48 protein-coding genes and 1 riboswitch (1 of these 49 only partly in view) are annotated in these 57,671 nt (G+C 32.5%); of the genes, 36 read left to right on the forward strand and 12 right to left on the reverse strand.

Features of this window, described 5'->3' with window-relative positions:
* Nucleotides 1-90 precede the first annotated feature (90 nt).
* Nucleotides 91-2,256 (reverse strand): DNA mismatch repair protein MutS, encoded by a 2,166-nt coding sequence (locus tag RCH19_RS04510; protein WP_343022219.1) that lies wholly within the window; start codon nucleotides 2,254-2,256, stop codon nucleotides 91-93.
* A gap of 167 nt (nucleotides 2,257-2,423) precedes the next feature.
* Between RCH19_RS04510 and ung the strand changes: the two genes are divergently transcribed.
* On the forward strand, nucleotides 2,424-3,104 hold the full coding sequence (gene ung, locus RCH19_RS04515) for a uracil-DNA glycosylase (RefSeq protein WP_343022220.1): 681 nt from the start codon (nucleotides 2,424-2,426) through the stop codon (nucleotides 3,102-3,104).
* Nucleotides 3,105-3,281: 177 nt separating this feature from the next.
* Here ung and RCH19_RS04520 read toward each other — a convergent pair whose 3' ends face one another.
* From RCH19_RS04520 to RCH19_RS04560, 9 genes are all read right to left on the reverse strand, one after another.
* Nucleotides 3,282-3,665 carry a DUF4258 domain-containing protein gene (locus RCH19_RS04520; protein WP_343022221.1) on the reverse strand — a complete coding sequence of 128 codons (384 nt, stop codon included), beginning with the start codon at nucleotides 3,663-3,665 and terminating at the stop codon, nucleotides 3,282-3,284.
* A 35-nt stretch (nucleotides 3,666-3,700) separates the two neighbouring features.
* Complete coding sequence (locus tag RCH19_RS04525) at nucleotides 3,701-4,900, reverse strand: alanine dehydrogenase (RefSeq protein WP_343022222.1); 1,200 nt, start codon at nucleotides 4,898-4,900, stop codon at nucleotides 3,701-3,703.
* Nucleotides 4,901-4,993: 93 nt separating this feature from the next.
* On the reverse strand, nucleotides 4,994-5,467 hold the full coding sequence (locus tag RCH19_RS04530; protein WP_343022223.1) for a GNAT family N-acetyltransferase: 474 nt from the start codon (nucleotides 5,465-5,467) through the stop codon (nucleotides 4,994-4,996).
* A gap of 8 nt (nucleotides 5,468-5,475) precedes the next feature.
* Entirely contained in the window at nucleotides 5,476-5,883 is a 408-nt protein-coding gene (tsaE, locus tag RCH19_RS04535) for a tRNA (adenosine(37)-N6)-threonylcarbamoyltransferase complex ATPase subunit type 1 TsaE (RefSeq protein ID WP_343022224.1), read from the reverse strand.
* Nucleotides 5,884-5,986: 103 nt separating this feature from the next.
* Complete coding sequence (locus tag RCH19_RS04540) at nucleotides 5,987-7,540, reverse strand: bifunctional response regulator/alkaline phosphatase family protein (RefSeq protein WP_343022225.1); 1,554 nt, start codon at nucleotides 7,538-7,540, stop codon at nucleotides 5,987-5,989.
* 289 nt (nucleotides 7,541-7,829) lie between these two features.
* Nucleotides 7,830-9,230 (reverse strand): efflux transporter outer membrane subunit, encoded by a 1,401-nt coding sequence (locus tag RCH19_RS04545; protein ID WP_343022226.1) that lies wholly within the window; start codon nucleotides 9,228-9,230, stop codon nucleotides 7,830-7,832.
* Nucleotides 9,220-12,390, reverse strand: coding sequence for an efflux RND transporter permease subunit (locus RCH19_RS04550; RefSeq protein ID WP_343022227.1), 3,171 nt, complete (start codon nucleotides 12,388-12,390; stop codon nucleotides 9,220-9,222). Before RCH19_RS04550 ends, RCH19_RS04545 begins: the two co-directional genes overlap by 11 nt.
* 8 nt (nucleotides 12,391-12,398) lie before the next feature.
* Complete coding sequence (locus tag RCH19_RS04555) at nucleotides 12,399-13,550, reverse strand: efflux RND transporter periplasmic adaptor subunit (RefSeq protein WP_343022228.1); 1,152 nt, start codon at nucleotides 13,548-13,550, stop codon at nucleotides 12,399-12,401.
* Between the two features lie 27 nt (nucleotides 13,551-13,577).
* Entirely contained in the window at nucleotides 13,578-14,066 is a 489-nt protein-coding gene (locus RCH19_RS04560; protein WP_343022229.1) for a hypothetical protein, read from the reverse strand.
* Nucleotides 14,067-14,384: 318 nt separating this feature from the next.
* Here RCH19_RS04560 and RCH19_RS04565 point away from each other — a divergent pair, with 318 nt between their 5' ends.
* From RCH19_RS04565 to RCH19_RS04630, 14 genes are all read left to right on the forward strand, one after another.
* The gene (locus tag RCH19_RS04565; RefSeq protein WP_121925174.1) at nucleotides 14,385-15,614 is read left to right on the forward strand and encodes an HD domain-containing protein; all 1,230 of its coding nucleotides are present in this window, start codon (nucleotides 14,385-14,387) and stop codon (nucleotides 15,612-15,614) included.
* 40 nt (nucleotides 15,615-15,654) lie between these two features.
* Entirely contained in the window at nucleotides 15,655-16,698 is a 1,044-nt protein-coding gene (gene lpxD / locus RCH19_RS04570) for a UDP-3-O-(3-hydroxymyristoyl)glucosamine N-acyltransferase (RefSeq protein WP_343022230.1), read from the forward strand.
* On the forward strand, nucleotides 16,691-18,079 hold the full coding sequence (locus RCH19_RS04575) for a bifunctional UDP-3-O-[3-hydroxymyristoyl] N-acetylglucosamine deacetylase/3-hydroxyacyl-ACP dehydratase (RefSeq protein ID WP_343022231.1): 1,389 nt from the start codon (nucleotides 16,691-16,693) through the stop codon (nucleotides 18,077-18,079). Before lpxD ends, RCH19_RS04575 begins: the two co-directional genes overlap by 8 nt.
* Nucleotides 18,080-18,163: 84 nt before the next feature.
* Nucleotides 18,164-18,949 (forward strand): acyl-ACP--UDP-N-acetylglucosamine O-acyltransferase, encoded by a 786-nt coding sequence (gene lpxA, locus RCH19_RS04580; RefSeq protein ID WP_121925176.1) that lies wholly within the window; start codon nucleotides 18,164-18,166, stop codon nucleotides 18,947-18,949.
* A gap of 139 nt (nucleotides 18,950-19,088) precedes the next feature.
* A complete protein-coding gene (gene efp / locus RCH19_RS04585) occupies nucleotides 19,089-19,655 on the forward strand; it encodes an elongation factor P (RefSeq protein WP_343022232.1) in 567 nt (188 codons plus the stop codon).
* Between the two features lie 91 nt (nucleotides 19,656-19,746).
* Nucleotides 19,747-20,676 carry a UDP-3-O-(3-hydroxymyristoyl)glucosamine N-acyltransferase gene (locus RCH19_RS04590; protein WP_343022233.1) on the forward strand — a complete coding sequence of 310 codons (930 nt, stop codon included), beginning with the start codon at nucleotides 19,747-19,749 and terminating at the stop codon, nucleotides 20,674-20,676.
* A gap of 1 nt (nucleotide 20,677) precedes the next feature.
* Nucleotides 20,678-21,040, forward strand: coding sequence for a nuclear transport factor 2 family protein (locus RCH19_RS04595; RefSeq protein ID WP_121925179.1), 363 nt, complete (start codon nucleotides 20,678-20,680; stop codon nucleotides 21,038-21,040).
* Nucleotides 21,041-21,136: 96 nt separating this feature from the next.
* Complete coding sequence (gene sucD, locus RCH19_RS04600; protein ID WP_121925180.1) at nucleotides 21,137-22,009, forward strand: succinate--CoA ligase subunit alpha; 873 nt, start codon at nucleotides 21,137-21,139, stop codon at nucleotides 22,007-22,009.
* Between the two features lie 210 nt (nucleotides 22,010-22,219).
* Nucleotides 22,220-22,642: a hypothetical protein gene (locus RCH19_RS04605; RefSeq protein WP_343022234.1), complete on the forward strand. Its 423-nt coding sequence runs from the start codon at nucleotides 22,220-22,222 to the stop codon at nucleotides 22,640-22,642.
* Nucleotides 22,643-22,776: 134 nt separating this feature from the next.
* Nucleotides 22,777-22,874: riboswitch (SAM-I-IV-variant riboswitch) on the forward strand.
* Nucleotides 22,875-22,930: 56 nt separating this feature from the next.
* The gene (locus RCH19_RS04610) at nucleotides 22,931-24,247 is read left to right on the forward strand and encodes a Na+/H+ antiporter NhaC family protein (RefSeq protein ID WP_343022235.1); all 1,317 of its coding nucleotides are present in this window, start codon (nucleotides 22,931-22,933) and stop codon (nucleotides 24,245-24,247) included.
* A gap of 212 nt (nucleotides 24,248-24,459) precedes the next feature.
* Nucleotides 24,460-25,206, forward strand: a complete 747-nt coding sequence (gene fabG, locus RCH19_RS04615) for a 3-oxoacyl-[acyl-carrier-protein] reductase (RefSeq protein ID WP_121925183.1) — start codon at nucleotides 24,460-24,462, stop codon at nucleotides 25,204-25,206.
* 61 nt (nucleotides 25,207-25,267) lie between these two features.
* A complete protein-coding gene (locus tag RCH19_RS04620) occupies nucleotides 25,268-27,295 on the forward strand; it encodes a hypothetical protein (protein ID WP_343022236.1) in 2,028 nt (675 codons plus the stop codon).
* Nucleotides 27,296-27,316: 21 nt separating this feature from the next.
* Nucleotides 27,317-28,216 carry a LysR family transcriptional regulator gene (locus RCH19_RS04625; protein WP_343022237.1) on the forward strand — a complete coding sequence of 300 codons (900 nt, stop codon included), beginning with the start codon at nucleotides 27,317-27,319 and terminating at the stop codon, nucleotides 28,214-28,216.
* An 87-nt stretch (nucleotides 28,217-28,303) separates the two neighbouring features.
* A complete protein-coding gene (locus tag RCH19_RS04630; protein ID WP_343022271.1) occupies nucleotides 28,304-29,266 on the forward strand; it encodes a putative sulfate exporter family transporter in 963 nt (320 codons plus the stop codon).
* Here RCH19_RS04630 and RCH19_RS04635 read toward each other — a convergent pair.
* Nucleotides 29,259-29,999 (reverse strand): YoaK family protein, encoded by a 741-nt coding sequence (locus RCH19_RS04635; protein WP_343022238.1) that lies wholly within the window; start codon nucleotides 29,997-29,999, stop codon nucleotides 29,259-29,261. The genes RCH19_RS04630 and RCH19_RS04635 overlap by 8 nt on opposite strands.
* A gap of 97 nt (nucleotides 30,000-30,096) precedes the next feature.
* Here RCH19_RS04635 and RCH19_RS04640 point away from each other — a divergent pair, with 97 nt between their 5' ends.
* On the forward strand, nucleotides 30,097-31,095 hold the full coding sequence (locus RCH19_RS04640) for a zinc dependent phospholipase C family protein (RefSeq protein WP_343022239.1): 999 nt from the start codon (nucleotides 30,097-30,099) through the stop codon (nucleotides 31,093-31,095).
* 277 nt (nucleotides 31,096-31,372) lie between these two features.
* Here RCH19_RS04640 and RCH19_RS04645 read toward each other — a convergent pair whose 3' ends face one another.
* Entirely contained in the window at nucleotides 31,373-33,478 is a 2,106-nt protein-coding gene (locus RCH19_RS04645; protein ID WP_343022240.1) for a sulfatase-like hydrolase/transferase, read from the reverse strand.
* Nucleotides 33,479-33,674: 196 nt separating this feature from the next.
* Here RCH19_RS04645 and RCH19_RS04650 point away from each other — a divergent pair, with 196 nt between their 5' ends.
* The 20 genes from RCH19_RS04650 to RCH19_RS04745 form a co-directional block, all read left to right on the forward strand.
* A complete protein-coding gene (locus RCH19_RS04650) occupies nucleotides 33,675-34,337 on the forward strand; it encodes a response regulator transcription factor (RefSeq protein ID WP_343022241.1) in 663 nt (220 codons plus the stop codon).
* A 4-nt stretch (nucleotides 34,338-34,341) separates the two neighbouring features.
* Nucleotides 34,342-35,736 (forward strand): HAMP domain-containing sensor histidine kinase, encoded by a 1,395-nt coding sequence (locus tag RCH19_RS04655; RefSeq protein ID WP_343022242.1) that lies wholly within the window; start codon nucleotides 34,342-34,344, stop codon nucleotides 35,734-35,736.
* Between the two features lie 56 nt (nucleotides 35,737-35,792).
* Entirely contained in the window at nucleotides 35,793-40,127 is a 4,335-nt protein-coding gene (locus RCH19_RS04660; RefSeq protein WP_343022243.1) for a CusA/CzcA family heavy metal efflux RND transporter, read from the forward strand.
* Nucleotides 40,128-40,137: 10 nt separating this feature from the next.
* A complete protein-coding gene (locus RCH19_RS04665; RefSeq protein ID WP_343022244.1) occupies nucleotides 40,138-41,253 on the forward strand; it encodes an efflux RND transporter periplasmic adaptor subunit in 1,116 nt (371 codons plus the stop codon).
* Between the two features lie 14 nt (nucleotides 41,254-41,267).
* Nucleotides 41,268-42,386: a VIT1/CCC1 transporter family protein gene (locus RCH19_RS04670; protein WP_343022245.1), complete on the forward strand. Its 1,119-nt coding sequence runs from the start codon at nucleotides 41,268-41,270 to the stop codon at nucleotides 42,384-42,386.
* Nucleotides 42,387-42,428: 42 nt separating this feature from the next.
* Complete coding sequence (locus RCH19_RS04675; RefSeq protein WP_343022246.1) at nucleotides 42,429-42,941, forward strand: hypothetical protein; 513 nt, start codon at nucleotides 42,429-42,431, stop codon at nucleotides 42,939-42,941.
* 270 nt (nucleotides 42,942-43,211) lie between these two features.
* Nucleotides 43,212-44,069, forward strand: a complete 858-nt coding sequence (gene hisG / locus RCH19_RS04680; protein ID WP_121925193.1) for an ATP phosphoribosyltransferase — start codon at nucleotides 43,212-43,214, stop codon at nucleotides 44,067-44,069.
* Between the two features lie 114 nt (nucleotides 44,070-44,183).
* Entirely contained in the window at nucleotides 44,184-45,476 is a 1,293-nt protein-coding gene (gene hisD / locus RCH19_RS04685; RefSeq protein ID WP_343022247.1) for a histidinol dehydrogenase, read from the forward strand.
* Entirely contained in the window at nucleotides 45,466-46,515 is a 1,050-nt protein-coding gene (gene hisC, locus RCH19_RS04690) for a histidinol-phosphate transaminase (protein ID WP_343022248.1), read from the forward strand. Before hisD ends, hisC begins: the two co-directional genes overlap by 11 nt.
* Before the next feature lie 58 nt (nucleotides 46,516-46,573).
* A complete protein-coding gene (gene hisB / locus RCH19_RS04695; protein ID WP_343022249.1) occupies nucleotides 46,574-47,710 on the forward strand; it encodes a bifunctional histidinol-phosphatase/imidazoleglycerol-phosphate dehydratase HisB in 1,137 nt (378 codons plus the stop codon).
* A gap of 92 nt (nucleotides 47,711-47,802) precedes the next feature.
* On the forward strand, nucleotides 47,803-48,384 hold the full coding sequence (gene hisH, locus RCH19_RS04700) for an imidazole glycerol phosphate synthase subunit HisH (RefSeq protein ID WP_343022250.1): 582 nt from the start codon (nucleotides 47,803-47,805) through the stop codon (nucleotides 48,382-48,384).
* 41 nt (nucleotides 48,385-48,425) lie between these two features.
* Entirely contained in the window at nucleotides 48,426-49,157 is a 732-nt protein-coding gene (gene hisA, locus RCH19_RS04705) for a 1-(5-phosphoribosyl)-5-[(5-phosphoribosylamino)methylideneamino]imidazole-4-carboxamide isomerase (protein ID WP_343022251.1), read from the forward strand.
* A 57-nt stretch (nucleotides 49,158-49,214) separates the two neighbouring features.
* Nucleotides 49,215-49,574: a four helix bundle protein gene (locus RCH19_RS04710; protein WP_343022252.1), complete on the forward strand. Its 360-nt coding sequence runs from the start codon at nucleotides 49,215-49,217 to the stop codon at nucleotides 49,572-49,574.
* A 33-nt stretch (nucleotides 49,575-49,607) separates the two neighbouring features.
* Nucleotides 49,608-50,363, forward strand: a complete 756-nt coding sequence (hisF, locus tag RCH19_RS04715; protein ID WP_343022253.1) for an imidazole glycerol phosphate synthase subunit HisF — start codon at nucleotides 49,608-49,610, stop codon at nucleotides 50,361-50,363.
* Nucleotides 50,364-50,408: 45 nt separating this feature from the next.
* Nucleotides 50,409-51,008 (forward strand): bifunctional phosphoribosyl-AMP cyclohydrolase/phosphoribosyl-ATP diphosphatase HisIE, encoded by a 600-nt coding sequence (hisIE, locus tag RCH19_RS04720; RefSeq protein ID WP_343022254.1) that lies wholly within the window; start codon nucleotides 50,409-50,411, stop codon nucleotides 51,006-51,008.
* Nucleotides 51,009-51,143: 135 nt separating this feature from the next.
* Nucleotides 51,144-52,274: an alpha/beta hydrolase-fold protein gene (locus RCH19_RS04725; RefSeq protein WP_343022255.1), complete on the forward strand. Its 1,131-nt coding sequence runs from the start codon at nucleotides 51,144-51,146 to the stop codon at nucleotides 52,272-52,274.
* A gap of 53 nt (nucleotides 52,275-52,327) precedes the next feature.
* Nucleotides 52,328-53,761: a leucyl aminopeptidase family protein gene (locus RCH19_RS04730; protein ID WP_343022256.1), complete on the forward strand. Its 1,434-nt coding sequence runs from the start codon at nucleotides 52,328-52,330 to the stop codon at nucleotides 53,759-53,761.
* Between the two features lie 3 nt (nucleotides 53,762-53,764).
* Nucleotides 53,765-54,979 (forward strand): ATP-grasp domain-containing protein, encoded by a 1,215-nt coding sequence (locus tag RCH19_RS04735; RefSeq protein WP_343022257.1) that lies wholly within the window; start codon nucleotides 53,765-53,767, stop codon nucleotides 54,977-54,979.
* 138 nt (nucleotides 54,980-55,117) lie between these two features.
* Nucleotides 55,118-56,158 (forward strand): alkaline phosphatase D family protein, encoded by a 1,041-nt coding sequence (locus tag RCH19_RS04740; RefSeq protein WP_343022258.1) that lies wholly within the window; start codon nucleotides 55,118-55,120, stop codon nucleotides 56,156-56,158.
* A 58-nt stretch (nucleotides 56,159-56,216) separates the two neighbouring features.
* Nucleotides 56,217-57,671 carry the 5' portion of a M1 family metallopeptidase gene (locus tag RCH19_RS04745; protein WP_343022259.1) on the forward strand. It continues 201 nt past the right edge of the window, so only the first 1,455 of its 1,656 coding nucleotides appear in the window; its start codon is at nucleotides 56,217-56,219; the stop codon falls past the right edge of the window.

Raw genomic sequence — 57,671 nt, forward strand, 5'->3', positions numbered from 1 at the left:
TATTATTAAAAGTTTATTTAATTGTGATTGCGAAGTTTATCGTAATGACTGAATAAAAAGTAAAAAAGCCAATTCTGTCAAGAGCTTATATTACTTCTTCACAGCTTCAACTAATTCTAAGTCTTCTAAACTTACTTTAGACATAAAAACACCATAATTCACATTAGCTTTGTTTTTTTCAATGTTTTCTATAGTTCCTACAGCTTTTCCGTCAAGCATGCGAACTCTATCACCAACTTTCAAAATATGTTTAATTTTTTCAATTACAGGTTTTAGTTTCTTTTCTTTCTTCTCTTTTCTGATCTCTTCGACATGAACTGTTACTTCCTCAATAATTTCTTTTTTCTTAGCGACAATTGCTTTCGCTTCTTTAGGAGTTGCTTTTATACGCTTAGAATTTTCTATTTCGATAATTTTCAAAAATTCAGCTATTAGATCTTTTTTATTTTTATTGTTGAAATACTTCTGTGAAATATCTTCAATTTTTTGTCCAATATAAATTGTCTTCTGATTACTATCATATAGTTCTTGATAGCTTTCTAATTTCTGCTTTATCTTGACATTTATATTTTCCATTTTGCGTCCTTCTTCACGCGCTTTCGTTTCTTCTTCTTTTAGCGTTTGTGAAGTTTTTTCCATCTTCGAGCGCTCTTTTTGAAGCGTAGCGATAGTCTTATCAAACCGTACTTTTCCAACTTCAATCTTCTTTTTAGCTCTATTGATTAGTCCGTACGGTATTCCATTTTTGAGTGCTACTTCAAAAGTAAAGGAACTTCCTGCTTGTCCCAAAGCTAGTTTATACATTGGTTCTAATGATTTCTCATCAAAAAGCATATTGGCATTCGTCGCAAAAGGCAATTCATTTGCAAGAATCTTCAAGTTGGAATAATGTGTTGTGATAATTCCGAAAGCTTCTCTATGATAAAATTCTTCTAAGAAAATCTCCGCTAATGCCCCTCCTAATTCAGGATCTGATCCTGTACCGAATTCATCAATCAAAAACATAGTTTTTCTATTACATTTCTTGAGAAAGTAATTCATGTTTTTTAATCGGTAACTATAAGTACTCAAATGATTTTCAATAGATTGATTGTCTCCAATATCCGTTAGTATACGATCAAATAAGAACGTTTCACTTCTTTCGTGAACTGGAATTAGCATTCCAGATTGCAACATCAATTGAAGTAAACCAACAGTTTTTAGTGAAATTGTTTTTCCACCAGCGTTAGGTCCAGAAATAACTATTATTCTATTTTCTTGCGCTAACTCAATAGTTTGAGGATGCGTAATTTCATTTTTTTGCTTGTTATTCAAATACAAAATAGGATGGAAGGCATCTCTAAAATATAGCCTTCTATTTTCAGTAATGGCAGGCATGATACCGTTAATTCGATTAGCATACTTGGCCTTAGCAGAAATGAGATCAATGTCACTTAAGAAATCTTGATATTGAATTAATAAAGGTAAAAAAGGTCTAATTTGATTGGTAAGCTGTTTTAAAATTCTATTAATTTCTTCCTTTTCTTCGTATTCTAAGTTGCTAAGTTCTCTCGAATAATTTAAAGTTGCTTCGGGCTCGATGTAGGCTATACTTCCTGTTTTCGAACTTCCTAATATTGATCCCTTTACTTTACGACGATACATTGACAATACCGCTAAAACTCTACGATTTTGCACAAAACTTTCTTTAATATCATCTAAATAACCTAAAGCATTATATTGTGTTAAAGCAGTTCCAAAACTTTGATTCACTTTTCCTCTTACTGTATTCATATTTCTACGAGTATTCAATAAATCTGGAGAAGCATTATCTTTAATTTCTCCGTATTTATCTACAATTTCGTCTACCATTGCGATAATATCCTTTGTAAATTCGACCGATAATGCTCTCGAATTCAAATTAGGATAATAGTCATCAAACTTTTTAAAATAGGTAAGCAAAAAATTTACAGAGGAGGATATAGTAGCAATTTTGCGAAAACTTCCAACCTCAAGTAAGCTATCTTCTATTGCAAGAAATCTAATTTCGTGCGTGATGGCGTCAAAACCATGATTTGGAATTGCATTATTATTTTGGAAAGACGAGACGTACTCTGATGTTTGCATTAATGCTTTCATCAACGTTTCCTTATCTTTAAAAGGAGTTATTTCTAATGCTTTTTGTTTTCCTATATCAGTATTACAAATTTCCGAAATCGTCTCTAAAACGGTTGGAAATTGTAAATCTTGTAATGTTTTTTCGGTGATGGATATCATTTATGGCTTTGGTTCTTTTCAGTACAAAAATAGTTAATAGTTAAGACTATTTAACAGTCATTCACAAAGAATTAAAGATTGTTTACTTTCGCTTTTATTAAGTTTTAAACGAAGAATTTTATGTCACTACAATTACACTATGTATCTTTGAAAATTAAATATTAGATATGAAAATTAATCTTAATGCGGATTGGAAAAATATTTTATCAGAGGAAATCCAAAAGCCCTATTTTGAAGATTTATTAGAAATAGTTGATCAAGAATATAATGAGCAAATTTGTTATCCTCCGAAAGATCTAATTTTTTCAGCTTTTAATTATTGCAGTATCAACGATTTAAAAGTAGTAATAATTGGCCAAGATCCATATCATGGTCGTGGAGAAGCCAACGGTTTATCATTTTCAGTTAATGATGGCGTGAGAATTCCTCCTTCGCTGCGAAATATTTATCGGGAATTAAATGATGATTTACAAACTATTTTTTTACCAACTTCTGGAAATCTAGAAAAATGGGCTAAACAAGGAGTTTTACTTTTGAACGCTTCATTAACAGTAAGAGAAGATACTCCAAATAGTCACAAACATTTAAAATGGAATCTTTTTACGGATACTATAATTCAAAAGATTTCAAATGATAGAGAGAATATTGTCTTTTTACTTTGGGGCGCTTTTGCGCATAAAAAAGGTCTCAAAATTGATCGTAGAAAACATTTAGTTTTAGAATCCGGACATCCTTCGCCAATGAGTGCTAATCAAGGAAAATGGTTTGGAAATAAACATTTCACTAAAACGAATGATTACTTAAAAAGTAATGGTATTGCACCTATAGAATGGATTGCTGGAGAATGAATTTAATTTTAAAATCCAAGAATGTATCTCATTGTAGTTCGCGTGAGGGATTGCAGCTGGCTACCGAAGTAGCGCGAAAAGCCCGACAGCATAAAATAAGAAGGGCTCATCACAGTAATGTAATGAGCCCTTCTTGTTTTATGGTGGCATGCCCAAATCAATAAACAAACCTATATTTTACTCTTTTTTTACTTTTATTATATCGTCTAAAACCGCTCTATTTTCGTAGTTAATTACTTGTAAAATGATTTCTTGATTTTTTAAAGTTTTACCTTCAATTACGTAAAGCTTTCCTTTTTTAACAACAACATTACTTTTATCAAAAACTACGTCTCCAAATTCTAAAGTGTTTTTAACATCTGATGTATCAATCCATGATTCAGCTAAAATTTGAGAAGCTTTTTCAGAATAATGAAAAGGTTTGTTTCTTAAATCATTTAAAACTCTAGCATTAGGAAAATAATTACAACGGGTGTCTTTACCGCTAAAAACCAAAGAGACAAAAAACACTCCCATTACCAAACCCACTAAATAATAAGCGAAACGATGTATAAATTTCATGATTAATTTTTGTGCAAAGGTAGAAGAAAGTTTCCTTAAAAAACAATTAAATTGATGTCGTTGTTAGGCAAATTAAACCAATCTCCAATGGCACTGCTAGTGAGAATTCCGTGGTACATATATACTCCATTTTTTAATCCTGTATCAAAACGAATGGCAGTTTCAATACCGCCATCATCCGCAATTTGTAACAGATATGGAGAAATAATATTACTTATGGAAAGTGAAGCCGTTTTTGAATATCTAGACGGAATATTAGGAACACAATAATGCAATACATTACTTTTAATAAATGTGGGTTTCTCATGCGTAGTAACTTCTGAAGTTTCAAAACAACCGCCAGTATCAATACTTACATCCACAATAACTGCACCTTTTTTCATGTGTTCGACCATTGTTTCTGTAACAATTACTGGACAGCGCTCAATACCTCGCATCGCGCCAATGGCTACATCACATCGTCTTAATGCTTTTAGCAAAGCTTTCGGTTGGATGGTTGAAGTGAATATTCGCTGGTTTAAATTATTTTGTAATCTACGTAACTTAGTAATCGAATTATCAAAAACTTTAACGGTTGCACCTAATCCTATAGCAGTTTTTGCAGCAAATTCTCCCACAGTTCCTGCACCTAGAATAACGACATCAGTAGGAGGTACGCCAGTAATATTCCCAAATAATAATCCTTTTCCAAACTCATTTGTAATCATTAATTCGGCCGCAATAAGTACCGAAGCAGTTCCAGCAATTTCACTCAATGACTTCACCGCTGGATAAGATCCATCTTCATCTTTAATATATTCAAAAGCGAGTGCGGTTATTTTCTTTTTAGACAATGCTTCAAAATAGCATTTTTTACGTGTTTTAATCTGGATAGCAGAAATTAGAATTGTTTTAGTATTCATCATTTCTATCTCTGCAGTGGTTGCGGGTTCAACCTTTAAAATCATTGGACAACCAAAAACCTTTTTTGTATCACAAGTTACTTCGGCACCAGCATCCGAATATTCTTTATCAGTATAACTTGAACTCTCGCCAGCACCAGTTTCAATCATCACTCGATGACCGTGAAATGTCAATGAATTCACAGCGTCAGGAGTAAGGCAAATACGGCGCTCTTGATGACTATTTTCTTTTGGTATACCAATAAAAAGTTCGCTTTTCTGTCTTCCCACTTCAAGTTTTTCTTCTTGAGGTAAAAGCTGCTGCTTTGTGAAAGGTGTGTTGGTAATTGGCATTGGTTGTTATTTTAAAAGTTCCTTTACTATCAAATTTTGAATAGAAAAAGTACAATAGTTTATTATTTAATGAGATAAAGATAAGCAGAAATTTTAAACAATTATTCGTTCCATTTTTATATCTGCTCTTTCATAATTTCCAGTTTCTAATTCAATTTCTTCAAATCCAAATTTACGATATAAATGTAAGGCTGTAAGCAGCTTTCTATTAGAGTACAAAATTAATTTTTCAATCTTATTTTCCTTGGCGAAAGATAAGCAATGATCAATTAATTTCTTTCCAATTCCCAATCCCTGAATTTTGCTGGTTATTGCCATTTTGCTTAATTCAAAAGTTGAATCATCTATTTTCAGAAGAGAAACGGTTCCAATAATTTCACCATTATATCTGGCATAAAATATAAATCCTCCTTTATCAATAATTTCCCCTTGTGGATTTGAAAGTACAAGTTGATCTTTTGGTTCTACATTAAAATATTTTATAAGCCATTCAAAATTTAATATTTTAATATGATCTTTTAAATCTGTTGTAAAAGGAATTATTTCTAAAGTATTTTTTAAACTCATCTTTTGTTCTAACTTAATATTAATTCTCGTTTTCCATCAGGAAGCAAAGAAATTGTAATGACAGAATGTAACTCCGGAATTAAATTAGGGATCTTTTCAGCCCATTCAATAAAACACCAATTTCCAGAATATAAGTAATCATCGATTCCCATATCTAGCGCTTCGGTTTCCTTATTTAATCTATAAAAATCAAAATGGTAAACCAGTTGATTGTTAGCTGCTTCATATTCATTAACTAAAGAAAAGGTTGGGCTGCTTGTCGCACCTTGAACTCCTAAACATTTACATAACTGTTTAATAAGAGTTGTTTTTCCAACGCCCATTTCTCCATGAAAAAGAATTACTTTATTTGGTTTTTCTGCAATTATTTTTTGAGCAACTTGCTCTATTTGGTCTAATGAAAATTTGATTTCCATGGTTGTTTTAGTTAGATAATTCAGATTGTAAAAATAATGTAAATCCCGTAAAATAAGTACTATTGAGATAGTAAATTATTATTACGAGATTTATATTTAAAGGTTATTTCGGACTAAATATTAAACATGGAATTATCATTTCTTCTAGAGAAATTCCTCCGTGTTGATAGGTGTTTTTGTAGTAACTCACATAGTGATTATAATTATTTACGTAAGCTAAAAACAAATCATTTTTTGCGAAAATATAGGAGCTACTCATATTAATCGCGGGTAAACCAATGTTTTTTGGCTCCTTAACAGCGTACACATCTTTATTTTCATACGTTAAACTTCGTCCAGTTTTATAGCGTAAATTTAAACTAGTGTTTTTGTCTCCTATAACTTTCGAAGGATTTTTTACATTAATCGTACCGTGGTCGGTTGTTAAAATTAATTTGAAACCCATTTTTTGAGCTTGTTGAATTATTTCTAACAGAGGCGAGTTTTTAAACCAGCTCAAAGTAAGTGACCTGTACGCTTTATCATCTGAAGCAAGTTCTTTTACTACGTCCATTTCTGTTTTAGCATGAGAAAGCATGTCTACAAAATTATAAACAACAGTAACTAAGTCATTATTCTTCAAAGATTTGAATCCTTCAACTAATTTTTTTCCGCCCGCAAGGTTGGTTATCTTGAAGTAGTCTTCCTTGATATTTAATCCTAATCTTTTCAATTGCGCTGTTAAAAACTCAGCTTCGTACAAGTTTTTTCCACCTTCTTCAGGATCATTTTTCCAATATTGTGGAAACTGTTTCTCCATCTCTATTGGCATTAAGCCAGAGAATATTGCATTCCTTGCATATTGTGTAGCGGTAGGTAAAATAGAATAATACGCAACTTCTTTTTCTAATTTATAGTAATTGCCCACAACACTTTCAAATGCTTTCCACTGATCGTAGCGAAGATTATCAATTACTACAAACAAGATTGGCTTATCTTTTTTCTTTAGTTCTGGTAGTACTAACTCTTTGAATAATGTATGTGATTGAACAGGTTTATCCGCTTTTGGTGCAAACCAATCTTCATAATTACGTTCAATAAATTTTCCAAATTGAGAATTAGCTTCTGCTTTTTGAGATTCCAGAATTTCAATCATTCCTTGGTCATCGATATTCTCCAACTCTAATTCCCAAAAGATAAGTTTTTTATACATTTCGACCCAATCTTCATAGGAGTTGACTTGTGCCATTTCCATAGTAATTTTTCGAAATTCTTTCTGATAATCTAAAGTTGTTTTTTGAGAAATCAATCGAGAGTGATCTAAATTTTTCTTTAAACTCAGTAAAATCTGATTTGGATTCACAGGTTTAATAAGATAATCAGCGATTTTAGAACCAATCGCTTCCTCCATTATATATTCTTCTTCACTCTTGGTAATCATAATCATGGGAACTGAAGATTTTTTTTCCTTCATTTCCATTAGTGTTTCAAGTCCGCTAATTCCGGGCATATTTTCATCCAGAAAAACAACATCAAAGTTATTTTCTTCGAAAATTGTAATAGCATCGAGACCGTTATTACAAGTAGTTACTTCGTAATTTTTTTTCTCAAGAAATAGTATATGTGGTTTCAAAAGGTCGATTTCATCATCTACCCAAAGTATTTTTATTTTATCCATAATTTGTATTGCAAGTGTTGTATTGTACAAAATCAAAGTGCCAAATTACATTTTTTTGTAGCTTGTATCTGCTAATATTATTATAATTTTTTACCAAGTCAGTTGCTGGTTATCTTAAACTTTTCGACTTAAATTTGAGTTTCATCATTAAAACATAATTATAAAATGTTTAAGTTTTGGATTACAATAAGTGTTAAGATCGAAAATTGAGTAAAGCAAAAAACCACTACCTAATAAATAAGTAGTGGTTTTAAGAAATTAGAATTAATAATTAATGAACTAAGTTGTTCTATTGCCAACCACCGCCTAACGCGCGATATAATTGAATCACTGCTTTATACTGTTGATATTTGTTGTCAATTAAATTAAGTTCCGCATTCAAAGCATTGTCTTTAACAGTTAATACTTCTAAATAATTTGCTAAACCATACGTTAACAATTCATCTGAATATTCGGTTGCTTTATTTAATGCATCAACTTGTTTCTCTCTCACCGTAAGTTTGTACGTCTCATTGTTGTAATTAGCTAACGCATCCGAAACTTCTTTTCCTGCAGTCAATAATGATTGCTCAAATTGTATGTATGCTTTTTCTTGATTTGCCTTTGCAATTTCAAACTTAGTTTTGATTTGCCTTTGATTAAAAATAGGTTGTGTCAAACCCGTTATTACATTTGCAAAAAGAGAATTAGCGCTAAACCATTCTTTTAAATCAATACTTTGCAGTCCACCTGAAGCAGTAACTTTGAATGTTGGATAAAAATTACTTTTAGCAACATTGGTTTGTTCGAAATTAGAAATCAAATTGTATTCTGCAGCAATCACATCTGGTCTATTTCTCAGTAAAGTAGCGGGAACTCCAACAGTAATTGCTGGTTGCATAGTTTGCTTTTCGAAAGTGCTACGTTCCATTTTTGTAGAACTTTCGCCCATTAAAATACTCAATGAATTTTCAAGAATAATGATGCTGTTTTTTAAATCAGCGATAATTATTTCAGTTGCATATTTTTGAGCTTCAGTTTGCTTAACACCAACTTCAGTAACATTTCCAGCATCTTTCAAAGCGATGATCGTCTCAATACTTTTGTCACGATTTACTAACGTTTTTTCTGCTAACTCTATTTGTGCATCCACTGAAAGCAATTGATAATAAGTTGCCGCTATTGTAGCAATTATTTGAGTTTTAACTGCTTGTTGCACTGCTGTAGTTTGGAAATAGCTTGCATTTGCAGCGCGTTTATTGCTTCTTATTTTTCCCCAGATATCTGCTTCCCAAGAAAGATTTCCTGTTAACTGATATTGATCCGTGCTTCTACTTTGTAATAGCGCACCAAATTGACTGTTTTTAGAAAGTTCTTGATGTGTCCAGTCTGCTCCAGCCGAAAGAGTAGGGAAGTAACCTGCTTTTCCTTGCTTCATCATTGCTTCTGCTGCGACAATATTTTGCATCGCAATTTTGACATCTAAGTTGTTTTCTAGGCCTTTCTTAATATAACCTTGTAAAAGCGGGTCAGTAAAAACCTTATCCCAAGCCACATTGGCTAAGGATAAAGTATCATTTGAAACTACTTGATTTCTATATAAATTTTCTGTTTTTAAATCTGGTCGGCTGTACTCTTTAGCAACAAAACAAGATTGCATTACGGTAGCTGTAAGAACAAGCAGCCCTATTTTATGGAACTTATTTTTCATTTTCTTCATTTAAAAGTATAACATCAGATTCAGTAGTAATTACAGGTTTTCCTGAAATTTTTTCTTGCATGCTCTGGAATATGATGAATAGAATTGGAATTACAAAAACTCCTAAAATTGTTCCTACTAACATTCCTCCAACGGCTCCCATACCAATAGAACGGTTACCAACTGCACCAACACCTGAAGCAAAAGCTAGAGGTAACAACCCAAATATAAATGCTAACGAAGTCATTAAAATTGGACGTAAACGTGCTTTAGCACCTTCAATTGCAGCTTGTGTTAAATCCATACCTTGTCGGCGTCGTTGTATCGCAAATTCGACTATCAGAATCGCATTTTTCGCTAATAATCCTATCAGCATTATCAAGGCAACTTGGAAATAAATATTGTTTTCTAATCCCGCTAATTTCACGAAACCAATGGCTCCAGCAATACCTACAGGTAATGATAGTAAAACAGATAGTGGCACTAAATAACTCTCATACTGCGCACTCAACAAGAAATACACAAAGATTAAACTCAATAAGAAAACCCAAATAGCTTGGCTTCCCGCTAAAATTTCTTCTCTAGTCATTCCAGAGAATTCATAGCTATATGTTTTAGGTAGATGTTGTTCTGCTACTTCTTGAATCGCTTTGATGGCATCACCAGAACTAAATCCAGGATTTGCTTTACCATTCACGTTAACTGCTTTCAACATATTGAAACGAGCAACTGCTTCTGGACCGTAGATTCTTTTTAAACTTATAAATTGACTAATTGCTACTTGTTGACCTGCAGCATTTTTCACATAAATGTTATTTATAGAAGCTTCTGTCGCTCTATCAGAAGGTTTTGCCTGAATCATTACACGATATTGTTTACCAAATTTATTAAAATCAGTAGTGTACAATCCGCCGTAATATCCTTGCATGGTATTGAAAATATCCGAAACTGATACTCCTGCATCTTTAGCTCTTTCTACATTAATGTCCATTTCAAACTGTGGAAACGACGCATTAAAGTTAGTTTGTGCATATTGAATTTCAGGCCTTTTCATTAATTCGCCTAGAAATTCATTGCTGACTTTGCTGACTGTAGCCCAATCATCATCCCCTTTGTCTTGAATTTTTAATTCGAAACCATCAGCTGAACCAAAACCTTGTACACTTGGAGGTGTAAAAAACAATGCTCTTGCATCTTTAAAATGTGCTGTTTTGCCAAACAACTCTTTTACAACGGCATCAACAGATTGGTTGTCTCCTTTTCTATCTTTCCAATCTTTCAATTTGATAATTGTAAAGGCGTACGAACCACCATTTACACTATTCAACAAACTAAAACCTACCACACTCATTCGAGATTCAATAATATCCATTGAACCTAAAATAGTGTCTAACTCCTTAACTGCAATCTGTGTTTTCTCCAATGTTGTTCCTGGAGGAAGCGTCAAATCGGCCATGATTATTCCACGATCTTCATTTGGAATAAATCCAGACGGTGTAGTTTGAAACAATAAGAAAGTAATTCCCGAAAATACAATTAATCCAACAACTGTAATCCATCTTTTTTTAGCTAAAAAGCCTAAAGACTTCACGTATTTATTATTCATTCGATCAAAGCTAGAATTGAAAGCGATGAAAAAACGATCTTTAAAATTGGCATCGTGATGATCTGAATCTTTATGTGGTTTTAAAAACAACGCACATAATGCAGGACTCAAAGTCAATGCATTTACTGCAGAAATTAAAATTGCAATTGCTAAAGTGATTGCAAACTGCTGATAAAATACTCCAGACGGACCATTCAAGAATGAAACTGGGATAAATACGGCAGCCATAACTAGTGTGATGGAAATAATCGCACCTGTAATTTCGCTCATCGCTGAAATTGTAGCTTCTTTTCCGGATCTGGCGCCTTCATCTAGCTTAGCGTGTACTGCCTCGACGACGACAATGGCATCATCGACGACAATTCCAATTGCAAGAATCATGGCAAATAAAGTCAACATATTTATTGAGAATCCAAACAACTGCAGAAAGAAAAATGTTCCAATAATTGCTACAGGAACTGCAATAGCAGGAATTAATGTAGATCTAAAATCTTGCAAGAAGATATAAACTACGATAAAAACCAATATAAATGCTTCTAGTAAAGTCGTTAATACTTTATCGATTGATGCATCAAGAAACGTTTTAGTATTCAACGGAATTACATAATCAACTCCTTTAGGGAAATCTGGTTTTGTCTCATCTAAGATGGTCATTACTTCAGTAATAATATCTTGTGCATTAGAGCCTGAAGTTTGGAAAACACCAACAGCAACTCCTTGTTTACCCATTGCAATATTTTTAGTTCCATAATTGAAACCTCCTAATTCAACAGTGGCAACATCTTTTAAATGAAGAAAATTTCCATTTCCTGTCGAACGAATTACAATATTTTCGTAATCTGAAATTTCAGATAGTCTTCCCTTATATTTAATAACATATTCGTAAACACCATCCGCATTTTCTCCAAATTTTCCTGGAGCTGCTTCTACGTTTTGCTCTTGTAGCGCCGCTTGGATTTCTTTTGGTGAAACATTATACGAAGCCATTTTTGCAGGATCGATCCAAATTCTCATCGAATAATCCTTAGCTCCAAAAACATTAACTTGTCCAACACCTTTTACACGTTGTAATTTTGGTACTAAATTTATTTTCGCATAATTCTGAATATACGTTTCATCAAAGTCATCGTTATTCGAATACAAAGCAAAAAACATCAAAGCACTCGTTTGACTTTTTACAGTTGTAACTCCAGTTTGAACAACCGCTTGAGGTAATTTGCTGGTGGCACGAGCAACTCTATTTTGAACGTTTACTGCAGCAATATCTGGATCTACACCTAATTCAAAGTAAACGGATATTTTAGCAGAACCATCATTAGCTGCAGAGGAAGTCATGTAAGTCATTCCTTCAACACCATTAATTTCTTCTTCTAGCGGAATAACAACACTATTAAGTACTGTTTCAGCATTTGCACCGGTATAACTTGCACTAACTTGAACCGTTGGTGGTGCTATTTCTGGATACTGTTCGACCGGTAGCGACATCAATCCTAAAACACCTAAAATGGTAATTAAGATGGAAATTACCGTCGATAGGACTGGTCTTTCTATAAAAGTTTTTAACATTTTGAGTATTATTTTTTAGCTGGAGTAGCGTTTATTTTTAGTGAGTCTTTAGCTATTGGAGCAGCAGTTTCTGTTGAATTAGTTTCTTTTTTTTGCTGCGGAACAATCTCAGTGTCATTTTTCAACTTGGAAGTACCTTCAACTACAACAACATCGCCTTCAGAAAGTCCTTCAGTAACAATAAAGTTTAAATCAGAAGTTCCATTTGTAACAATAATTTTTGATTGTACTTTATTACCTTCGCCCACCACAAAAATCATCTGTTTTCCTTGTACTTCAAAAACTGCATTTTGAGGAACTAACATCACATCCTTTTGTAGAATAGGCATGCGAATAATTCCGCTGCTTCCGCTTCTTAAAATACCTTCTGGGTTTTTGAACTCAGCTCTAAATTGTATTGTTCCTGTTGTAGGATTCACTAAGCCGTTCATTGTAACTACTTTTCCTTTTTGATCATATTCTGAATCATCAACTAATAATAGAGAAACTTCAGGAACTGATTTCAATTTTTCAGCAGTTGAACCTCCTTTAAAAGTCTTGTTGAAAAAAAGTAATTGTTTTTCATTCATAGAAAAATAAGCACGAACTATTTTAGTGTCTGAAACTGTTGTTAAAGGCATTTCACTTACAGAATTCACTAAGCTTCCTTCACGGAAAGGTAAACTTCCTATAACTCCATTCACAGGAGAAACGATTGTTCCAAAACCAATATTTGAAGCAATACTACCATAGGCACTTTTGGCTTGAGCCAACTTTGCTTTTGCAGTTTCCAGCTGAACATTACTTATAATTTTTCGATCTACTAAAGGTTTCAATCGATCTACTTCCACCTGAGCAGCTTGGATCATTGCTTTTGCGGCTGATGCATCTTGATTTAAAGTTTGCGTTTCAAGTTTGAATAGTATTTGTCCTTTGCGAACAACTTGACCTTCATCAACATAAATTTTTTGAATAAACCCATTTACTTTAGGACGAATTTCTACATTTTGCTGACCTTCTAGGTTTGCTGTGTACTCATGATAAACCACTGCATCTTGCAAGGTTACTGTTTGAACAGGAAAAGGAGCTGCAGTAGGAGCAGGCATTTGTTGTTCTTCTTTTTTACCACAAGAAGCTATGATTAGCAAGGCAAATAGAGCAAATATTGAATTTTTTTTCATTTCTATGATTGGGTTAAGTATTTATATTTAAGAATTATTCTTTTCGATTTCTTTAAACTGATCTATGGTTTTTATTAAAAGCTCCTCAACTTCACAAACGTGATTTTTATATGCTTTTACATTCTCCATATTATATTGCTCTTCCGAACAAGAAACTGTTTTCTCTCGATAATCAATTAATCGATCAATTATCTTCTTTTCGAATTCCAGTAATTTGATATAATTTGCTAATCTTTCACTAAAAGGTGAAGGTTTGAAATATTTTTTGCGATCACCAGCTACGGTGTAATAAGTGATCTTATCCATTTTTAAAAGTAAATTCAAGTTTGTAGAAACAGAGCTTTTACTGGCTTTCATTTTTTCAACTATTGCCTCAAATGTTAACCCTGACTTGCAACCATCAATTATTAATAATCCAAGTATTCGAGAACCAAGAGGTGGCAAATTATATAGCAACTCAAAATGAAGTCCGAACATCTCAATAAGCTCTTCGCGTTCTTTTTGTATTTTTTGCATAATTTTTTTTTGCAAAATTACGTTTAGTTCATAGATTACCGAACTAAACGAACTTAAAATAATGTTAATCTTTTTAACATTTATCTTAGTGTATTAGCTTGCTGCAGATTATGATTATTAAAAAGTAAAAAAAGAAATTAAAAATTCTGCAGTCGTGGATTTAGTACTATTTGGGATTTTATTAATTTTTTTGGTAAAAGTCATTCTGATATTTTTAGAATAGCATACTTATCAGACTAATCATTTTTCAGCCTTGAACTACGATTTCTGATTTAGAATGTTATTTCCTTATATTTGTTGACCTAAAAAAAACTTATAGTGAGTCAAATCAATAAGCTTAAAATATTTAATGATCCCATTTACGGGTTTATCACAATTCCAAACGCATTAATTTACGATTTAATTCAGCATCCTTATTTTCAAAGATTGCGACGCATCTCTCAAATGGGATTATCGTATTTAGTTTATCCGGGAGCAAATCACACTCGTTTTCATCACGCCTTAGGTTGCATGCATTTAATGCAAAAAGCAGTCGATGTGTTGCGTTTCAAAGGAATTCTTATTTCTCCAGAGGAAGAAAATGCTTTGTATATCGCAATCTTATTGCATGATATAGGACATGGACCTTTTTCGCACGCAATGGAAAAAAGTATAGTGGAAGAGGTGCATCATGAAGAAATTTCATTGCTTTTTATGAACCAACTTAATGTTGAATTTAAAGGCAAGCTTGATTTGGCGATTAAAGTTTTTAAAGGGGAGTATCATCGAAAATTTATGCTTCAATTGATTTCGAGCCAGTTAGATATGGATCGAATGGATTATTTGAAACGAGATAGTTATTATTCTGGTGTGGCGGAAGGTAATGTAAATTCAGAACGGTTAATCCAAATGATGAATGTCGATAAGGATTATTTGGTTATTGAAGAAAAAGGAATTTATTCTGTCGAAAAGTTCTTAATGTCGAGACGATTAATGTATTGGCAAGCTTATTTACATAAAACCAGTTTAGTAGCAGAGTTGATTTTGATGCGAATTTTAAAACGGGCTAAGGAATTAACTTTAAAAGGAGTGAAGCTTTCCTGCAGTGAGCCATTACTGTTTTTCATGGAACATAAGGTTACAATGGAAACTTTTGATGCTGACACCTTAGATTTATTTGCTCAATTAGACGACTTCGATATTATTGGTGCTCTAAAAGCTTGGCAAAAAAATGATGACTTTATATTGTCAACTTTAAGTAAAATGATTGTCAACCGCGATTTACTGAAAATAAAACTGACTAATGAAAAAGTAGATTTAGAGGAATTACAACCTTTAAAAGAGCGCTTCGCTGCAGAAAACAACATTTCTATAGCTGACACAAATTATTTCATTTTTAAGGGAAAAATAAAAAATCAAGCTTACAGTAAAGAAGCGGATCCCATACGAATTTTGAAAAAAGATAGTTCGGTGGAGGACGTAATTGAGTCATCAGACCAATTGAATTTAAAATCATTATCAAAATCGGTAACCAAGTATTACATCTGTTTTCCAAAACAACTGTTATAAAAACACCGTTTAAAATCTATTTTTTTATATTTTTGTCGCAATGAAATTTACAGCAGAACAAATAGCGGGGATTTTAGAAGGAGAAGTAATTGGTAACCCAACAGCCGAAGTTTTTAGGTTATCAAAAATTGAAGAAGGTACTGAGGGTTCTCTCACTTTCTTATCAAATCCTAAATATCTTAATTTTATATATTCTACTAAAGCCTCTGTTACAATAGTTAATGATACTTTTGTTCCGGAATCAGGTTTGAACACTACGCTTATAAAAGTGCCAGATGCGTACGCCGCTTTTTCAAAATTACTAGCTTATTATAATGAAGTAAAACAGCACAAAAGTGGGATCGAACAACCTTCTTTTCTTTCGCCTAGCGTAATACATGGAGAAAACCTATATTTGGGCAGTTTTAGTTATGTAGGTGAAAATGTTGTGATAGGAAATAATGTGAAAATTTATCCTAATTGCTTTCTTGGAGATAATGTTGTAGTTGGAAATAATGTCACTTTATTTGCAGGTGCAAAAATATATTCAGAGACGATAATTGGAAACAATTGCACGGTGCATTCGGGAGCTATAATTGGATCAGATGGTTTTGGCTTTGCGCCAAATCCAGACGGAACCTACACTAAAATACCTCAAATAGGTAATGTTATTATAGAGGATAATGTAGATATTGGTTCTTGTACAACGATTGATAGGGCTACAATGGGTTCGACAATTATTAGAAAAGGAGTCAAATTAGACAATCAAATTCAAATTGCACATAATGTTGAAATTGGTGAAAACACTGTTATTGCTGCTCAAACAGGAGTTGCGGGTTCTACCAAGATTGGCAAAAACGGAATGATTGGTGGACAAGTTGGAATTTCCGGTCATTTACACATTGGAGACAATGTCCGAATTCAAGCTCAGGCTGGAATCGGTAAGAACATAAAAGATAATGAAATTTTGCAGGGTAGCCCTGCATTTGGATATAATAGTTTTAGTAAATCATTTGTTCATTTTAAGAACTTGCCTAAAATTGTTGATGAAATTAAAGAATTAAAGAAACAAATATTAAACCAAAAAAATGGAAACAATGGTTAAACAGAAGACCATCAAAACAGAAATCTCGCTAACTGGAGTTGGATTACATACCGGTAAAGAAGTAAAAATGACTTTTAAACCTGCTCCGGTGAATAATGGTTTTACTTTTGTTCGAGTAGATCTAGAAGGACACCCAATAATAGAGGCAGATGCAAATTACGTTGTTAATACACAACGCGGAACTAATTTGGAAAAACTTGGAGTTAAAATTCAAACTCCAGAACATGTTTTGGCTGCTTTAGTAGGATGTGATTTAGACAATGTTATAATTGAATTAAATGCTTCAGAACTGCCTATAATGGATGGTTCGTCTAAATATTTTGTTGAAGCCCTTGAGTCTGTTGGATTTGAAGAGCAAAATGCAAAAAGAAACGTATATATTGTAAAAGAAGTTATTTCTTTTACTGATGAAGAATCAGGAAGTGAAATTTTAGTGATGCCAAGTGATCATTATTGTGTAACTGCTATGGTTGATTTTGGTACTAAAATTTTAGGTACTCAAAATGCAAACATGAAAAGTATTTCTGATTTTAAAACTGAAATTTCGCAATCTAGAACTTTCAGCTTTTTACATGAATTAGAATCATTATTGGAAAATGGTTTAATAAAAGGTGGTGATTTAAATAATGCCATCGTTTATGTTGATAAAGAGATCTCTGCATCTACGATGGAGAATTTAAAGCTTGCTTTTGGTAAAGATGAAATTACGGTTAAACCAAACGGAATCTTGGACAATCTTACTTTGCATTATCCGAACGAGGCTGCAAGACATAAATTGTTAGACGTTGTGGGTGATTTAGCTTTGATTGGTACTAGAATACAAGGAAAAGTAATTGCTAATAAACCAGGTCACTTTGTTAATACACAGTTCGCTAAGAAAATGGCGAAAATTATAAAAATTGAACAAAGAAATTATGTTCCAGTTTATGATTTAAATGCTGAACCTTTGATGGACATTCATAAAATTATGGCTGTTCTTCCTCATAGACCTCCATTCTTATTTATTGATAGAATTATTGAGATGTCTGCAAGTCATGTTGTAGGTATGAAAAATGTTACAATGAATGAAAATTTCTTTGTCGGACATTTTCCAGAAGCTCCGGTAATGCCAGGAGTTATAATTGTGGAAGCTATGGCTCAAACAGGAGGGATTCTTGTTCTAAGTACCGTTCCAGATCCTGAAAATTACTTGACTTATTTCATGAAAATTGATAATGTGAAGTTCAAACAGAAAGTACTTCCTGGGGATACTTTAATTTTTAAATGTGATTTAATAACACCTATTAGAAGAGGTATTTGTCACATGCAAGCTAATGCTTACGCCAATGGTAAACTCGTTGCTGAAGCGGAATTAATGGCTCAAATTGCAAAGAAACAATAGATTTAGAATAAGAAAGCAATAAATACTTTAGTAATTACTTTTTGCGTTCTGATTCTAAGAAATTTAAAATATAAATAACAGCTGATGAATCAACCACTAGCGTATGTACATCCTGGCGCCAAAATAGCCAAAAATGTAGTCATTGAGCCATTTACTACTATTCACAACAATGTGATTATTGGAGATGGAACTTGGATTGGGTCGAATGTAACCATAATGGAGGGAGCAAGAATTGGGAAAAATTGTAATATATTCCCCGGTGCAGTAATCTCAGCGGTTCCACAGGATTTAAAATTTGGGGGAGAAGATTCTCTAGCGATAATTGGCGACAATTGTACTATAAGAGAATGTGTAACCATTAATAGAGGAACTATTGCATCAGGTCAAACTACGATTGGAGACAATTGCTTGATTATGGCAACGGCTCACATCGCACATGATTGTCACATTGGTCATAATGTAATTATTGTAAATGGAGTTTTACTTGGCGGACACGTTACAGTAGGAAATCATGCGATAATTGGCGGATTATCAGCAGTCCATCAGTTTATAAGTATTGGAGATCACGCAATGATTTCTGGTGGTTCTCTTTTAAGAAAAGATGTTCCTCCATACACTAAGGCTGCAAAAGAACCTTTGTCGTATGTTGGTATTAATTCAGTTGGATTGAGAAGACGCGGATTTACTTCTGAAAAAATCAGAGAAATTCAAGGTATCTATAGAATTCTTTATCAAAAAAATTACAACACAACTCAAGCTTTAGGAATTATTGAAGCTGAAATGGAAGCAACTCCCGAAAGAGATGAGATAATTGATTTCATTAGAAATTCCTCTCGTGGTGTAATGAAAGGATATTCTGGAAATTACTAATTCAATGCTTTCATTAGCGAGAGCGAATTTAAACTAGAATAAAAAAACACAAAAAGATAAAAATAATAAATAACAAATTTCCAGTTTCAGCTTTTCTTCTTATTGAGAAATGTTGCTGAAGGAATAAAAAAATACATAAATGGCATCTACATCAGATATTAAAAACGGGTTGTGCATTAAGTTTAATAATGACATCTATAAAATCATAGAATTTCTTCACGTTAAACCAGGTAAAGGTCCTGCTTTTGTTAGAACTAAATTAAGAAGTTTAACAACTGGAAGAGTTTTAGACAATACATTTTCTGCAGGTCACAAAATCGAGGAAGTACGAGTAGAAAATCATAAATTTCAATATTTATATCCCGAAGGTGATTTGTTTCACTTTATGAATGTAGAAACGTATGAGCAAATTTCTATGAATAAGAATATCTTAGATTCACCTGATTTATTAAAAGAAGGAGAAAATGTAATGGTAAGTATTAATACTGAAACTGATTTACCTCTTTCAGTAGATATGCCATCATCTGTAGTGCTAGAAATAACGTATGCAGAGCCAGGAATTAAAGGAAATACTGCTACAAATGCTACAAAATCAGCGACAGTTGAGACTGGTGCAACAGTAAATGTACCGTTATTTATCAATGAAGGTGACAAAATCAAAATTGACACTACTTCTGGAAATTACATGGAACGCGTAAAAGAGTAATCCTAATTAAGATAATTTTTCAATGAGTCAATTAGTTGACTTCTGTTTCAATTGACTCATTTTCTAATTGACAATTTTTCTAATTATACATATGAAATTCCCCAAGGTTTATTCTTTAGAAGTAATTGCAACTATTATTGGTTGCGAATTCGTTGGCGATAAGGACTTTTCAGTGATGGGAATGAATGAAATCCACGTTGTTGAATCAGGTGATATCGTATTTGTTGATCATCCAAAATATTACGATAAAGCATTAAATTCTGTGGCAACTATTATTTTAATAAATAAGAACGTTGAATGTCCAGCTGGAAAAGCACTGCTAATTTCAGATGATCCTTTTAGAGATTTCAACAAATTGACGAATTACTTTAAGCCTTTTCAATTTTCGAATACCTCTATCTCTACTTCAGCTAAAATAGGAGAAGGAACTGTAATTCAACCAAATACATTTATTGGAAATCACGTTATAATTGGAAAAAATTGCTTAATTCACTCTAATGTTTCAATTTACGATCATACGGTAATTGGTGATAATGTGATGATTCATGCGGGTACAGTACTTGGTGCAGATGCTTTCTATTATAAAAAGCGAGACGCAGGATTTGATCAATTATTATCTGGAGGTAGAGTTGTAATAAAAGATAATGTTGGAATAGGTGCACTTTGCACAATTGATAAAGGTGTTACTGGTGATACAACAATTGGCGAAGGAACAAAGATTGATAACCAAGTGCATGTAGGTCATGATACAGTTATTGGAAAAAAATGTCTAATTGCTTCGCAAACGGGAATTGCTGGTTGCGTTATCATCGAAGATGAAGTAACTATTTGGGGCCAAGTAGGAACCACAAGCGGAATTACAATTGGTGCTAAGGCTGTAATACTGGGTCAAACTGGAGTTACAAAATCTGTTGAAGGTGGTAAATCTTATTTTGGAACACCTATAGAAGAATCAAGAGAAAAATTGAAGCAGTTAGCCAATATCAAAAAGATTCCTGAAATTTTAAATAAAATAAAATAATATGTCTGCTAAAGAAATTGTTAAGAAATTTTATAAGTCTGATGCTTTAATTGATAGTGAAGTTTTAAAAGATTTTGTACATCCCGATATTATCGTGGAGTGGAATAGCAGCAAAGGATTTGTTGAATTAAACTACGATGCACTACTAAATCTTTCAGGCGAATTAAGTAAAGCTTATGTTCGTTCGAAAGTTAGAATTAGTCACATTATTGCAGAACAGGATATAGTTTCTGTACGATATTCTCATTTTGTGAAAACGATTGAAAACCCAAGAGAAGAAATGCTATTGGCGCATTTTATTGTTATTTGGGAAATAAAAGACAATAAATTGTATCGAGGATATCAAATGAGTCAATTATCATAATTAAGTACTAAAATACTGAATAGGCGATACCCATTTACTGCTTACAATTTTATACTTTTGCATAACAATTTTAAAAACTACATAAAATAATATATCATGAGTGTTTTAGTTAATAAAGATTCCAAAATAATTGTTCAAGGTTTTACAGGAAGTGAAGGAACTTTCCATGCTTCTCAAATGATTGAGTACGGAACTAACGTTGTCGGTGGTGTAACTCCTGGAAAAGGTGGAACAACTCACTTAGACAGACCTGTTTTCAATACTGTAAAAGATGCTGTTGAACAAGCAGGAGCTGACACAACTATCATTTTTGTACCGCCAGCATTTGCTGCTGATGCAATTATGGAAGCTGCAGATGCAGGTATTAAAGTAATTATTGCAATTACAGAAGGAATTCCTGTTGCTGACATGATTAAAGCAAACAGTTATGTTAAAGAAAGAAATGCAAGATTAATAGGTCCTAATTGTCCTGGAATTATTACTCCTGGTGAAGCTAAAGTTGGTATTATGCCAGGTTTCGTATTCAAAAAAGGAACTATAGGTATTGTTTCTAAATCAGGAACTTTAACTTATGAAGCTGCTGACCAAGTTGTAAAACAAGGTTTAGGAATCACAACTGCTATCGGAATTGGTGGAGATCCAATTATTGGAACTACTACAAAAGAAGCAGTAGAGTTGTTAATGAATGACCCAGAAACAGAATGTATCGTAATGATAGGTGAAATTGGTGGACAATTAGAAGCTGATGCTGCTCATTGGATTAAAGCTGATGGTAATCGTAAACCAGTTGTCGGTTTCATTGCAGGAGTTACTGCTCCAGCAGGACGTACAATGGGACACGCCGGTGCGATTGTTGGTGGATCTGACGATACTGCGGAAGCTAAAAAACAAATCATGAGAGAATGCGGTATTCACGTAGTGGATTCTCCAGCTGAGATTGGTAAAAAAGTAAAAGAAGTTTTAGGATAATCTTTTTCTAAATACAAATATTTTAAAAGCCTCGCATTTTGTGAGGCTTTTTTATTATAAAATGGAATTAAAGAATACCTTTGCACTTTATTAAAAATAGATGATTTATAGTTTTTTTAATAAATAACAAACGTAAACGAATGGTTTAGATACTGCTCAAGATTTTTAGAGCTCTATTTGAGGAAGCCAATTCAAATAAAAATATAATATATGTACAAGGAATTAAAAAAATTCAAAGTTACCAATCAGTTTTCATTTACAGCAGAAGATAGTTTAGCAGAAGTTTGCAATGCATCAGAAGGTTCTGGCGTATTTCTAGTTTATGCTGTTGGAGAAGAGAAAGAGCTAATTATGGTAGGTTCTACTGGAACCGTTCAAAATGACGGAACTTTGAAAATTAAAAATGGTGGTTTAAATGACAAAATTGTTGAAGGACACCAATTTGCAAAAACAGGAAGAAAATATTCTTGGCCAGCGCAAATGAAAATAGAAGATATTACTACTTTAGAAGTGGTTTGGTACGAAACTTTTAATGATAAAAGTAAAGCAATACCAACTGCAGTGGAAGGTCAAGTATTACAAAATTTCTTAGATGAAAATGGAAGATTGCCAAAATGGAATGTAGCTTTTTAAGTTATAACCAATAAATATACTATTATCTCTTAAAGACTTTACTTCGGTAAGGTCTTTTTTGTTTTATAATAATAATAATAATAATAAATGCTAATTTTTGTTTGTTTTTATAATGAAATATGAACTACTTTTGCAACCGTTATCACGAATCTCAATTATGAGATAGCAACCTGCAACAACGAGCAAGGTGCTAAAACGATAAGCCAAATCCTTTGGAAAAAATGTTGTTTTTATTCCCATTTAGCTTTTTAGTTTATCGTCGTAACAATTTTAATTCAAAAATTGATTATGATCCAAAATGCAAAAAATAATGGTAACCCATTCGCACTAATTCCTTTATTTATTTTTATCGCTACTTTTCTAGGAGTTGGCATTTTTCTGAATGATTTCTATGCTCTTCCTTCACCGGTTGCTGTATTAGTAGGTATAATAGCAGCATTCCTACTATTTAAAAATTCAACGCAAGAAAAAGTAAATACATTAATTGCTGGTTGCGGAGAAAGCAAAATTATGACTATGTGTCTTATTTATCTTTTGGCTGGAGCTTTTGCTGTGGTAAGTAAAGCTACCGGCGGAGTTGATGCAGTTGTAAGTCTAGGTATTAATAATATTGATGTTGCTTATTTCCCGCTAGGAATTTTTCTAATAGCAGCCTTTCTTTCTACAGCGACAGGTACTTCTGTAGGTGCTATAGTTGCTATTGGTCCCATTGCTGTTACTTTAGCGACGACAAGCGGTGCATCTTTACCACTAATTTCTGGTGCATTGCTAGGAGGTTCTATGTTAGGAGACAATCTTTCAATGATTTCAGATACAACAATTGCCGCAACTCAATCATTAGGCTGTAAACTGAAAGATAAATTCAAAATCAATTTATTTATAGCTCTACCCGCAGCTATTGTAACGATTGCATTGTTTTTTTACTTAGGATTAAACTCTGAGATTGTTCCGGTTACCATTCCCGTAAATGACTTTAATTGGCTTACAATTTTACCTTACGTATTAGTCATTGTTCTTGCAGTCATTGGAGTAAACGTTTTTTCTACTTTGATTATAGGAACTTTATTTGCTGGACTGATCGGATATTTTAGTGGTGACTTAACGCTTATGGTTTTTGCTCAAAAGATATATGAAGGATTTACAAGTATGACGGAGATATTCTTGTTATCTATGCTTTCTGGCGGATTAGCTGCAATGGTGGAAAAAGCAGGCGGAATTGATTATGTTTTATTCCAAGTCAAAAAACGAATTAAAAGTAAAAAATCAGCGCAAATGGGAATTGGAACTTTAGTTGGTCTCACTAATCTTGCAATTGCTAACAACACGGTATCCATTGTAATCACAGGAACAATAGCGAAAGAAATTAACGATGAATATCAACTTGATGCGAGAAAAACTGCTACAATTTTAGATATATTCTCTTGCGTAATACAAGGAATTTTACCTTATGGTGCTCAAGTTTTATTAATATTAAGTTTTGCTAATGGTCAGTTAAATTTTTTCGATTTGATTTCTAATGCTTGGTATCATTTACTGTTACTTATTTTTACATTGTTTGCTATTTATGTTAATTTCTGGGATAAATGGATTAATCGACTGATTTAAAATTAAAACAAGGCATTTACATTAATGTATATGGATTTCAATTTTTTTTAAAAAAGTAAATATTATATATTTGGCAGATATAAAATAGCCCTGATAGAAGTGAAAATCCTTTTATTTTTGTTGATTGCGCGGAACGAAGCAATGACATAAATAAAAGATTGTAGCGAATAGCAGGAAAAGCTCCAAATAAAAATTAAACTAAGTTTTAGAATATGAAATTACTAGAAGGAAAAGTAGCTATAATTACTGGCGCAAGTCGCGGAATAGGAAAAGGAATTGCAGAAGTTTTTGCTAAGCATGGAGCAAATGTAGCGTTTACATACAGTTCTTCTGTCGAATCAGCTTTAGCCTTAGAAAACGAACTAAATGCTCTTGGAATCAAGGCAAAAGGATATCAATCTGATGCTGCTGATTTCAATCAAGCACAAACTTTTGTAGAGGCTGTTTTAGCAGAATTTGGAACAGTTGATATTTTGATAAACAATGCTGGAATCACTAAAGATAACTTACTAATGCGAATGTCTGAAGAAGATTTTGACAAAGTAATTGATGTGAATTTAAAATCAGTATTTAATATGACAAAAGCCATTCAAAAGACCTTCTTGAAGAAACGTGCTGGTTCGATTATTAATATGAGTTCAGTAGTAGGAGTAAAAGGAAATGCAGGTCAAACGAATTATGCAGCTTCTAAGGCTGGAGTTATCGGCTTTTCTAAGTCAGTCGCTTTAGAATTAGGTTCTCGTAATATTCGTTGTAATGTTATTGCTCCTGGGTTTATAGAAACCGAAATGACAGCAAAATTAAATGAGGACGTTGTAAAAGGATGGAGAGATGGTATTCCATTAAAACGTGGCGGAACTACTGAAGATGTAGCTAACGCTTGTCTGTTCTTCGCTTCAGATATGAGCGGATATGTGACAGGACAAGTGATGAACGTATGTGGAGGAATGCTTACTTAATACTAGAGTAATCAGTTTTTAGATAAATATTTAAAACCTGAATTCTAATTACCGCTGGAATATGACAACAACGACGCTGCTATTACTACTTCTTTCATTATTAATAGCGGGGAGTTTGTCCTATTTTCAATATATTTTTAAAGTCAAAAACAAATCTAAAGTAAATTTGTTTTTGGCTTTTTTACGTTTTCTAACTATTTTTTCGATTTTAATATTACTTATAAATCCAATAATTACTAAGAATACATTTGAAATTGTTAAAACACCTTTGGCATTACTAGTCGATAATTCGAGCTCAATTTCATTTTTAAATAGTAATGAGAAAACTATTGAAGTATACAAACAAATAAGTGCCAACAAAGAAATTCAAGATAAATTTGAAGTACAGTCCTATCAGTTTTCAGATGAATTTGAATCTTCAGAATTATTTGATTTCGAAGGAACGCAAACTAATATTGCTAAGGCTGGAAAAGATTTAAAAAGTATTTATAAAAACACGTTGTATCCAACTGTTTTAATTACTGATGGTAATCAAACATCAGGAAATGATTATCTATACAGTTTTGGAGATGCAAATAAGGTTTATCCAATAATCGTAGGTGACACAACTCGTTTTTTAGATCTGAAAATAAATCAATTAAATGTTAATAAGTACGCTTTTTTAAAGGGCAAGTTTCCTGTAGAAGCTTTTTTACAGTACTCTGGTTCGAAAGATCTAACAGCAGACTTTACAGTTTCTCAAGGGAATTCGGTTTTAAGTAAGCAACGCATTTCGTTTTCCGCTAACTCAAAAACTGCCACAGTTAAGGTACTTTTACCTGCAGATAAAATTGGCACACAAATCTATAAAGCTACTATATCATCTGTAGAAAAAGAGAAAAATACTTATAACAACACTAAGAATTTTGTTGTGGAAGTCATTGATCAAAAAACTAATATAGCTATTGTTTCAAGTATTAATCATCCTGATTTAGGTTCATTTAAAAGAGCTATTGAAAGTAATGTTCAACGCAAAGTAACGATTCTTAAACCCAATGAAATCAAATCATTACAAGATTATAATGTTTTGATTTTGTACCAACCCACAACTGAATTTAAATCGCTATTCGAAAGCAATAAAATAGCTAGAATTAATACTTTTATAATTACTGGTAACAGTACCGACTTTACTTTTTTAAACCAACAACAGAGTAATCTAAGTTTTAAAATGAGTGCTGGAAAAGAGGACTACTTGGCTGTTTTTAATGGGCAGTTTAATGCTTTTTCAACTGAAAATATTGGTTTTGAAAATTTACCTCCATTACAAAATCCATACGGAACAGTCAGTGTGAATGGATCGGTTTCTGTTTTGCTTTCATCTAAAATTCGAAACATAGATACAAATTTTCCTTTACTTGCCTTTACTGAAAATCAAGGCAGGCGCAGCGCCTATCTTCTTGGTGAAAATACATGGAAATGGAGATTGCAAACTCATGTTGCGAATCAATCTTTTGAAAAATATGATATTTTTATTGATAAAATAATTCAATTTTTATCCACAACTGCAGGAAAGAAATCTTTAGTTGTTGAGCACGAACGATTTTATAACTTTGGTGCGGGAATTGAAATATCAGCTCAGTATTTTAATAAAAATTACGAGTTTGATGAAAAAGCTCGTTTGACAATAGCTGTGACAAATAGCACAACGAAAGAAACTAAAAATTATGACTTGCTAAAAAGTAGTAATTATTACAAAGTTAATCTCGATGGACTTAAAGCTGGTGCATATAATTTCACTGTGAGAGAACTAAATACTAACAATGTATATTCTAGTAATTTTGAGATTCTTGATTTTGATATCGAAAAGCAATTTGTAAATCCAGATGTTGAGAAGTTGACTCAATTAGCAGCTCAAACTAGTGCTAAAGCTTATTTTCCAAATCAAATCGACGCTTTAATCAAATCGCTTTTAGAAAATGAAGAATATAAAGCAATCCAGAAAAACATTGTTGTTAAAACTCCTTTAGTTGACTGGATCTGGCTACTAGTATTTATATCAATTTTATTAGCGACGGAATGGTTTGTTCGCAAATACAACGGTCTACTTTAAAAGAATGAAAACAGAAAAATTATGGATTTTAGGCTAAAAGTTTTTTATACCGTCGCAAAACGGTTAAGTTTTACAAAAGCTGCGACAGAATTGTTTATTACTCAGCCGGCAATTTCTAAACACGTAAATGAACTAGAAGAACAATATAAAATTAAGCTTTTTGAAAGAAATGGCTCAAGAATATCATTGACAACTGCTGGAGAAGTATTACTAAAACATAGTGCGGGTATTTTTGATATTTATCGAGAAATTGATTTTGATATGAGTGCTCTTATAAATGAACGATCAGGAGTATTACGAATAGGCGCAAGCACTACCATTTCGCAATATATAATACCACCAATTCTAGCACGTTTTCATCAGAAAATGGAAAACATTAAAATCAATTTACTAAATGGTAATACGGATCAAATTGAAAGTGCATTATTAAGTAAAGAAATTGAAATTGGAATTGTTGAAGGTGCATCTAAAAATAAGTCTATAAAATACACACCGTTTCTAAAGGACGAATTAGTATTAGTATGCAGGAGTTCTAATCCTTTTGCTAGCAAAGAAGAAGTAACTCAAGAAGATTTAAAGCAAATGAATTTTCTAATTCGGGAGCAAGGTTCTGGAACACTTGAAGTTATTGAACATGCTTTAAAGCCATTTCAACTCAAATTAGCAGATTTGAACATCGAGATGGAATTAGGCGGTACTGAAAGTATAAAATCCTATTTATTAAATTCTGATTGCGTTGCGTTTATCTCAATTTACGCGATTGAAAAAGAACTTAAAAATAATGAATTCGCAATATTAGATGTAAAAAATTTAAGTATTGAACGCTATTTCTATATTATCAGTTTGCAAGGTAAAAAAGATTCTCTTTCAGATTTATTTATTAAAACATTAGCCACTTACTATAACTTACCGTTATACTAGAGTTCTTATTGTGATGATGGAATGTTATTTAATCGACTGATCTTTGTAGGGTAATAATTAAATAACTTTGTTTTGAAAAATCAAAATATAATACCTCAGAAAAACACTAGCGCATTCCTTGCTGTAAGTCCTAGTTTTCAAAAAATAATTTTTATTATTTTAACACTTTTGTGTTTAAGTGGTCTAATTTCTCCGCCAGTAGCTTTACTGCTAGGATTAATAGTAGCTAATCTTTCAGGTCATCCCTTCTTACATCTTAATCATAGAGCAACTAGTATTTTACTGCAGATATCTGTAGTTGGATTGGGATTTGGAATGAACGTTAACAGTGCACTGTCAGCGGGAAAAGAAGGATTTATTTTTACCGTAGCTTCGATTTTTTGCACTTTAATTTTAGGACTTTTAATTGGTAAATGGTTAAAAATTGATAAAAAAACATCTCATTTAATTTCTTGCGGTACTGCTATTTGTGGCGGAAGTGCTATTGCTGCCATTGCACCAATTCTGAAATCAGATGAAAAGCAAACCTCAGTAGCTCTTGGAGTTATTTTTATTTTAAATTCTGTTGCTCTATTTTTATTTCCAGCAATCGGACATTGGTTAGATCTTACCCAGCAAGAGTTTGGATTATGGTGTGCTATTGCAATTCACGATACAAGTTCGGTTGTAGGTGCTGCTAATAAATATGGACCTGAAGCACTACAAATCGCGACTACTGTAAAACTAGCTAGAGCTTTATGGATAATTCCAGTTGCTTTATTAACATCTGTTATGTTTAAAAATAAATCAAGCAAAATTAAAATTCCATACTTTATTGGATTATTTATTATAGCGATGCTGTTAAATACTTATCTTCCTCAAACAGCAATTGTAGCACCTTATTTGGTAGATATTGCAAAAATAGGATTAACAATTACCCTATTTTTAATAGGAGCTGGATTGAATTTCAATGTCCTTAAATCTGTTGGTGTAAAACCGTTGTTTCAAGGAGTTTTACTTTGGATTTTTATAGCAACAGCTGCGCTACTTTCAATCATGTACTTCAACTAGATTTATGTTGCATAGTTTTGCGTTTGATGACATGAAACTGCATTCTGATATAATCATATAAAAGTGCAATTAATAAAAATAATACTGCGACGAAAAGTGTTTTTATCTTTAAAGTGCCAAATAAGAAACCTCCAGAAACGCAACCAATGAAAAAGAAACTTATGATTGAAAGTTTTAAATAAATGTTTGTCTTTAACTTTCTATTTTCTTCTATTTTTTTATAAAAAAACAATTGTGATAATTCGATACCAAGATCAGTAAAAAGGCCTGTTAAATGCGTAGTTCTAACTGTTGATTGAGATATTTTAGTTACCAAAGCATTTTGAATTCCCATCGCGAAGAGCATTGCAAAGGCTAACCATTTTCCATTAATTATAATTACATTAGTTTGAGCGCCAAAAATAGCAATCATAAATAAAATTAACATTTCTAAAGAGATAGGAATTACGTGTGATAAATTAGGATGCTTTTTAGAAATCAACTCCGCTAAAAAATTAGAGGTAAAAGCGCCCATTAGAAAGAAAATGGCAAATAGTAAAAAAGTAAGTGCTCCTATATAATCTTGTTTCATTACTTCTTCAGCAAAGAATGCGAAATGACCTGTCACATTTGTAGTTAAGGTTTGCAGCGACAAAACTCCAGTAATGTTAACAATTCCTGCAACAAATGACAAAAGGACTGCTAAACGAAGATTGTGAATAAAAGTTCTGTTTTTACCTTGATGACGAAACATAAATATGATTTTCTTTCTAATTAACAGAATCTTAAACGCCAATTATTTCTAATAACGATTTAAAGAAATACATTTGCACTTCTAAAAACTAAATTTAATGAAAAATTTTAAAATTAAGCCTACGCTTATCGCTTTATCTACTCTTGTAGTTGCTTTTTTAGTAATATCTTGGGGAGTGATTGGACATGAAAGAATTAATAGAGGAGCAGTTTTAGCATTGCCAGCTCCATTACAAACTTTCTTTTATAATCACATCGATTATATTACACAAGAATCTAGTGTTCCAGACTTACGACGAAATGTCTTGAATGATAAAGTTGAACCTGCTCGTCATTATTTTGACATGGAAAATTTTGGTGATGTAGCGACATTTCCAAAAACTATGGAAGAGGCAAAAAAGAAATATGATGACAAATTTTTAGATAAAAACGGTATTTTACCATGGCATATTCAAGATATGATGGTAAAATTAACAAAAGCTTTTAAAGACAAAAGAAAAAATGAAATTTTATTTATTGCAGGTGATTTAGGTCATTATATCGCCGATGCGCACATGCCTTTGCACACTTCTGACAATCATGATGGTCAAAATACAAACCAAAAAGGAATTCACTCTTTATGGGAAAGTCGTTTGCCGGAATTATTTGTTAAGGATTATAAATTAAATGTTCCAGAAGGAAAGTACTTAGAGAATGTTGACGCAGCAATCTGGGAATTAATGTTTGATACGCACAGTTTAGTAGAACCTTTATTAGCTGCGGACAAAAAACTTAGAACAGCAACTCCTGAAAACAAAATGTACGTTACTGATTCCAATGGAGCAGTTGTTAAAAATAAATACGGAGGAATGTTATATTCTGATGAGTATGCTAATAGATTCCACACAGAGTTGAACGGAATGGTTGAAAAGCAAATGAGAAAAGCGATTACGGTGACTTCTAGCTTCTGGTATACTGCTTGGGTTAATGCTGGAAAACCAGATTTGAGTAAATTAGATGCAAAGGAACTTACGAAGCGCAACCGTAAATACTTGAGAAAGGATTTGAAGACTTTTGAACACGGAAGACTTTTTGGTTTGATAAACGAAAAAGAATAAGCTTTACAAACAATTAGAAAACGGCTGAGGATAATATCTCAGCCGTTTTTTTTTTCTTTTTTATAAAGATTTAGTTCTACTTTATCAGCTGAAAAAGTAATGGTAAAAAAAATTTTATTTTTGCTTAGCAGTTGATTTAATTTCTCAAACCACAATTTATCACAAATTGATTTACATCGACCTATCTATTATTTCTTAGTCCAAATTAATCATATCTGAAGGACTCTCGTCTATTTAAGACAAATTAAAAAGGATGAGAATATTGATCTGACCAATTTTAATGATACTTAATTTTCTCGTATTTCTTATTTTTTAAGATATCAGATGCGGTTTGATAATAGGAAATCGTCTCATTGACTAAATCTGCTCTTTCTTTTTTTAATGGTACTTGATCATAGAAAATTTGAAACTCAGTTGCTACTTTTTGATCTGGTCGTAAGGTTAACTGAAACTGCTTCACTTTTTGTTTTGGAGATATTATTGTCAAAATATTGTCTTTAATTAATCCTAAATCTTGGTACGTTGCAATTAGAGCTCGAGGCTTATAGTCTGGTTTTAAAACATCTTGACCATAAAACTTAGATTGATAATTAAAGTTTAATAAACCTAAAACTGTTGGCATAACATCTATCTGTGACATTAAATTTGTGTAGTGCTGCGGCTCAACAAAACCAGGGCTGTATATCATCGCTGGAATTCTATATTTATCAGCAGGAAGTTCTGTTTTACCTGCGCTTGAAGCACAGTGATCAGCTACAATAACAAATACCGTATTGTTGAACCAAGGTTGTTTCTTTGCCATTTCAAAGAATTTTTTCATTGCATAATCAGTGTATTTAACACCACCATCACGTGATTTTGCATCGCCGGGAATATCAATTTTCCCATTAGGATACGTGAACGGTCTATGATTACTCACCGTCATGATATGGTTAAAAAACGGCTTGCCTGTTTGCGCTTCTTCATTCATGATTTTGATAGATTTGTTATACATATCTTCATCACAAACTCCCCAAATATTGGCAAAAGTAATCTCACTTGGTGAAAAAGTCTTTTTATCCACAATGTCATAACTGTTTCCACCGAAAAAATCTTCCATATTGTCAAAGAAAGCATCACCACCGTACATGTATTTTACATCATAACCTTTTGCTTTGAAGATAGATCCAGTTGAGAATTTATCTTTATTGTCTTTTCTTTTTACAACACTTTCACCAGCGGTAGGAGGGAAACAAAGCGTTACAGCTTCAAGACCTCGAACTGTTCTATTTCCCACGGCGTATAAATTAGTAAAAACTAAACTTTTAGTGGCTAAACTATCTAAGAAGGGTGTTATATTTTGCTCATTACCGTACATTTTCATAAATTCAGCACTGTAACTTTCTATTGTAATTAGAACTACATTTTTATGATTTTCTGATGCTTCACTTTTTATTTGTCTTAAAGTATTTTCTCCTGTAATAGACGGGATTTGAACTTTTAGTTGCGCAAAAGCTTCAGTATTAGGAACTGTTTTGTAGAATTTATAATAATCTAATTCACTATTCATGAATGCCAAATAAAATTTGTAAATACCATTTGCTTGTAATTCATTGGCAAATATATTTTGGGCATTTTCCTTTTTTGCCAAGGCTGGAATTAAAAATAAAGAGAGGATAATTAGAATTACATAAATTCCAGAAATCTTCAATTTTTCTAGAAATGTTGGAACATTTTCAATATATACTTTTGACTTTTTTACTATAAAACAAGTAACTAGACCAGCAATTATGAATAGTGCAGAAAAAATTGGAATAACAGGATAGGATTCCATGATGTTACCAATAACTTCATTAGTGTAAATCAGATAGTTTACAGCTATAAAATTATATTTAACCCCGAATTCATTCCAAAAAAAGTATTCACTAATTCCATTTTGAAGAATTAATACCACATACAGAAAGATTACAAAAGAGAATAACCAAAAACGAATAGGATTACGATATTTAGGTAAGAAAAGAAGTAATCCAAATAATAATGTTTTTAATCCTACGAAGATTAAACCTATTTTTGGTAATGCGCCACCGTACTCATTGAGCACTGATTTACCTGATAAAATGTACAAGAATAAAGCGATAAATAATCCAAAAATAATATAACCATACGGTTTGTAATATTTACTATTCGAAATAAAAATAAGATAGAGCCATAGAATTCCGCTCATCAATATAAAAATAAATAAGTCTGAAATAAATCCTAATAAAAACACGGATAATGTATCTACCGTCGAGAAAGTAGCTTGCGTAATAGGATGAAAAAAGAGAATTATTCGCACGATAAAGCTTACAGCTACATAAAACAGTAGTAAGTAATAAAACGGAGAAGCTTTTTTAGATAAATTCATATATTTATATTTTACGCAAAAGTATAGTAATTTATGTTACTTAATTTTTAAGAATTGCTTAATGTTTTTTATAAGAATTAATATTGGCTTAAGATAGAATCTATCGGCTATTAACTATGAAATTAAAAGAATAAGTTTGAAGGTTGTTTAAACAACACTTTAATAATAAATCCTAATTTTACAGAAAATGGATACTATGCATATTTTAATTGTAGAAGATGAAGCAGGAATTGTACAATTTCTAAAACAAGGATTACAAGAAGAGGGTTATCATGTGTCTAGCGTTTCAGATGGTTTACAAGGACTTGAAATCACACAAAAAGAGGATTTTGATTTAATTTTATTAGATTGGATGTTGCCAAAAATGACTGGCTTAGAATTGTGTAAAGCAATTAGACTAAAAGATAGTAAAACTCCAATTATATTTTTGACAGCTAAAGATACCGTTCAAGAAACCATTGAAGGACTTAAAGCAGGTGCCAACGATTATATCAAGAAACCATTTAGTTTTGACGAACTTCTAGAACGTATAAAAATTCATTTTAGGAATATAGATAATCAAGAAATTTTGACACTTGGAACTATAGAGATTGACAGTGCTAAACATCTAGTGTCAGTTAATCAAAATGAAGTTGCATTGACACAAAGAGAATTTGAGTTACTTTCTTATTTGGTTAAAAATAAAGGAAAAGTATGCACTAGGACACAAATTATTGAAGATGTTTGGGATATTCATTTTGAATATGATACTGGCGTGATTGATGTTTTTATAAATGCAATACGTAAAAAATTAAATTTAAAAATAGAAGAAGACTATATCAAAACCGTCCGCGGTGTGGGTTATATAGCTAACGATTAAAAAAATGCAGAAACTTTCGTTTAAAAATAGAATTGCTTCTTATTACATTATTACTACAGCATTATTAATTTTTGTAGTTTTTTTTGTGATCTATTCGATCGTGAAATTAAGCGTCTACAATCATTTAAATACTGATATTTCTAAAGAAGTTAAAAATCATTTAAACGAAATTGAAATAAAAAACAATTCTTTCTCCCTGATTCATATGGAGGAATGGGAAGAGCGCGAACATAATACGGTTGATGTAAATCCCGTTTTTATTCAGTTTTTAAATAAAGAGGGAACTATTATTGAAAAGTCGCCTAACTTAAAAAATCAAGTTTTGCATTTTAACAAAAAAGTAGCTGACAACGAATTATTTGACACCAAAATATTAGGTAATAAAATTCGGCAGATTCAAGTACCTATTTTTGATGGTTCTACAGCTGTAGGATATATATTAATTGCAATGTCGCTAGAAGGTGCCTCTGTAGTTTTACTTAATTTATCAGAAATACTCAGTATCGCTTATCCATTAATATTGATTTTACTGTTCTTTATTGCTCGTTTTATTGCTGGAAGAAGTATCGCACCTATAAATTCGATAATTACGACTTCGAATATAATTACCAAAGACAACTTAACTTCTCGTATTCCTTTACCGCAAAATAGAGATGAATTATATGTTTTATCTCAAACTATTAACAGTTTATTAGACCGAGTAGAAACCGCAATTGAAAGAGAAAAGCAATTCACATCAGATGCATCGCATGAGTTAAGAACACCGCTTACTGTAATTAAAGGAACGCTTGAAGTTTTAATAAGAAAACCTAGAGATACGGCGGAATATCAAGACAAAATAAATTTTTGTGTAAACGAAGTGGATCGATTAAATCATTTAGTTGATCAACTTTTATTAATGGCTAGATTCGAAAACCAAAAGCAGACTTTGAATATTGAAAATGTATATTTAAATGCAGTATTCTTAGATGCTATTGCGCGCTATTCTTCGAAGATTCAGTCGAAAAACATTACTATCGCAACTGATTTTACAAGAGATTTTTATACTGATACTGATAATTATTTATTTTTGATTATAATTAATAATTTAATATCGAATGCGGTTAAATATTCAAATCAAGAAGATTCCATAACTATTAAAATAATTTCTAGCATTAATAAAATTGAATGCCATATTATAGATTCTGGAATAGGGATACCTACTGACGACTTACAGAAAGTATTTAATCCTTTTTATCGCTCAAAATCAAACGATCATCCTGCAATTAAGGGAACAGGATTAGGACTTTCAATTGTGAATAGATTGTGTGCATTATTATTAATTGAAATAGGAATTACAAGTGAAGAGGGCATTGGAACAAAAGTAATTTTAAGTTTACATGAAGCAGAACTTAAGTAGTTCTTAAGGTTATCCTTATCTTTAAGTATTACTTTTGATGTGTAAATAAAATAAAAATGCTTGAAAAAATAATTGCTTTCAGTTTAAAAAACAAACTCATTGTTTTGCTTTTCACTCTCGGTATTTTTTTATTTGGATTATTCTCTATTTTCCAAATCTCAATTGGCGCCGTTCCTGATGTAACGAACAATCAAGTTCAAGTTATTACTACATCTGGAAATCTTTCTACGCAAGATATCGAACAGTTTATCACGTATCCAGTCGAAATTGAAATGGCAAATTTGCCCGGAGTTGTAGAAATCCGTTCTATTTCTAAATTTGGTTTATCAGTTGTTACTATCGTTTTCGAAGATGGTTTAGGAACTTATCTACCTCGACAATTGATTGCTGAAAAAATAAAAGCAGCATCTGAGAAAATTCCACAAGGTTTTGGAACACCAGAAATGGGCCCAATAACTACAGGACTTGGAGAAATCTATCAATATACATTAGAGGTAAAACCAGAATTTAAAGATAATTATACAGTTTCTGATTTGCGAACTATTCAAGATTGGGTAGTGAAGCGTCAGCTGTCTGGTATTAAAGGAGTTGTAGAAATTAATACTTGGGGTGGTTTTTTGAAACAATATGAAATTGCAATTAATCCATCGAGTTTAAAAGCAATGAACATTACAACAACTGATGTTTTCACAGCATTAGAAAAAAATAATAGTATTGCTGGTGGTGCCTATATTGAAAAGGTAAATCAAAGCTTTTTTATTAGAGGTGAAGGAAAAGTAAATTCCTTATCTGACATTGGCGATATCGTAATAAAAAATATAAATGGCTTACCGGTTTATGTCAAAAATGTAGCGCAAGTTCGTTTTGGTCATGCTAATCGTTTTGGAGCAATCACAGGAAATGGAGAAGGCGAGAAGGTTTTAGGCCAAGTTATGATGCTTAAAGGTGGCAATTCAAAGCAAGTTATTGATGATGTAAAAAACAGAGTTGCCGAAATTCAAAAAACATTACCTGATGGTGTTTATATTAATGGTTTCTTAGAGCGTAGTGAACTAGTTGGGAAAACAACTTTCACTGTTGCTGAGAATTTGATTTTAGGATGCTTAATAGTAATTTTTGTTGTCATCCTTTTATTAGGAAATTGGCGTTCAGGATTAGTTGTCGCATCTGTTATTCCGTTATGTTTATTGTTTGCTATTTCGTTGATGAATATTTTTGGAATTGACGCAAACTTAATGAGCCTTGGTGCGATTGATTTCGGAATTATAATAGATGGAGCGGTAATTATTGTGGAATTTATTGCGTTCCAAATTGCTAGTAAATCAGCGCATTTAGTAGGAATGCAAAGAGAAGAACGCCAATTAGAAATTGACCAAATCACTTACAAGAGCGCTTCTAAAATGATGAATTCGGCTATTTTTGGCCAATTGATTATTTTGATTGTATTTATTCCTATTTTATCGCTTTCAGGAATTGAAGGTAAAATGTTTAGACCTATGGCAATGACTTTTAGTTTTGCTTTAATAGGGGCTATGATTTTCTGTTTTACTTATGTTCCAGTAGCTTCTTCCTTATTTTTAAAACCAAAAGCAGAGAATCCAAATTCTATTTCGAGTAAATTAATTCGAAAATTGAATTCTTGGTATTTACCAGTAATTACATGGGCAATTGGTAATACTAAAAAAGTATTATATGGAGCATTAGGTTTATTGCTTTTAAGTGGAGCAATATTTACTACAATGGGTGGGGAATTTATTCCAACATTAGATGAAGGTGATTTTGTTATTCAGCCCGTTTTAAAAACAGGAACTTCGCTCACAAAAACTATCGGAATTACCACGAAAATTGAAAAAATTATATTGAAAAATTTTCCAGAAGTAGAGCAAGTCGTAAGCCGCATCGGTGCTGCAGAAGTTCCTACTGACCCAATGTCAATGGAAGAAAGTGATGTCATTGTAAAGTTAAAACCAAAATCGCAATGGACTTCCGCTTCAAATAAAGACGAACTAGCAGATAAAATTAAAGCAGCACTTGAAAATGAAATTCCCAAGATGGAAATTGAGTTTACACAACCTATCGAAATGCGTTTTAACGAGTTAATTTCAGGAACTCGTTCTGATGTCGCTGTTAAGATATTTGGCGAGGATTTAAATATTTTAGCAAAAAAAGCACACGAAATTAAAAACGCTATTGCTAAAGTTGAAGGTGCATCAGATATTATTATCGAAAAAACAGAGGGTCTACCTCAAATGTCAGTAGTTTATGATCGTTCTAAAATCGCGCGATATGGCCTTAATATTTCAGATTTAAATGAAATGATTGCCCTTGGCTTTGCCGGAAAAACTGTTGGAAATGTATTTGAAGGTGAAAAAAGATTTGATATGGTTATCCGTCTAGATCAAGAAAACCGCCACGATATAGATGATTTACGTAATTTATATGTTGCAACCGCAACTGGAGACCAAATTCCATTAAGTGAATTAGCTTCAATTGAGTACACAGAAGGTCCAGCTAAAATTTCGAGAGAAAACACAAACAGACTAATTGCTATCGGAATTAATGTTAGAAATCGTGATTTACAAAGTGTAGTTCTAGACATTCAAAAAATTGTAGATAATGATATTAAATTGCCTGCTGGTTATTACATAAAGTATGGCGGACAATTTGAAAATTTACAAAGCGCTAAAGCACGACTAATGCTTGCAGTACCTGTCGCTTTATTCTTAATATTTATTTTGTTGTATTTCGCTTTTGGGTCTGTAAAAGAAGCATTAATGGTTTATTCTGCTATTCCACTTTCAGCTGTTGGCGGTATTTTATTTCTATGGATTCGAGATCTACCATTTAGTATATCAGCTGGAGTTGGATTTATAGCTCTTTTCGGAATCGCAGTATTAAACGGAATTGTTTTAATTGAACATTTTAAAGAACTAAAGCACCAAGGAATGAAAGATATAGACGAATTAATTTTAAAAGGTACTACCGATCGATTACGTCCTGTTTTATTAACTGCTGCTGCTGCTGCTCTAGGTTTTTTACCAATGGCAATTTCATCATCTGCAGGTGCTGAAGTTCAAAGACCTCTTGCAACGGTTGTTATAGGTGGACTTTTCACAGCTACTATTTTAACAATGATTGTACTTCCTATTCTATTTAAAGTTTTTGACAGCAAAGAATTTAAAAAAGCCAAATTTAAAAAGCATCAAAGCGGTATGTACATCATAGCATTCTTTTTATTCACTTCATTCGCTTTTTCTCAAAACTCTAATCCAGAATTAGAAAGCTTGATGGCAAAGGCTATTCAAAATAATAAAGGAATTAAAGCAGCTCAATTGCAAGTTGATAAAACACAATCTAATATTAGCAATGCATACACATTTGAGAAAACTAATGTTTACTATAGTTACGATCAAAATAATCTAACTACGACTAATGAGCCCTTAAAAGTTATTGGAGTACAGCAACGATTTTCATTTCCGACTGTTTATGGAGCACAAAAAAAAGTATATACTTCTGAATTTGAAAAACAAAAAGCAAGTTTTGACATTGAAAAGAACAAGCTTTCATTAGCGGTTTCTAAATCCTACCAACATATTGTTTACTTACAAAATCAAGAAAAACTGTATCACTATTTGGACAGTTTGTATCAAAATTTTTCAAAAGCAAGTGACAGACGATTCGAATTAGGAGAGACCAATTATTTAGAAAAAATAACTGCGCAAGCTAAGTTCAGACAGATCAGAACAAAACTTTCTCAAATTGAAAATGATAAAAAAGCACAATATGAATTACTGTACTCGATAGTTCAAAGTGACGAAAAATTAGTAATCGGAAATAAAACTATGGAGCTTTTAAACGCTAATAGTGATGATAAAAGTACATATGCATATAATGCTTATTTAGAAAGTGTTACTAAAACGTATAAGAATCAATTAGAATTGCAAAAACAGCACTGGCTACCAGATCTTAACTTAGATTATTTCCAAGGTCGAGATAAAGGTCTTTCGCAATCTTTATATGGATTTCAAGTAGGAGTGGCTATTCCATTATTATTTAATGGCAACGTTTCCAAAACTAAAGTGGCAAAGCTAGAAATGCAAAGCTGGGAACAACAAAAGCAAAATGAAGAGTTTAAAATTCAACAGTATATTAATCAAAAAACAAACGAGTTAGCCAAGTATCAAGAGGCGATAAATTACTACAACTTGTACGGAAAAAAATTGTCGGATGAGATTATAAAGGTTGGAAATAATAGCTACAAGCATGGTGAAATAGATTTTTTTCAATACATACAAAGTTTAGAAAATGCTACAACGATACAAGTAGATTATTTAGACACTATTTTACAATACAATCAGACACAATTAGACTTATACTATTTAAATTTTTAAGAAAACTATAATGAAAAAAATACTATATATAACTGCTTTATCTCTTGTTTTGTTTTCTTGTAAGGAAGCTAAAACGGAAGAAGAAGCGCCACAAAATGAGGATTTGATATCAGTGACCAACAATCAATTTAGATCTTCAGGAATGCAAATGGAAAGTCCAGTCGAACAAGATTTTGATGTAACAGTGAAATCATCTGGAAAGATTGACGTTCCACCTCAGAATCGTGCTAAAGTAACTACATTTATGGGAGGTTACGTTAAATCAACTACACTGCTTGTAGGAGATAAAGTTAAAAAAGGTCAGGCTTTATTAGTGCTTCAAAATACTGAATTCTTGGATATTCAAAAAGATTACATGGAGGTTGCAGAACAGCTAAATTTTTTAAAATCAGAATATGACCGACAAAAAACTTTATTTGATGAAAAGATAACTTCTCAAAAAAATTATTTAAAAGCGGAAAGTGAATATAGAAGAGCCAAATCAATGCATCAAAGTTTGCGTGCTAAATTAGTCCTACTTAACATTAATCCTCGAAATGTGGAGAATGGAAACTTAACATCGACAGTTACCGTTTTTTCTCCTATATCTGGCGACATTGTTATTATGAATGCTAATGTGGGAATGTACGTCGCGCCTGCTGATGTGATTTTAGAAATTGTTGACACAGATCACCTTCATCTCGAATTGGCTGTTTTTGAAAAAGACATTTTAAAGGTCAAAATTGGTCAAAAAATAACATTTAAAGTTCCAGAAGCATCTAAAGATATATTTAATGCAGAAGTACATTTAGTTGGAAAATCAATTGAAGGCAAAGAGCGAACTATAAATGTCCACGCGCATCTAGATGAAAATATAAAGCAAAAGCTAATTACAGGAATGTTTGTTGAAGCTAACATAGTCACAGATTCTAAAAAAGGTTTAGCAATTCCTGCCGAAGCTTTAATAACTGAAAATGAAAAGCACTATGTGCTCTTGTTGGATAATCAAAAAAACGGTTATTCATTTAAGAAAGTGAATGTTACAATAGGAGAGAAATCAGAAAAATTTGTAGAGATTATTCCAAATACAGCTATTAATTCCTCGTCTAAAATTTTGACAAAAGGTGTTTTTGATTTGGTAAATTAAATAATACAGACAAAATGGATTTAAACAAATTAAAAGGTCAATTGCAAACAGAAGTCGATACAGCATTTTTGTACGATAGTATTGCTGCTATACAGTCTGATGATAATTTGACAAGAGTATTAAATAGTTTATCAGATATAGAAAAAGGTCATGCTCAGCATATGTTAGATAAAGTTTTGAAGATTGATTCGAACTTTAAAATGCCTTTACCTTCTTCGCGAGCTAAGTTCCAACTGAAATTGGGAAAACTATTTGGATACAGTTCAATAATTAGTAGTCTGGCAAGTATAGAAAAGCAATTTGCAGTAAATTTAATTAAAAACAAAATCCAAACTGGAGAGAAGCCAACAGGATTTGAGCACAATCATCTTAAAATAATCGAGGCTGTAAATAATAATGCTGCACTAAATGTATCAGGAGGATTGTTATCTAAATTTGAAAGTAGACACAAATCTGTGGGAGGTAATGCTTTGCGTGCCGCAGTTTTAGGATCGAATGATGGATTAGTTTCTAATATGAGCTTGGTAATGGGAGTAGCTGGAGCCGCAGTTTCTAACAATACCATTTTATTGACTGGTATCGCTGGACTATTAGCAGGAGCGATTTCGATGGCTTTGGGTGAATGGCTTTCGGTACAAAGTTCGAGAGAATTGAACCAACGCCAAATTGATTTAGAAACGGAAGAATTGTTAGCTTCTCCGGAAGAGGAGAAAAAAGAATTGGTATTGCTTTATCAAGCAAAAGGAATGAATGTTGTTGAGGCTCAAAAACTAGCTGATAAAGCTTTTGAAAGCCATGAAACCGCTATTGATGCTATCATAACCGAAGAGTTAGGTATCGATAAAGAAGAATTAGGCGGTTCAGCTTGGGAAGCCTCGATTGCTTCTTTTGTACTTTTTGCAATCGGAGCAATTATTCCGCTTTATCCCTTTATGATACTTGAAGGTACAAATGCAATATTTTTAAGTGTTGCGAGCAGTATTGTTGGGCTATTTGCAATTGGTGCTGCAATCACTTTGTTAACAGGAAAAAGTGTTTTATTCTCAGGATTTAGGCAAGTTGGATTTGGCTTAGCCGCCGCCGCAATAACCTATGGAATTGGATCTTTGATAGGAGTATCATTAGCCGGATAAAAAATTTAAATAACAATATACTAACCTTAAAATTACAATGTTATGAACGACGCACATTTACACTTAGTAGTAAATCATTTTCCAATCATTGGAACGATTTTAGCGCTTGGAATTCTAATCACAGGGATGTTTTTAAAAAATAATTCAGTAAAAAATACTGCGTACGTTTTATTTATTGTGGCAGCAATTTTTGCAGCACTGAGCATGCAAACGGGAGAAGGAGCAGAGGAAATGGTTGAAGATATGCCTTCGATTGGTAAGCAAATTATTCATGAGCATGAGGAAATTGCTGAGAAGTTAGCGTTAGCACTTTATGTATTAGCTGGAATTTCGTTAGCGGGATTATTTTTAAATTTTAAAAATCATTCTAAAGCTAAGTTCGTTTCTATTATTGCGCTCATCGTAGCTGTCGCAACTGTTTTCATTGCCCAATTAGTTGGAACATCAGGAGGTGAGATTCGTCATACTGAAATTAGAGCAAAAACGAATAGTTCTGATCTTTTACAAGACACTGAAAATACAATAAAGGTTGATAAAGAGCATAATGAAAAATAAGTTTAACAATTTTCAACTATAAAGTTTAAAAATTAATTGGAATTTAAATAATTTATCTCTTATATTTGCACAACAATTATTCAGAAAAATAAAAATGTTTACAAATCAACTACATCACCATCATTTTCATTATTGCTCTCAAGCGATGTGTTAATGGTATGTTTGTAAATCATCATATTCTAAAAACCCGTTTGAGTACATCAAACGGGTTTTTTATTGCCCATTATTTGTACTCAATCAAAATATTTTAAACAAAAAAAATAAAACAAAATGAGTACATTAAAAATTGCAATTCAAAAATCAGGACGTTTAAACGAAGAAAGCATACAAATCTTAAAGGATGCAGGTATTTCAATCGACAATGGGATTGATCAGTTAAAAGCAGAAGCATCAAATTTCCCTTTAGAAGTTTTATATCTAAGAAACTCAGATATTCCACAGTATCTAATGGATGGCGTAGTAGATATCGCAATTGTTGGAGACAATTTATTGGTTGAAAAAGGCGGAGATATTGAAGTTATTCAGAAATTAGGTTTTTCAAAATGTAAGGTTTCAGTTGCTGTGCCCAAAGCATTCGAATACAATTCAGTTAAAGATCTGGACGGTATGCGAATTGCTACTTCTTATCCTAAAACCGTTCTTGATTTCTTTAATTCTAAAGGAGTTTCTGTAGATATTCACCAAATATCTGGCTCGGTTGAAATCGCTCCAAATATTGGATTAGCTGATGCAATTGTAGATATCGTTTCAAGTGGTAGTACATTATTTAAAAATAATTTAAAAGAGGTAGAAGTTATTTTTAAAAGTGAAGCTGTATTAGCGGTTTCACCAAAAGTAAGTCCGGAATCTCAAAAAATAATTAACACCCTAAAATTTAGAATTGAATCAGTTTTAAGAGCACGTAGATCAAAGTATATTTTAATGAATGTACCTAACGATAAAATTGATGAAATAGGTAAGATTTTACCAGTGCTACGAAGCCTTACCGTTCTTCCTTTAGCTCAAGAAGGATGGAGTAGTGTACACTCTGTAATTGATAAAGATACTTTTTGGGATGTTATTGACCGCCTGAAAGAAGCTGGTGCCGAAGGAATTTTGATCTGTCCAATTGAAAAAATGGTATTGTAAATCATGAAATTTAGGGTACATTATACAAAATGAATTTTCAAAATACAAAAAAGCAATAATAGACTTTGCAAACTTTGCGAAACCATTGTAAATTTTGCGGTTAAACTTTAACAAATGAATAAAATATACAATCCAAAACCAGATACTTGGTCCTCAATATTAGAGCGTCCTACAAAAACTGTCGATGATATCGAGGCGACTGTAAAAGAAATTTTCAAAGAAGTTCAAAAAAAGGGTGATAGCGCTGTTGCAAAATACACATCGCTTTTTGACGGTGCTATTCTTCCAAATATTGAAGTGACCGCGCAAGAAATTGATGAAGCAGTTCTTTCTTTATCTTCTGAGTTAAAAGAAGCTATTCAATTAGCAAAGTCGAATATTAAGAAATTCCATACTGCGCAAATAACACCACAAGTAAATGTAGAAACCATAGAAGGTGTTAATTGTTGGCAAGAAAAAAGACCTATTCAAAAAATAGGTTTATATATTCCTGGCGGAACTGCACCACTATTTTCGACAGTTTTAATGCTTGCTGTTCCAGCTAAAATCGCTGGATGTAATGAAATTGTTCTTTGTTCACCACCTGATAAAAATGGAAAAATAAATCCTGCCATCTTATATGCAGCAAATTTATGTGGTGTAACTAAAGTATTGAAAGTAGGAGGAATTCAGGCGATTGCTGGACTAACTTTTGGTACAGAAACAATTCCGAAAGTCTATAAAATTTTCGGACCTGGAAATCAATATGTAACTGTAGCAAAACAACTAGCAACTCAATTTGGTGTCGCAATCGATATGCCTGCTGGACCATCTGAGCTATTAATTGTTGCTGATAATACTGCAATTCCAGCTTTTGTAGCTTCAGATTTATTGTCTCAAGCGGAACATGGAGCAGATAGCCAAGTAATATTAGTATCTACTTCAAAAAAACTGATTGATGAAGTTGAATTAGAAATTAAAATCCAACTCGATGTTCTACCAAGAAAAGAAATAGCAGAAAAAGCTATAGCAAATTCAAAATTAATATTTGTTGAAAATGACAAAATTGCTTTAGAATTAATTAATGAGTACGGACCAGAACATTTCATTATCTGTTCAGAGTTTGATGACTTTTATAGCAATGGAATCTTTAATGCGGGATCTGTATTTATAGGAAACTATACTCCGGAAAGTGCAGGAGATTATGCTTCAGGAACAAATCACACTTTGCCAACAAATGGTTATGCTAAGAATTACAGTGGCGTAAACTTAGATAGTTTTACTAAAGCAATGACTTTCCAAAAAATTTCTAAAAAGGGAATACAAAATATCGGAAAAGCAATTGAAGTAATGGCTGAAGCTGAAGGATTACAAGCACACAAAAATGCAGTTACACTACGATTAAAAGCAATTGAAAATGAAAAATAATTTTAATATCAATGATTTAGTTCGGGAAAATGTAAAAGTTTTAAAACCCTATTCTTCTGCACGTGATGAATTTGAAGACTTTGATACAGCCAATATGGTTTTTCTAGATGCAAATGAAAATCCATTTGAAAATGGTGTTAACCGCTATCCTGACCCACAGCAAATGAGTGTAAAGGGGATTTTGGCCAAACAGCGTAATGTAAAAACATCACAAATTTTATTAGGTAATGGAAGTGACGAAGTTTTAGATTTACTATTTAGAGCTTTCTGCGAACCAAAAGTAGACAACGTAATTACTTTGCCACCAACATACGGGATGTACGGAGTTTTAGCTAATATCAATGCCGTTGAAAATAAAGAAGTTCTATTGTCAAATGATTTTCAGCCACAAATTGAAAAAATTATGGCAGCTATAACGGATGCAACTAAAATGATATTTTTGTGTTCGCCAAATAATCCAACAGGAAACACTTTTTCTGATGAAAGTATTGTATATCTCCTTCAGAATTTTAAAGGATTAGTAGTAATTGACGAAGCTTATATTGACTTTTCACAAAAGGAAAGTTGGATCAATGAATTGGATGAATATCCTAATTTAGTTATTACACAAACCTTGTCAAAAGCCTATGGATTAGCAGGTATTAGATTAGGAATTTGTTATGGTTCAAGTGAGGTGATTTCAGTTTTAAATAAAATAAAACCACCGTACAATGTAAATGAATTGAGTCAGAAACGAGCATTATCTCGTTTAGATGATACGAACCAAATAGGAAAGGAAATCGCCTCAATTATAACACAAAGAGAAGCATTACTTAAAGTTTTGCTTGATATTAACTTTGCGGAAAAAATTTATCCAACAGAAGCGAATTTTATTTTAATTAAAGTTGATGATGCTAATAAAAGATATGCTGATTTGATTGCAAAAGGAATTGTTATTCGCAATAGGACTACACAGGCCTTATGTGAAAACACATTACGTTTAACGGTTGGAACTGAAGAAGAAAATAGAAAATTAATAGCTGCTTTAAAAGAAATTTAAATACTTTTCTCCCTTTTTGAATTATAAAAAAAGTGGGTTGGTTGTAAAAAAATATAAAATGAAAAAAATACTTTTTATAGATCGTGATGGAACGATGGTTTTAGAACCAAACGATTATCAATTAGACAGTTTTGAAAAACTAGAATTTTATCCATTTGCATTTCAATATTTGGGTAAAATAGCGCAAGAACTAGATTTTGAATTGGTGATGGTCACCAATCAAGATGGTTTAGGAACTGATTCACATCCAGAAGCTAACTTTTGGCCCGTACATAATTTAGTAATGAGAGCTTTTGAAAACGAAGGCGTTGTTTTTAGCGATGTGTTAATTGATAAAACATTTCCACATGAAAATGTTCCAACACGCAAGCCAGGACTTGGAATGTTGACTAAATACATTAACAATGCAGAATATGACTTAGAAAATTCATTTGTTATCGGTGACAGAATTACTGATGTTGAACTAGCAAAGAATTTAGGTTCGAAAGCAATCTTCATAAATACGGATGAAGCTCTAGGAAGCGGTGAGATTGCTTCTAAAAGAGAAGAATTAGATTCTGTAATTGCATTGCAAACTACGGATTGGAAAACAATCTATGAATTTCTGAAATTAGAAGAACGTTCAGCGTCAATTGAAAGAAAGACAAATGAAACCGATATTTTTATAAAATTAAACCTTGATGGAACTGGAAAAAGCAAAATCGAAACTGGAATAGCTTTTTTCGATCACATGTTGGACCAAATTGCACGTCACGGGCAAATGGATTTAGAAATTCTTGTAAAAGGAGATTTGGAAGTTGATGAACATCATACTATTGAAGATACCGCAATTGCGTTGGGAGAAGTCTTTGCAAAAGCATTAGGGAATAAGTTAGGAATTGAACGTTATGGTTTTTGTTTGCCAATGGATGATTGCTTAGCGCAAGTAGCTATTGACTTTGGTGGAAGAAACTGGTTAGTTTGGGAAACGGAATTCAAACGTGAAATGGTGGGAAAAATGCCAACAGAAATGTTTTTACACTTTTTCAAATCATTTTCGGATGGTGCAAAAGCTAACATCAACATTAAGGCAGAAGGAATTAACGAGCATCACAAAATAGAGGCCATTTTTAAGGCTTTCGCTAAAGCGATAAAAGTAGCTATAAAACGCGATACCGAAAAAATGATTTTGCCAAGTACAAAAGGCATGTTGTAAATACTAGTCCTGCAAGGTTTTTTTTAACCTTGTAGGTATTCATAACTAAACCTACAAGGTTTTAAAAACCTTGCAGGAGTAAAAGAAGAAGAATGAAAATAGTTATCATAAATTACGGAGCAGGAAATATACAAAGCATTATGTTTGCTATCGAAAGATTAGGATATAAAGCTGTTTTGAGCAGTAATTCAGAAAAAATAAAAGCGGCAGACAAAGTAATTTTCCCGGGTGTTGGTGAAGCAAGTTCAGCCATGAAAAAGCTAATTGAAAGCGGATTAGATACTTTGATTCCAACCTTAAAACAACCTGTTTTAGGAATATGTTTAGGAATGCAGCTAATGTGTAAATCATCACAAGAAGGCGATACCAAAGGTTTAGGTATTTTTAATGTTGACGTTGTTAAATTTTCAAATAAAGTGAAAGTGCCACAAATGGGTTGGAACCAAATCTACAATTTGAGTTCACCTTTATTTAGTGGAATAACTGACAATGAGTATATGTATTTAGTTCATAGTTTTTATGCACCTCTTTGCAACGAAGCCATTGCTATAACAGATTATGAAGTAGAATATGCTTCCGCTTTACAAAAAGATAATTTTTACGGAACGCAATTTCACCCCGAGAAAAGCGGTGATGTGGGAGAACAAATTTTGTCTAATTTCTTAAAAATGTAACTTTAAGACTTTAGACTTTCAAACTTTAAGACTATTAATAAATGAGAATAATACCAGCAATAGACATTATAGACGGAAAATGTGTTCGTTTATCTAAAGGTGACTACAATACCAAAATTATATACAACGAAAATCCGCTAGAAGTAGCAAAAGAGTTTGAAGCTCACGGCATTGAATATCTACATTTAGTAGATTTAGATGGTGCTAAATCAAGCCAAATTGTCAATTATAAAATATTAGAGCAAATTGCAAGTAAAACAAAATTAAAAATTGATTTTGGTGGCGGATTGAAATCGGATGCCGATTTGAAAATTGCTTTTGAAAGTGGCGCAAACCAGATTACAGGTGGAAGTATCGCCGTAAAAAATAGAGCTATTTTTGAAAAATGGATTGCTGAATACGGAGCTGACAAAATCATTTTAGGAGCGGACGCAAACAATGAAAAAGTTGCAGTTTCTGGATGGTTAGAGGAATCTGATGAAGATTTAGTTCCTTTCATTCAAGGATATCAAGATAGAGGAATTCAGTACGTTATTTGCACTGATATTGCTAAAGACGGAATGCTCGAGGGACCAAGTTTTGATTTATACGCTAAAATTTTGGCGGAAGCCAAAGGAATAAAATTAATCGCTTCTGGAGGAATTTCTACTTTTGATGAATTACCCAAATTAGCTGAACTAGGCTGTGAAGGAACAATCATAGGAAAAGCAATCTACGAGGGTAGGATTTCAATGAAACAATTAGAAAACTATGTTTTAAGTCATAAGTATTAAGTAATAACTCATAAGTATCTAGTAAAAAAGATTAATAATAGATTTTAAATTGTAAGGATGAGTGATGACATTATTAAAATAAAAAGTTTTTTATTTGCTATTCGAATAGTAAATTTATACAAAACGTTAATTTCTAGAAGCGAATACGTAATGAGTAAACAAGTTTTACGTTCAGGTACTTCAGTTGGAGCTAATATTCGTGAGGCAAAAAATGCAGAAAGTAAACCTGATTTTATTCATAAGATGGGAATTTCACAAAAAGAGGCCGACGAAACCTTATACTGGTTGGAACTCTTACAAGCAACAAATTATCTTTCTTATGCTGAATTTGAAAGTTTAAACAATGATGGTATTGAAGTTTTAAAATTGATAAAGAGCATTATCATTTCTGCTAAAAATAATCAAAAAAAAACTTAATCCTTAATCCTTACTAATTAATACTTGATCAATATGCTTACTAAAAGAATAATCCCTTGCCTCGACATTAAAAACGGAAGAACCGTAAAAGGTGTAAATTTTGTAGATTTACGAGATGCTGGAGATCCTGTTGAATTAGCTAAAATTTACTCGGATGAAGGTGCAGATGAATTAGTATTTTTAGATATCTCGGCGACTGAAGAGCGAAGAAAAACATTAGTTGGTTTAGTTCGTAAAGTAGCTTCGACGATTAATATTCCTTTTACCGTTGGAGGTGGAATATCCTCTGTTGAAGATGTTGAAGTATTACTGCAAAATGGAGCTGACAAAGTTTCTATCAATTCCTCAGCAGTAAAAAATCCGCAATTAATCAACGATTTAGCACAAAAATTTGGAAGTCAATGTGTTGTTGTCGCCATTGATGCTAAACAAATTAATGGAGAATGGGTAGTGCATTTAGTTGGTGGAAAAGTGCCGACAGAGTGGAGTTTATTTGATTGGGCAAAAGAAGTGGAGCAACGTGGTGCCGGAGAAATCTTATTTACTTCCATGGATAATGATGGAACTAAAAATGGTTTTGCAAATGAGGCTTTAGCTAAATTATCTGAACTAGTAAATATTCCAATAATTGCCTCAGGTGGCGCTGGAACTATTCAACATTTTGTTGACGCCTTTAAAGATGGAAAAGCGGATGCAGCATTAGCAGCAAGTGTTTTTCACTTTAAAGAAATTGAAATTAAAACGCTGAAAAACGAACTCAAAAATAACAATATAGAGGTCAGAATTTAGTGTTTAACACTAAGAATCGTGACTTTACAACTTTAGACTTAAAAAATGAACATAGATTTTTCAAAAAATACAGACGGATTAATTCCTGTAATTATTCAGGATAGCGAAACTAAAAATGTTTTGATGTTGGGTTACATGAATGCAGAAGCTTATCAAAAAACTGTCGAAACAAATAAAGTAACATTTTACAGTAGGAGTAAAAAGAGACTCTGGACAAAAGGTGAAGAAAGTGGAAACTTTTTAAATTTGGTCGAAATTAAAAATGACTGCGATAACGACACCTTATTAATCCAAGTTAAACCAGAAGGACCAACTTGCCATAAAGGAACCGATACGTGTTGGGCTGAAGAAAATAAAACAGATTATGGATTTGTCTCTACGCTAGAAAACACTATCACGACTCGTAGAGAAAATGCAGATTCTGAAAAAAGCTACGTTGCATCATTGTTTAAATTAGGAATGAACAAGATTGCTCAAAAAGTAGGTGAGGAAGCAATTGAAGTTGTTATTGAAGCAAAGGATGACAATGATGATTTGTTTCTAAGTGAAAGTGCCGACTTACTTTTCCATTACCTGATTTTACTACAAGCTAAAGGATTTAAACTCGATGATGTGGTCGACGTATTAAAAAGTCGTCAGAAGTAAAAAGATAATAAAATAGATTGATCGAAAGACCCAATAGTAAAATGATTTACTGTTGGGTCTTCTTTTTTCTTTTATTTCAATAAACAATCTATTATATTTACTATTTAGATAAAAGTGTAGAACAAAATGTAAGTGATGGATTCAGAAAATAATGCTGCTGTGGCAGAAGAGCAAAATAAAGACAGCAATATAAGTTTATATATCATTTTAAAAACTGATGAAGAGGATGCTCGACCAGTTTACATTTCCGGTAATTTTAATAATTGGCGAACGCAGGATAAGGAATTTATGATGGAAAAAATAGGATCTAATTCTTATCACTACAAGTTTCCTCACGAATTTAATTATCCAGTTGAGCTTTTATATAAATTTACAAAAGGAGATTGGAGTGAGGTAGAAATTGATAGTGAAGGTAATCGTACAGAAAACCGTTCCACAACAATGCATACTGGCGTTAAAGAAGAACATGTGGCACGATGGAGAAAAAACTGGCTTCCTTTTAAGCAATCTTTTTTACCACAAGTGCAATTAATTTCAGATGAGTTTGAAATCCCACAACTTAACAAAACAAGAAAAATATGGGCTTTACTGCCTCATGACTATGACAATTCTGGAGCGAGCTATCCTGTAATGTATTTACAAGATGCGCAAAATCTATTTAATGAAGCGGCAGAATTTGGGAATTGGGAAATTGATAAAAAATTGGCAGTAATGTCAGAGTACAAAATTGGAAAAATAATTGTTATCGCAGTTGAGCATGCTGAGGAGGATAGAATTAAAGAATATAATGTAGGTAAGACGGTCCTTGGAAAAGGACAAGGAAAAAAATATATTCGTTTTGTAACTGATACGTTAAAACCATTTGTTGACCAGCATTTTCGAACAAAACCTGAACGTGAGTTTACTGGAATTGGTGGAAGCTCTTTAGGAGGATTAATAAGCATCTTTAGTGGCTTGAGAAATCCTGAAGTGTACGGAAAATTAATGATTTTCTCACCTTCACTTTGGGTAGTTCCAGAGTTAAAAATCGATTCTAAAAGCGAAGATCTAGAGGATACTAAAATTTATCTCTACGCTGGTGGCGATGAAAGTAAAACTATGATCCAACATATTACAAAATTTCAAAATGATTTAGTATCAAATCATTTTGTTGCTGATAAATCAAATATTAATTTAAGTATAAATAGAGAAGGAAAACATACCGAAACGTTCTGGAGTGATGAGTTCCCCAAGGCGATTGAATGGCTATTTTTTCAAACAAAGTAGGAGGTTAAAACTTTTTAAGTTTTGATTTCCAAACAAAAATTAAACAAAAAACAATGACAATAAATACAATTCAAAACTTAGATAATTCTTCAGGAATAGTTTTAATTCCAGTTTTCGAAACATACGATAAAAATAAAATTCCAATTTCATTTAATGAAGTTGAAGTTTCGTCCAAGCTTTTCTTTGGCAAAAAGGACACGCATTATTTAACCGAAAAAAATGATACTACTTATCTGTTTATTGGATTAGGAAAATCTATTGATTATAAATCTTTAAAGAATATTTTTCGTCGTATTTCAGCTAAACAAAAAGAGCACTTTAGTACAGGTGTTACATTAGTTATACCAGAGGGATTCGAGGATAATCAAGTTGAAGCCTCTATATCTGGTTTACTTTTAGGAACTTATAATTTAGGACATTTTAAATCAGATAAGAAAGAACATCCTTTTTTAGAGCAAGATTTCACGCTAAACTTGGTTACAACTAATAACCATTTGGCCGCAGCCGAAAAAGCTTTAAAAATTGCAAAAGCACAGCTGAACATTTTTGATTTAGTTGACTTACCACCTAACAAAGTCACTCCAAAATATTTAGCGACATGGGCAAAAGATGCCGGTGAAAAATACGGATTTGAAGTAACTGTTTTAGGATTTGAAGATTCTAAAATTGCTGGTTTAGGTGCATTTTTAGCAGTTGGGAAAGGAAGCGAAAACGAACCTCAATTTATCATAATTGAGTATACTCCAAAAGTTCCCGGAGATTCTATTAAACACATTGGATTAGTTGGAAAAGGAATCACATTTGATACAGGAGGCCTAAACATTAAAACCGCAGGAATGCTCCATATGAAGTGTGATATGGCAGGTGGTGGAGCTGTTCTAGGAGCAATGCAGCTTATAGCGGATCTACAATTACCAGTAAAAGTAACGGCAATCGTCCCGTGTGCTGAAAATTCAGTCGATGCGAAATCCTTTTTACCAAGCGACGTAATTACAAGTTACAGCGGAAATTCAATTGAAATTATTGATACAGACGCTGAAGGAAGACTTGTGTTAGCTGATGGTTTGTCCTATATGATAAAGAATTTTAAGCCAGATTATATGATTGATATTGCTACACTTACGGGAAGTAGTATTGGAACTTTTGGTACAGAATGTGGTGCATTATTTACTAATAACACGGAAATGTCAACTAAGTTGCAGGACACTGGAGATGCAATTGGTGAACGTTTATGGCCATTACCGCTATGGGATGTTTACAAACAAGATATCGAAAGTGATATTGCAGATGTTAAAAATTACAGTGGCAAACCAGTTGCTGGGGCGATTAGCGCAGCAAAATTTTTAGAATATTTTACACAAGAGCATACTGCTTGGGCACATTTGGATGTAGCAGGTGTGACTTTTGGCGATGACGAATTTGCTAAAAGTAAACATGCCACTGCGTTTGGTGTTCATTTATTAACTAAATTCATTGAAAATTTATAAACTATGGAAAACGCTAAAACCTTTCTTTGCATTTCAAATTATTTCAAGGGTGCCGATTTTTTGATTCAATTAAAAAAATTAGGTAACAAAGTTTATTTGGTAACTAGTGACAAACTTAAAGACGAAGCGTGGCCACATCAATATATTGATGAGATTTTTTACATGGAAGGTCGAGATGTAGATTGGAATTTGGAGCATCTATTGCTGGGAGTTGGTAATTTCATGAAATCAACCAACGTTGATGCAATTGTTGCACTCGATGATTATGACGTTGAGAAAGCTACTTATCTTAGAGAAAATCTCCGTATTGGAGGAATGGGACAAACTACAGGACGTTACTTCAGGGACAAACTTGCTATGCGTATGCGTGCTAAGAGCTGCGGAATTCCTATACCCGCATTTTGTTCGTTATTCAATGATCATGACATTGATGCTTTTGCAGATACAGTAGCAGCGCCGTGGGTTTTTAAACCACGTTCTGAAGCTTCAGCAAATGGAATTATAAAAGTCTACGACAAAGAAAGCTTATGGATTAAGATTAATGAATTGGGAAATAATAGATTTAAATATTTATTAGAGCAATTTAAGCCCGGCGATGTGTATCACTGTGATAGTTTAATATCAGAAGGTAAAGTTATCTTTAGTCTGACTTCAAAATATTTATCTACACCTATGGACGTTTCTCATAATGGAGGTGTTTTTCGTTCGATGAACATAAAATATGGTTCAGAGGACGATAAAGCGATTAAAAAAATGAACGAGATGGTGATGAAAGGCTTTGGATTGAAACATGGAGCCGCACACACAGAGTTTATAAAAAGCAATGAAAATGGCCAAATCTATTTTCTAGAAACATCTTCTAGAGTAGGAGGAGCTCATATTGCAGAAATGGTAACGGAAGCGTCGAATATCAATTTGTGGAAAGAATGGGCAGCGATTGAAGACTCATTAGTTAAGGAAACAAAATATACTTTGCCTAAGGCCAAAAAAGGATATGCAGGAATTGCACTTACTTTATCAAAAATTCAGCATCCTGATTTATCATCGTTTTCTGATCCTGAAGTATGTTTCAAAGTTCCTTTAGCATACCACGCAGGTTTAGTAGTAAAATCAGATAAGCAAGAGCGAGTTCAAACGCTATTAGATGATTATGGCGCGCGTTTAGAGTCTGAATTTACTGCTGTTATAGAGCAAGAAAAAGTAAATAATTTACATTAATTTATTTTAACAAATATAATTAGCGACTAATTTCATTGAATTAGTCGCTTTTTTATTTAGTGCTATTTCTTCTTACCTCATGTAATTTCCTATCTTCGTGTTTTAATAAAATTATCCTTCTTTTATATATCTATTTTCATGAAAAAACTGCTCTATCTCTTTATTCTAATTGCTTTTGTAAGTTGTAAAATTAACTACCAAAAGGAAGTTACTAAAATAAAAAACAAGGATTCCGTTTTCACCATCGCGTTTGGATCATGCGATAATCAAGTAATTAAAAATGAACTTTGGCCATATATCGATAAGAATAATCCTTCTGTTTGGATTTGGGGTGGTGATAATGTTTACTCTGATACGGAAGACATGACTGTACTTGAAAATAACTACAAAATTCAAAAGCAAGATTCGGAATACCTTTCCTTTATTAAAAATAAAATTGTGTTAGGAACTTGGGATGATCATGATTACGGAGCAAACGACGCAGGAGTACAGTATCCTTTTAAAAGACAAAGCCAACAATTACTTCTTAATTTCTTAGATACTCCAACTAATGCTGTAGAGCGCACTAGAGATGGTGTGTACAATTCAAAAACAATTCAATTTAATAAAAACAAAGTAAAAGTTATCGTTCTAGATTCTAGATTTTTTAGAACAGCTTTGACTAAAGCAAAAAGTGCTAAAAAACGTTTTCAACCTAACGCTTATGGCGAAGGTACGATGTTAGGAACAGAACAGTGGAAGTGGCTTGAAAATGAATTAAACACTTCAGATGCACAATTTAATGTCATTGTAAGTAGTGTTCAATTTTTATCAAATAAACATGGTTTTGAAGCATGGGCTAATTTTCCTCACGAAATAGAAAAGCTTGAAAAATTGATTGTTTCTTCAAAAGCGAAAGGAACATTTATAATATCTGGTGATCGTCATATTGCTACTTTTTCTTCCAAAAATGTCGATGGATTAGCATATCCTTTAATTGATTTTACTTCCAGTGGATTAACTCATACATATACTTCTTTTTCTGGTGAAGAAAATCCTTTTGTAAAAGGCGAAGTGGTGAAAGATATTAACTTTGGTTTACTGCAATTTGATTTTAAAAATAACTCAGTACTAATGCAGATTCGAGGAAAAGAAAATAAAATCTTAGGAGAGTTTACTCAAAAATATCCTTCGAATTAAAATCAAAGCAAGCTTACATCGAGTATCAAAATGTACTTTCGAACAAAATAGATTAAATATGAAAAAACAGTTAGGAATTATTTTTTTCTCTTTACTTGCTTTTAATGGAGTACGTGCGCAAGGATTGTTAACCGCAAAAGAGAATACTTTTACAAGACAAGACACCTTAAGAGGAAGTATAACAAAGGAAAGGGAATGGTGGGATGTAAAAAAATATCACCTTGATATAAAAGTTAATCCTGTAGATAGCACTATTACAGGTTCAAATACTATTGGTTATAAAGTTTTGAAGGAGTACAGTTTAATGCAAATTGATTTACAAACTCCAATGGAGATTTATAAAGTAATTCAAGATGGAAAAGAATTGAAACATAAAAGAGAAGGGAATGCTTTTTTTATCGAATTAGTGGCAGCACAGAAAGTTGGTTCCATTAAAGAATTAATCATTTTTTATGGCGGTAAACCAAAAGTAGCCATAAATCCGCCGTGGGATGGTGGAATTACATGGAGAAAGGATTCTAGTGGAAAATCATTTATTGGTTCTTCTTGCCAAGGATTAGGCGCTAGCGTGTGGTGGCCAAATAAAGATCATATGTATGATGAAGTGGATAATATGTTGATGAGTATTAATGCTCCAAAAGATTTGATGGCAGTTTCAAATGGTCGTTTACAAAGTGTAAAACAGATGAAAGACGGAACAAAAACGTACAATTGGTACGTTTCAAACCCAATCAACAATTATGGAGTAAATATTAATATTGGAGATTATGTATCTTTCTCTGAGAAGTTCAAAGGTGAAAAAGGAAATTTAGATTGCACGTATTATGTATTAAGAGAGAATTTGGCTAAAGCCAAAAAGCAGTTCAAAGATGCGCCTAGAATGTTAAAGGCATTCGAACATTGGTTTGGACCTTATCCTTTTTATGAAGATAGTTACAAGCTCGTTGAAGCGCCTTATTTAGGAATGGAGCATCAAAGCTCAGTGACTTACGGTAATGGATTTGAAAACGGTTATTTAGGCAGAGATTTGAGTGGTACGGGTTGGGGACTCAAATTTGATTTTATAATAATACATGAATCAGGGCATGAGTGGTTTGCTAATAATATTACATATAAAGATATTGCTGATATGTGGATTCATGAGAGTTTTACAAATTATTCAGAGAGCTTATTTGTAGAATATTATTACGGAAAACAAGCTGGATATGAATACGTAAAAGGATTAAGAAAAAGTATAAATAATGATATTCCTATTATCGGTAAATATGATGTGAACAATGAAGGTTCAGCTGATATGTATTACAAAGGTTCGAATGTTTTACATACTTTGCGACAAATTGTAAATAATGATGAGAAATGGAGAGCAATTTTAAGAGGTTTAAATAGCACTTTTTACCATCAAACAGTCACAACTAAGCAAATTGAAGAATATATCAGTAAAGAAGTTGGAATGGACTTAAATCCGTTTTTTAATCAGTATTTGCGAGATACTAGAATTCCAACATTAGAATAC

Origin of the sequence: Flavobacterium sp. PL12 (assembly GCF_039123485.1) — a bacterium.
Taxonomy (GTDB): Bacteria; Bacteroidota; Bacteroidia; order Flavobacteriales; family Flavobacteriaceae; genus Flavobacterium; species Flavobacterium weaverense.

Excerpts from the sequence above, each read along its gene's own strand:
- RCH19_RS04510 (WP_343022219.1), bottom strand. The coding sequence starts at position 2,256 with ATGATATCCATCACCGAAAAAACATTACAAGATTTACAATTTCCAACC.
- ung (WP_343022220.1), top strand. The coding sequence starts at position 2,424 with ATGAAAATTAATCTTAATGCGGATTGGAAAAATATTTTATCAGAGGAA.
- RCH19_RS04520 (WP_343022221.1), bottom strand. The coding sequence starts at position 3,665 with ATGAAATTTATACATCGTTTCGCTTATTATTTAGTGGGTTTGGTAATG.
- RCH19_RS04525 (WP_343022222.1), bottom strand. The coding sequence starts at position 4,900 with ATGCCAATTACCAACACACCTTTCACAAAGCAGCAGCTTTTACCTCAA.
- RCH19_RS04530 (WP_343022223.1), bottom strand. The coding sequence starts at position 5,467 with ATGAGTTTAAAAAATACTTTAGAAATAATTCCTTTTACAACAGATTTA.
- tsaE (WP_343022224.1), bottom strand. The coding sequence starts at position 5,883 with ATGGAAATCAAATTTTCATTAGACCAAATAGAGCAAGTTGCTCAAAAA.
- RCH19_RS04540 (WP_343022225.1), bottom strand. The coding sequence starts at position 7,540 with ATGGATAAAATAAAAATACTTTGGGTAGATGATGAAATCGACCTTTTG.
- RCH19_RS04545 (WP_343022226.1), bottom strand. The coding sequence starts at position 9,230 with ATGAAAAATAAGTTCCATAAAATAGGGCTGCTTGTTCTTACAGCTACC.
- RCH19_RS04550 (WP_343022227.1), bottom strand. The coding sequence starts at position 12,390 with ATGTTAAAAACTTTTATAGAAAGACCAGTCCTATCGACGGTAATTTCC.
- RCH19_RS04555 (WP_343022228.1), bottom strand. The coding sequence starts at position 13,550 with ATGAAAAAAAATTCAATATTTGCTCTATTTGCCTTGCTAATCATAGCT.
- RCH19_RS04560 (WP_343022229.1), bottom strand. The coding sequence starts at position 14,066 with ATGCAAAAAATACAAAAAGAACGCGAAGAGCTTATTGAGATGTTCGGA.
- lpxD (WP_343022230.1), top strand. The coding sequence starts at position 15,655 with ATGAAATTTACAGCAGAACAAATAGCGGGGATTTTAGAAGGAGAAGTA.
- RCH19_RS04575 (WP_343022231.1), top strand. The coding sequence starts at position 16,691 with ATGGTTAAACAGAAGACCATCAAAACAGAAATCTCGCTAACTGGAGTT.
- lpxA (WP_121925176.1), top strand. The coding sequence starts at position 18,164 with ATGAATCAACCACTAGCGTATGTACATCCTGGCGCCAAAATAGCCAAA.
- efp (WP_343022232.1), top strand. The coding sequence starts at position 19,089 with ATGGCATCTACATCAGATATTAAAAACGGGTTGTGCATTAAGTTTAAT.
- RCH19_RS04590 (WP_343022233.1), top strand. The coding sequence starts at position 19,747 with ATGAAATTCCCCAAGGTTTATTCTTTAGAAGTAATTGCAACTATTATT.
- RCH19_RS04595 (WP_121925179.1), top strand. The coding sequence starts at position 20,678 with ATGTCTGCTAAAGAAATTGTTAAGAAATTTTATAAGTCTGATGCTTTA.
- sucD (WP_121925180.1), top strand. The coding sequence starts at position 21,137 with ATGAGTGTTTTAGTTAATAAAGATTCCAAAATAATTGTTCAAGGTTTT.
- RCH19_RS04605 (WP_343022234.1), top strand. The coding sequence starts at position 22,220 with ATGTACAAGGAATTAAAAAAATTCAAAGTTACCAATCAGTTTTCATTT.
- RCH19_RS04610 (WP_343022235.1), top strand. The coding sequence starts at position 22,931 with ATGATCCAAAATGCAAAAAATAATGGTAACCCATTCGCACTAATTCCT.
- fabG (WP_121925183.1), top strand. The coding sequence starts at position 24,460 with ATGAAATTACTAGAAGGAAAAGTAGCTATAATTACTGGCGCAAGTCGC.
- RCH19_RS04620 (WP_343022236.1), top strand. The coding sequence starts at position 25,268 with ATGACAACAACGACGCTGCTATTACTACTTCTTTCATTATTAATAGCG.
- RCH19_RS04625 (WP_343022237.1), top strand. The coding sequence starts at position 27,317 with ATGGATTTTAGGCTAAAAGTTTTTTATACCGTCGCAAAACGGTTAAGT.
- RCH19_RS04635 (WP_343022238.1), bottom strand. The coding sequence starts at position 29,999 with ATGTTTCGTCATCAAGGTAAAAACAGAACTTTTATTCACAATCTTCGT.
- RCH19_RS04640 (WP_343022239.1), top strand. The coding sequence starts at position 30,097 with ATGAAAAATTTTAAAATTAAGCCTACGCTTATCGCTTTATCTACTCTT.
- RCH19_RS04645 (WP_343022240.1), bottom strand. The coding sequence starts at position 33,478 with ATGAATTTATCTAAAAAAGCTTCTCCGTTTTATTACTTACTACTGTTT.
- RCH19_RS04650 (WP_343022241.1), top strand. The coding sequence starts at position 33,675 with ATGCATATTTTAATTGTAGAAGATGAAGCAGGAATTGTACAATTTCTA.
- RCH19_RS04655 (WP_343022242.1), top strand. The coding sequence starts at position 34,342 with ATGCAGAAACTTTCGTTTAAAAATAGAATTGCTTCTTATTACATTATT.
- RCH19_RS04660 (WP_343022243.1), top strand. The coding sequence starts at position 35,793 with ATGCTTGAAAAAATAATTGCTTTCAGTTTAAAAAACAAACTCATTGTT.
- RCH19_RS04665 (WP_343022244.1), top strand. The coding sequence starts at position 40,138 with ATGAAAAAAATACTATATATAACTGCTTTATCTCTTGTTTTGTTTTCT.
- RCH19_RS04670 (WP_343022245.1), top strand. The coding sequence starts at position 41,268 with ATGGATTTAAACAAATTAAAAGGTCAATTGCAAACAGAAGTCGATACA.
- RCH19_RS04675 (WP_343022246.1), top strand. The coding sequence starts at position 42,429 with ATGAACGACGCACATTTACACTTAGTAGTAAATCATTTTCCAATCATT.
- hisG (WP_121925193.1), top strand. The coding sequence starts at position 43,212 with ATGAGTACATTAAAAATTGCAATTCAAAAATCAGGACGTTTAAACGAA.
- hisD (WP_343022247.1), top strand. The coding sequence starts at position 44,184 with ATGAATAAAATATACAATCCAAAACCAGATACTTGGTCCTCAATATTA.
- hisC (WP_343022248.1), top strand. The coding sequence starts at position 45,466 with ATGAAAAATAATTTTAATATCAATGATTTAGTTCGGGAAAATGTAAAA.
- hisB (WP_343022249.1), top strand. The coding sequence starts at position 46,574 with ATGAAAAAAATACTTTTTATAGATCGTGATGGAACGATGGTTTTAGAA.
- hisH (WP_343022250.1), top strand. The coding sequence starts at position 47,803 with ATGAAAATAGTTATCATAAATTACGGAGCAGGAAATATACAAAGCATT.
- hisA (WP_343022251.1), top strand. The coding sequence starts at position 48,426 with ATGAGAATAATACCAGCAATAGACATTATAGACGGAAAATGTGTTCGT.
- RCH19_RS04710 (WP_343022252.1), top strand. The coding sequence starts at position 49,215 with ATGAGTGATGACATTATTAAAATAAAAAGTTTTTTATTTGCTATTCGA.
- hisF (WP_343022253.1), top strand. The coding sequence starts at position 49,608 with ATGCTTACTAAAAGAATAATCCCTTGCCTCGACATTAAAAACGGAAGA.
- hisIE (WP_343022254.1), top strand. The coding sequence starts at position 50,409 with ATGAACATAGATTTTTCAAAAAATACAGACGGATTAATTCCTGTAATT.
- RCH19_RS04725 (WP_343022255.1), top strand. The coding sequence starts at position 51,144 with ATGGATTCAGAAAATAATGCTGCTGTGGCAGAAGAGCAAAATAAAGAC.
- RCH19_RS04730 (WP_343022256.1), top strand. The coding sequence starts at position 52,328 with ATGACAATAAATACAATTCAAAACTTAGATAATTCTTCAGGAATAGTT.
- RCH19_RS04735 (WP_343022257.1), top strand. The coding sequence starts at position 53,765 with ATGGAAAACGCTAAAACCTTTCTTTGCATTTCAAATTATTTCAAGGGT.
- RCH19_RS04740 (WP_343022258.1), top strand. The coding sequence starts at position 55,118 with ATGAAAAAACTGCTCTATCTCTTTATTCTAATTGCTTTTGTAAGTTGT.